A 57,671-nucleotide genomic window follows, 5' to 3' on the forward strand; every position below is an offset into this window, starting at 1 on the left:
TATAAACCTGACACGGTCCAGAAAGTGCATCAGGCGTATGGGAAAGCCTACCAGCTGCCCAATCATTCGGCTCACAACGAGACCTGCGCCAACATTGGCAACCTGCTCTGGAATTACCGGATGCTGCAAATTACCGGGCAGGCTAAATACGCCGATGTGATGGAACTGGCACTGTATAACAGCATTCTGTCGGGCATTAGTCTCGACGGTAACCGGTTTTTTTACACCAATCCGCTGAGCGCGTCCGACGATTATCCGTACCAGATGCGCTGGATGGGCGGGCGTCAGATCTATATCAGTAAGTCAAATTGCTGCCCGCCCAATACCGTACGGACGCTGGCCGAAGTGAGCAGCTATGCCTACAGCGTATCGGATAAAGGGCTGTGGCTGAATCTGTTCGGTGCGAACCAGTTGGCAACGACCTTGAAAGACGGCTCGGCCATTCGGCTGACGCAGGAAACGGTTTATCCCTGGGACGGCCTGGTCAAACTCCGGCTGCAACAGGTTTCGGCCAAACCGTTTTCGGTGTTTGTCCGGATTCCGGGCTGGTGTCAGGGCGCGATGATCAAAGTGAATGGCGTGGCGGTTTCGTCGGTGATTCGGTCGGGCGAATATGCCGAACTGAACCGGACGTGGAAAGCGGGCGATCAGGTGGAAATCAATCTGCCAATGCCGGTCAAACTGATCGAAGCCAATCCACTGGTTGAAGAAACCCGCAACCAGGTCGCGGTGAAACGCGGGCCGGTGGTCTACTGCCTGGAGTCGGTCGATAACCCGGCTAACAAGCTGACCAGTCTGGCGCTTTCATCCAAAAACAACCTGAAACCGAAGCTGATCAGTATCGAAAACAGCGAAATGATGGCACTGGAAGGGGCGGCCCAACGCGTTGATAACCGTTCGTGGACAAATCAGTTGTACCGCGAATTGTCGGACAACGGATCTGCTTCCACAACTGTCCGGCTTATTCCTTATTATGCCTGGAGCAACCGGGGACATTCGGAAATGTCAGTCTGGATTCCGCTGGTTCGGTGAAAACTGCCCCAACCCCCTACAGGGGCTTACAGCATCCAAATTTTTAGCCCCCTTCAGGGGATTGATGGTAGCTTCATTTTAGCATATTCACAATATCTTTCCGACGGGATTCTGGGATTACGGTCAAAGATTCCAGTTTCCCATTTTTCAAAACCGCTTCCACTGTTGTGTTATACGGCGCGTGGAGTTTGACGTGAACATCCCAGTTTTTGGGCCAGGCCGGAAACAGGTAGATCTTTTTACCGTCGGCCTGCAACAGCATTTCCTGCAGACCAATTTGGCCCGAACCGCCCCAGTTGTGGTCGGGTGTCCAGTCAAAACCGGGCCCCCAGAAGGCGGGAAACCGACGGCCGGAATTACCCAGCTTCAGTAGCGTCAATCGGGCGGCTTCGTCGGTCAAACCCAGCCGGGCTGCAAAAATATTGTCCTGCTTCCAGCCAATGTGACTCCGAAATTTCAGCGCATCCCGGTCGAACCGGTACGTATTGAGCGCGGTATCCAGGCCCGGTTTTCCAATTCCATAAATACCCCACGGAAAAACCGGGTAGAGTTGGGGCGTCTCGACATTGTTGATCCGTTCCCAAAGCTTGGCGGGCGCAATCGTCGGGTGGCCATCGAAGGATCGAAAGCTGAGCGGAGGAATCCGGTTAAGCATTTGTTGCCAGAACGTCCGTTTTTCGCTGGTCAAATAGGAGTCGGGCAGGTCCAGCAAACGCGTCAAAACCGTACGCAGGGCCGCAATCGTGGACGACGCATTATAGGTCATTTTGTAGGTTTCGGCGGCTGATCCCGGATACAAAATCAGTTTGTTTTCGCCATCGAACGCCTTGCTGCCCCGTTTTTTCGCCAGGTATTGGTAGTGTTCATTGAAAAAAGTCAGGCAGCTTTCGATAAACGGAATGTCGCCCGAAATGTCTTTTCCGGCGTAGCGCTCGGTTTCGAGCATCATCAGACAAAACTCCAGAACCGTATCCCACTCGTATTCGAGCCAGGCGTTGTATTCCATGCCTTTGTCGTAACCCGCCGGGCGTTTCCAGCCATATTCAGCGGAGTTGGGCAGTCCAAAATTCTCGATCTGTTCCGTAAAACTTGCGCCCTTGTGTTGCCAGTAAACGACGGTCCGTAACTCGGCGGTTTTCAGGCTGTTCCGGTAAAAATCGAACTGCGGTTTCATCAATTCCCAGTCGCCGGTTTTCAGCATCGGCCAGTAGACCAGCCGCTGATTCTGAGCCGTATGAATGCCCCCGCCCCAGTTGCGAAAATCGGGCGTGAACCGCATCGACGAGTCGATCAGCGAGGGGTCGTAGGTAAACAGGCCGCCGTTGAATTTGGTCGGGTAGGTACCGAACGCGTTGCAGCCCAGCATGTACCGGAACAACTGATAATTTCGCGCTACCTGCCATTCCGGCGAATTCGGGGCGGTTTCGACGTAAATGAAACTTCTCGCCCAGAAGTCGTTCCACCAGGTTTGCGTCCGTTGCTGAGCGGTTTTTGCCGACGAAACTGCTTCCTTTTTTACAACTTCCAGCCTTTTTTTCCACTCTTCGACACTCGCTGCCTGAGCTGTATGGAGATGAAGAACCAGTTCATGTTTCCGCGCAGCGGTTTGGCTGACCAGTTTCCAGCCCTGAAATTCCGTGTCAAGGTACTTGCCCTGATAGGTTCCGGCCGGTTTTAGTCCGCTGCCCGACAAGAGCCCGCCAAACGTCAGATTGGTTAACGGATTAAACAGTTGATTTTTAACGCTATCCAGCCCCTGCTGCTGGACGGTTACATCGAAGGCCGAGCGTTCGGGGCCATTTCGGTGGTAAAAAACCAGCGCGTCGTTGTTGAACCGGATCTCGTCTTTTAATGTCTTGACCTCGCCCTGCGGAGCCCATTTATACGAATTGGCGTTGTTTTCCCGGCCTTTTGTGACGCGATCGACGTGCCTCCAGCTTTCAAAAGAGGCTTCAGTTTTGACGACCTTGCTGGCAGTAACATCGACGTGAATTACTGGTCGGAACACATCGACCCAAACCGTGATCTGTGCCGAAAAACCGGAGCGGGCCCCGGTGATCTCGATGTGACCTTTGTTCAGCACCAGTTCCTGTTTGAATGTATCGCCCGATTCAAAGGGATTGGGCGAGAGCTTCAGCCGAACGCGCCCCAGTTTCAACAGCGTATTGTTGTGATCGAAGGTGCCGCTTCGGGCCACATAAAACAGCAATTCGCCGTTTTCCACCCAGACATTTAACCCAATATCGCCCCCGCCACAGGGCATCGATTCGGATGAGTTTTTACTCGGACTGGTCCAGATTTCGTTGTATTGATTAAGCGAAACGGATTGCGCTCGACTAATTAATAAGCTGCTGAAAAACAGAGTATTGACAAGCAGGAGTGTGGCTATGGACCGGTTTCCGGAAAAGCGGGCGATGGACTGGCTCAAGGCTAATATGGTATAATTATGGGGAAAAATAATAGAGAGTTGCGTCAAATTTACAGACTAAATTTGTGAAGATACGGTCTAAAACGGGCAATGATAAATTTTAGAAAGACAGCAAAATGGGGGTGGTTGATCGGAATGTTGCAGGTAACGATTTGCGCGGCTCAGCCAGCCATTTTAACCACGACTCCACTTAAGAAATACGTAACGTATTTTAATTCCATCGACGGTGAAGCCGTGAAAAACTACGTTCCGAACGAACAGGCGTTCGACTGGCTTTCCCGGAATATTCCGCTCTTCGATTGCCCCGACTCGACGTTGCAAACCGTCTATTACTACCGTTGGTGGGCGTTTCGGAAACACCTGAAACAGACGCCCGAAGGCTTCCTTTTTACGGAATTTATCACAAAAGTCAACCACGCCGGGAAATACAATGCCGTCAGCAGTGCGCTGGGCCATCACATCTACGAAGGGCGCTGGCTGCACGATCCGCAATACATCGACGACTACATTGCGTTCTGGCTGTACGTCGATCCGAAGCACACGGCACCCCGGTTTCACGCGTTCAGCAGTTGGGTGGACGATGCGGTTTACAACCGGTTTCTGGTCAACCTGGACCATTCCTTCATCCGGAAAAATCTGACAGCTTTGGATGCTGATTACCGCAAGTGGCAGCAGGAGAGGCAGTTAGCGAGCGGTTTGTTCTGGCAATTCGACGTACGGGATGCGATGGAAGAATCCATCAGCGGTTCGCGAAAAGAGAAAAACCGACGCCCGACCATCAATAGTTACATGTACGGCAATGCCAAAGCGTTGGCAGAAATGGCGGTCATCGCTAAGAATGATACGCTGAAAAACCGCTACCGGAAGCTCGCAACGGAACTGAAAAAACTGACGCTGGATAGCTTGTGGAGCGAGGATGCCCATTTTTTTGAAGTGAAATCCGGGAAAGGCGGTTTTGCGAATGCCCGCGAAGCCATCGGGTTTATTCCGTGGTACTTCAACCTGCCTGACGACAGACCGACGTATGCGCAGCAGTGGGATCAGTTGACCGATACGACCGGTTTTTCGGCGCCCTGGGGGATTACGACGGCCGAGCGTCGCCACCCGCTTTTTCGCACGCACGGGTCCGGTCACAGTTGCGAATGGGATGGTGCGGTCTGGCCGTTCGCGACGACTCAGACGTTGAAAGGCTTGTCGAATCTGTTGACCAACTATCGGCATCAGGCAAGCATGACCAAGGCGGTTTTTTACGAGGAACTGCTGAAATACGCGCGTTCGCACACCATGAACGGAACGATTTACCTGGGTGAATACCAGGACGAGAAAACCGGTGAATGGTTGAAAGGCGACAATCCACGCAGCAAATTCTACAACCACTCCGGTTTCGCCGATCTGATTATCAGTGATTTAGTTGGATTGAAGCCCCGGGCCGACGACGTGCTGGACATTCGGCCGTTGGTTCCCGATCAGTGGGAGTGGTTTTGCCTGGACAATGTGAAATACCACGGCAAAATCCTGACGGTTCTGTACGACAAAACCGGCAAACACTACGGAAAAGGCAAAGGATTCCGGGTTTTTGCGAACGGAAAAGAAGTAATTCGAACTGCAAGAGTGGAAGCGGTTTCCGGAAAAAGACTTTAGAAACGGTTCTTTCTGTAAGTAGTCTAATCGAACATTTTAGAAGACTTTTGAGGCCCGGCTTTTACTGCATCTTGCTTGTGACTTAGTCAGATCGATCAGCCTGCCGATCGATCTGACGTTTACAGCATTAGCCTGTTTTTTACTTGTGGACCTGCTCAAACTCGAATCGTTGGCAGTGTTCCAAAACCCCTCAACAACAAGTTCTTACGCTGGATTGCCCGGGGCAAATCCGCCCGCAGATCCGGAAATTGATGCAGTAATATCGGGAACGCCTGCATGGCCTGCATCCGGGCCAGGTTGGCGCCCAGACAAAAGTGTGAACCGTAGCCAAAGGCCAGGTGCTTGTTTTTCTGACGGGTGATATCCAGCCGATCCGCTCCTTCAAACTGGAGTTCGTCGCGGTTGGCCGAACCCAGACAGACGTAAATCTGCTCCCCGGCCCGAATGGTCTGGCCCGAAACGTCGACATCTTCCAGCGCAATCCGCGATGTAATCTGGACGGGGCTGTCGTATCGTAACATTTCCTCAACGGCCGGTTTCAGGAGTTCTGGTTGTTGATGGAGCAGGGCGAGTTGATCCGGAAACGCCGTTAAAGCCGCAAAACCGTTCCCGATCAGGTTGCGGGTGGTTTCTTCGCCCGCTACAAACAGGTTGGCAATCAGCGAGATCAGATCGTCGCGGTCGATGGGCTGGCCGTCGGCGCTTCGCTGGGCGAGTAGCTTCCCAATCATCGTATCGGCCGGTTTTTCTTGGTGGGCCGTAATGCAGTCGTCGATAAAAACCAGAAAATCGCTCGCGGCCTGATTGATTTCAATCATTTCGGCCTGCGTCAGCATCGGTTCAAAAATCGTGGCAAGTCGCTCACCCCAGTGCTTCAGTTCTTCAATATGGGATTCCGGAAAACCCATCAATTGCGAAATGACCCGAACGGGCAGCGGTTTGGCAAAATCATCGATGAGGTCAATGGTGGTCTTGGTGGCCAAATCGGCCGTCAGTTCCGCCAGAACCGCCTGCACACAGCCCGCGAAATTGAGCGATGGCCATATTTTCATCACCATCTCCCGCGTTCGCCCGTGCATCGGGCGTCGCAGGTACAGCAGCCAGTTGTACGACGCCTGATACGTCGGGTACATTTCGATAGCGGAACTGTTGACTGTCAGGGTTTTATCCCGAAAATACGAAGGCATGTCGATGACATCGATTCGCTTGTCCATCAAAACCGTGCAGACATCGGCGTAGCGACTGACCACCCAGTCGCCGGTTTTAAGCTGATGAACCGGGTCCAGTTCGCGTAAATTCCGGTACATCGGGTAGGGATTGATTCGGTTGACCGGTGAAAACGGAGCCCAGAGGGTCGACAACCCTTTGCCCATTAGCGTTCCTTGCGAAGCGGGTGCGTTCATCACGACGGCGTTTGGGTGGGAAGATACTCATCAACTAACCAGTCGGACAAACTGGCGATATCGGGCATTTCCCAGAAAATAGACGGGTCAATAGCGGTGCCGAGCCAGGTTTCCAGGTCAACGGCTAAGGTAACAACGAAAACCGAGTCGAGCCGGAGCGAAGCAAACGGTTGGTTGACATCAATCTGCTCGGGAGCAATTTTAAGTTCAGTGGCAATTCGTTGAGTAAGCCAATTTTGGATGGCCACTGAAGATGGATGGGAAACAGGCATTACAGCGTTATCGTTTTGGGTTATTGAAGTTTAGTTAAGATTTTAAAAATCAACTAGTTAAAAATATAGATATTCGTTGGTCTAAGCTGATCGGTCAACCATCAGGATTGTTGTTCGCTGATCGGCAGCGAATCCCAGCGGTAATGTTCGGCCAGATTGTTTTCAAGGAAAGCCCGCTGGCAGGCCGACCGCTGAACTTTGCCGCTGGTTGTTTTAAACAAGCCGTTGGGCCGCAGTAAAACCACCGCGACGGGCGCCAGCGCATGCCGCAGGCCGATTTCCCGCAGAATCGCGTGCGCAATGTCCTGAACGGGCGCCGTCGGTAGAGCCACCCGTTTCAATTCATGAACGACGACGAGCTGTTCGCCTTCGCTGGTGTACACCGAGAACGCGGCTCCGGCGTTGCTCGCCAGCGCTTCGTGACTTTGCTCAACGGTCAGTTCAATGTCCTGCGGATAATGATTCGTTCCCCGAATAATGATTAAATCTTTGAGCCGACCGGTTACAAAAAGGCCTTCTTTTTCCCGAAAAAAACCGGCGTCTCCCGTTCGCAGAAAAGGCCCTTCGCCCGTGCTGGTATAGCCTTCAAACCAGTCGGCGGTCAGTTCGGGTTTGTTCCAGTAGCCCCGCGCCACGCTGGGGCCTTTACTCCAGATTTCGCCAATTTCACCTTCCGGACAAACCCGACCGGTTTCCGGATCGACAATCCGGAGCACGCTGTCGTTCATCGGCCAGCCCGAGCTGACCAGCTCGCGGGTTCCCGGTGTTCCGGCAGGTCGGGTGATGATCCGGCCGTCGGTCAGGGCGTTGGCGTCGACGGTTTCGAGGAAAGGCTGACGGTCGCTGCGGCACATCGTCACGGCCAGCGTCGATTCGGCCAGGCCAAAGCAGGTAAACAGACTTTTGGGGCTAAAACCGCTGACTTCGAACGCTTCCGTAAACCGGTGGACGGTGCGGGCCCGAATGGGTTCGGCCGCGTTGTAAATGTGTTTGACCCGGTGTAAATCCAGCCCGGCCCGTTCTTCGGGTGTCGAGCGGTCAACGCAGAAATCAAAGATAAAATTAGGCGCACCGCCGTACGTACCGCCGTATTTGTCGAAAGCCCGTAGCCAGCGAAGGGGTCGTTGCACGACGTGTACGGGATTGAGTAACACGGCTTTAAAACCGCAGTAAATGGGCTGCATGATGCCGTCGATCAGCCCCATATCGTGGAACGACGGCAACCAGCAAACGGATACGCTCGACGCATCGTTCTGAAAAGCGTGTCGGATAAAGGCCGAATTGGCCATGATGTTGGCGTGGGTCACCATCACGCCTTTGGGCTGGCTGGTCGAGCCGGAGGTGTATTGCAGCAGCGCCAGATCGTCGGGGGCGGGCAGGGGAAATTCCGGAGTTTCGGCGGTCGGAATCGTGTCGGTAATCAGCCAGTTCAGGGACTGAAACCACGAATCGTTACTGAAATTTTTCTGAAGGATTTCGTAGGTTTTGGCGGTCGTCATCCCGGTTTTAATTCCCGCATCTTCCACCAGATAACCAATTTTATTGGCCCCCCGGTTTTTACCCGGAACGGCAATCGGAACGGCGACCGTTCCGGCATATAAACACCCCAAAAAAGCTTCAATAAAATCGAGTCCCTGCGGATATACCAGTAAGAAAAGCGGACGCTCCGGCGATGGAGCCGGAGTGGATGAAAGATGGCTGGCAATGGTTCGGGCGCGAGCGTCTAACTGACTGTATCGGAGTATTTCTTCCTCATTTTCGCCGTCTTTTAAATAGACAAATGCAGGTTGGTCGGGAGTGTGAGTGGCACGAAAACGAACGATTTCAACAATGGTCTTAAACGTTCCAACCATAATTATTAGGGTGAAATAAAGTTGAGCAGGTAACAATAGGTTAATGATAACAAACTTTTGGTTGCGATCACAGTATTGCTTTGTTAAATCCCGGACTAATTCCCGATAATTGTGTAAACGGCGATGAAATATTATCCTATTTCCGATTCTTCCGTTTTCTGAACTTTCTGGTGCTGCCACATTTCCTGAAAAACCGCACTTCGCTGCATCAGTTCCACAAAACTTCCTTCGTCGATCAGGTGGCCGTTGCGCAGGATGTAAATGTGGTCGAACATGGCCAGCAAATGCAGCCGGTGCATGGTGGACAGAATGGCTTTGTCGCGAAAACCGGCGAGCATATTCTGGTAAATTTCAAACTCGGTTTTTGAATCAACGCTGCTGGTGGGTTCGTCGAGCAGAATGATGTTGCTACTCCGGGCGGCCAACACGCCCCGCGCCAGTGCCAGCCGTTGTTTCTGCCCGCCCGACAGGTTGACGCCCTTCTCCTGAATATTGGTTTCCAAACCGTGGGGCAACTGGCCGATTACGTCCGTAAATCGCGCCATTTCGCAGGCTTGCTGCACATCGGCTTCGTCGAACGGCAGGCCCAGCGTGATGTTGTAAGCAATCGTGTTTTCGAAGATTTCCGGCTCCTGGGGCATGAGCGTCACCGTGTCGGCAATCAGGCTCAATTCCGGATAGCTTTCGCCGTCGACCCGGAGTTCCAGATTCGGTTCGGGTGTATATAAACCGCGCAGGAGCGTGAGCAGAGTGCTTTTTCCGCTGCCACTTTCCCCGATCAGGGCAATGCGCTGCCCGCGCCGAATCCGAATACGCAGGTCGTATAAACCGGCCCGCTGCGGTTTTTGGGAAGGACCGGTTTCCTGGTCGTGCCGGAAATTCAGACGGTTTATGTCGATGGTTTGCCAGTTTGCGGGTAGCGTTTCGGTGGCTTCGGGGCGGTGCTGCTGCGCATAGGCTTCGCCAATGCTGCGGGCGGTCTGGACGTCGGTGTTGTGCTGAACGATGTCGGTATATTGAAAAGCCACGTCGGTAAACACACTGCTGAATTTGTTGATGTAACCCAACAACGTTACCAGTCCGCCGATCAGGAAGACATCGCCGGGCACGTAATGCTGGTAGACGTAACCGACGGTGATGACGCCGTACATCAGGGCAATCAACATACTGGCCGCAAACCACTTCCATTCGTTGATGCGGACGTGACGGCGGAACGGCGGGAGAATGGCCATGATTTTGCCCAACAGACTGGTTTCCATCTGCTTCTCCAGCCGGAGCGTAATCACGGTAATGATGTTGGAAAGGCTGTCGAAAAGCGTGGACGACACCTCGTGTTCGCGTTCGTTGGACTCATCGACGGCTTTGATGAACGGTTTATCGAATTTGAGAATCACCCAGATGGTCAGCGCGCCGAGCAAAACGCCGATACTGCCAAAAATGGGCGAAAAATAAACCATAGCTGCGAACGAAAACACGCATTTCGAAATGGTATGCAGGTACAGAAAACCGCTCTGAAAGAAATCCTTGAGGGCGTCGTTGGCCTTGCGAATCCGGTTGATGGTCGCACCGCTGTGGTGATCTTTGTGCCAGCTCACCGGCAGATTAAGCGTCTGGTGGTACAGTTCCGTCAGAAAATTGCGGCTGAGCGAAAACGCCAGTTCACGCTCCAGAATGCGGGCGGGTCCGTGAAAAACCCATTCGCCCAGTTGAAGCCCCACATAGGCAGCAGCATACCACAGGACAACGGACGTAACCGGGGCGTCTTTTTGCTGAATGGCCCCGACGAACCAGCCAAACAGCAGCGGCTCCATCGCCGAAACGACGTTGGCCAGAATGAACAGAAAATAAACCAGTAAAAACCGCCGTTTTTCGTGACGGGCGTAATGCCAGGCCGTGCGGAGCAGAGCCAGGTAAGGATTTTGCATGAATGGTAGTTCGTTACGACGAATCGTAAGTAAAACGACAAAATACGCGCCAGAAAGTCATTTTTACTAGTATCGATGCACGTAACGAGGCCATTGGGCTGTCTAATGCACTTGTTGACTCTGGCCAGTCAGCTCTTTTTTCTCGGAATCGGTAAACAAAGATGCCCAATAATGCCAGACAATTTCCTGGATCTTGGGGGCTGATAGACAACCTTTTCCCGATTTAAGCTCTTCCTGAAGACGTAGTTTGTCCTGCGGGTGTTGTTTGTGACCAAACGAGTGATTATAAGCCTGCTGTAATTTTTGCCGGCAATTTTCCAAAGCTTCCGCCGATTGGTCGAGTGTATAGCGGTGGCCCCAGTAGCAACCCGATTCAAAATGAATAAGCCGATAATGATCTTTCCGGGGGCGGGGTTCCCGACCGGGCTGGAGGTTCAATTCTATAATGCGGTTATAGTCACCATTGATGTAGCTCATCAGGAAAGGGTGCGAATTCTCAAGTTGTATATAGCGTTCGCTGTCGATATGAATCATGGAATAAGAACCGGTGTGGAAGGTGTCGGTCGGAATCAAAACCTCGGTCAAGGCAATCAGCCCACGGTCGGTTCTGGTCATCGAAATGCCATAGGCTCGCTGAATCTTATTCCGTGGAGTCATGTGAACCATGAACAGGTAGGTGTCGAGCCAGTCGATTGCCAGCCGTTTCTGAATGGTAAGTCGCAGGCAGGCACTGCCATCGTAATGCGCATCACCCGTTAGGATATGGCCATCGCTGGAAACCACGGAAACACTGCCGCCGGATGAAATCCGGATGGGTGTCTGAACGATAAAATATTCGTAGTTAGGATTGGCGTCCGACCCGTGATTTTCTTTGCGCAGCGAATAGCTGAACCAGTTGCCAACGTAATTAACAACGGAAGCGCCCCGACTCGACTTGTCATCCAGGTATTCGTTGATGATTGGCCCATCGGTGACGGTTTTGTGGGATTTCCCAATAAAAAATGGCCGGGCATCCTGCTCTTCGATCAATTGCTGGGCCTGAGCCGTCGCATTGACCAGAGAGATGCTGCTTACTTTAATCTCCGCACTGTCTAACTTTAACCATAACCGGCCACTGATAAGCTGGAATTCGGCGGAAAGCCCACTGAAACAGCCGTAGAGTGTTCCATTTTCGTCCAGTCGGGCCTGAATTACGAATTGGTACCGGTAGTAGTATTCTTCCGGTGAGTTGGAGCCGGCGTTATTTTGCTTCTTTTCCTGGATAAAATCAAACGAGCCCATCAGGAAGCCCACATTCAGCCATTTAAAATGACCAATGTAAGGCCGGGCGTTATCATGATCCATTTCCATTTCCGCCCGGCCATTTTTTTCAATGATCAACTTAAATTGTTCAAGCGTTTGACTGGACGACCGAACCAGCATTCCCCGGTAGGTACCCGCAAACCGCGTGAGTTGTTCCGCATTGAATTCCCTGGGGTAGGTCTTATTCTGAACCAGAAAGGTATCCCGGACAATCCAGCGCTGCTGCGCCAGGGCGTAATAGATTTTATCCGGAATCTCAACCTCCGAGGCTTTCGTGGTCAGGAGTTGAATCGCTTCTGCTTCCGTTTTGCGTTCCATAATGAATAACCCGCCGGCCGGAATGTTGGTCGACCGCTCGACCGTCACATAATTTCCGGCAAATACATTTCGTTTTGATCGGTTACCCGTTCCGACCAATAGCGACATTTGCAGAAAGACCGGGCGCGACGAACCGCCCGCCGGGACGTCGTGCAGGTTGATAAACAAATTTTTACCCCCGGGGTAGTCAAGAACGGGACCCTGCATATGGTAGTGTGCGATCTCGCCATAATCCTGATTGTTGATGTATAAATCCGCCTTCTTCCAGTCGTCACTCATACGCATGTAACCGATGCCCGCCGTTGCTACCCGCCAGTAGTAAAGCGCAAAATACTCGTCGGCGCTGCCTTCGGGCTTAAAATCAGGATTGGCCAGAATCCAGCCTTCCGTGGGGTCCGAGACGGGGACGTTTTCCCTGTTCCGGCTGACTTTAAAAGGATATTTGGTTTCGGCGATCTCGCACCATTTTTTGAATTTGGCGATGATTTCATCGGCCCGGTTCTGAGTTGCCGAATTCAGACCCTCACTGTACTCGGGTTTTATCTCTCTTCGGAAATTATTATAGGACAAATCCTTAACGCATATTTTATCAAAGATCTCAGAGTCGGTGGGGGTTTGCTTTACTTTTTGAGCTTTTATCTTTTGTCTAAATTCAGCGGCAATGGTAATCCATAGTTTTGCTTCTGCAATGCTTTTTAGGCGGTCAGTCATTATAATAAGTTGGTTTAGAGATAGGATGAGTTGTATTTAGAAGGCAAAAAATAGTGACAAATGTTGACATGCTCAAAATTTGTTCAGTCTGCCCCGTAAAATGTCCAGATCCGGGGATAAATGTCAGATAAGCCAATTTGGTTTTTTTGCCATTGTTCAAAATATTGTTCGGTTGTTTTTGTGAATTTTATCTTAAATCTTTGAAATAAGTAAAGGTTAACCTGTTTTTGTTTGTCGTTTTAACTCTAACTTTTTCCCGACAAAATCATGGCAGCACTTCTGTATTACCTGACCCGGCTGGGCCTGATTTCGCTGATAGAAGCGTTTCACATGGCTTACAATGCCAAGTTTCTGAATGCCGTACTACACGAACCCATGACGTTTGAAGTGGTGTTTGCGGTAACGGTATTGTTGTCGCTAACATCGGCGGCTCTCCGCATGAATCGTCCCCTGGCTTCTGCCCAACTGAACCTCACCAAAATTCTGGGGGGGGCCGTCTGGTCCTCCTACCTGCTGGTGATAGCCCGTGTGTTTATCGATCACGAAGGGAAATTTATCTTCGACTTTTCTACGTTTGCCTGGCTCAAACTGGCCGCCACCCTGATTGTGTTGGCTTACTGTGTACTGGGAGCGGAGGTTTTGACTGCCGTTAAGTATATCGCGCGGTTTCCGGTCAAATCCGTCAGAATCGGCAGCAAAGGACGGAAAAAGACGACCAGGCTGCGGCCGCCAAAATCCGCGGAAAAGCAACCGGTTAGTCGGTTACGCGGGAAGTCATCAGAGGGAACGAATCTGGCATGACCTACAGGATCAGAAACTACAACGGGCTTATGGAAACAGACGTCAGCCGAATCGAGCCGGTTCAGATTTTGGGTGAATCTTTCGATTCACCCATTTTTATGGCCAATTGCTACCGGATATCGGGCGTGAAAAGGTTATAAATCGTACGTAAAATTAAAGAAAATACCGGTCTGGCCCTGCCGGTTGACGGAGTAACTGATGCGGCCGACGATGTTGTAGAAGGTCGCAATGTCCAGCGCGACGCCACCGCCGTACAGCCACGAATTCGCCAGACGGCTTTGGTATTCCTGCGCCAGCGTGCTGCCCACGTAACCCGCGTCGCCAAACATGCTGAGATACAACGCCAGCGGAACCGTGCTGAATTGTTTCATCGGAACCCAGTTAAGCTGCTTCCGAACGTTCATCAACTGGTATTTCAGGGTATTTCGAACGAGACCATACCGCTGACCATCAATAACATACAATTCATATCCCCGGACGAAATCCGTCAGATAACCCAAACCGCGCAGGTTGATATACGGTTGGCGGTCGGGCCAGGAGAGTTTGCCGCGCAGGCTGTTGCTGGCGTAAAACTTCCCGCCCATCGGCCAGTAGCGGGTGTAGCTGGCCGTCATTTCGAACAGCCGCAGGTTGTCGGATCGCAGCAAACCGTACTGATTGGCGGCCAGGTTGAGGTAATGGCCCCGCAGCGGGTAGGCCACGGCGTCGCGCCGGTCGTGGGTGAACAGGTAACTCAGCAGAAAATACCGCTGCCGGGTTTGCCCATTCAGGAAATAATCGGGGTTGAGCTTGGCCACGGTGTCGGCAATCGAGTTGCGGACGAACCGCAGTTCCAGGCGGTGAAAATTATAAAACTGGTTCCGGCGCGTCAGAATAACGTTCGTATAAAACCGGTCGCGCATGAGGTCTTCGCTCCGAAAATAAACGAGTTTGTCGAAGGCCGAGCGGTAGGCAACTTCCTTGTTGGTCTGGTACGACGCGCCCACGCTGATGCCGGTTTTCTGTGCCTTATCGATGTACGGAAGGGTGTATAAAACCTGCGTTCGGCGCGTAAAACCGAACTCGAAAATGGCGTTGATTTTGTCGGCGTTGCCGGTTACATTTTTGTAATTCAGCCGCGCGCCGTAGATCGTCCGCCGGAAGCTGCGGCCCCGTTCATACCACCATTCGTTGAAATTCCGGTCGGCCAGATCGAAAACCGGTATCACGAAAATGTACCAGCGTTCCTTCACCGTCACGTCAATGTCTACCTCATGCGGCCCCACTTCCCGGGCCACCACGTCGACGGTAATAAAGAGGTTGGTATTGGCAATCTTGCGCTGATCCCAGGCCAGTTTTTCGGTCAGTTGCTGCCGCTGGATGGTGTCACCGGTTTTTACTTCCAGCTCACGCAGGATGATGCGCTCCCGCGTTTTGTGGTTGCCCTGAATGGTGACCGAGCGAATTACCCGGAAATCGTTCTGCACCGAATCCGCCACGGCCTGCGATTTTGCCGTAGTATCCGCTAATGATAAGGTCCAGAAGAGGAAAGATAGTAGCATCAAACGAGCGCGGGTGACGTAGGCATTTACAAAAATACCGGAATAAAAAAATAGGTAAAAACAATCTTAGAATCTTGCAACAAAATCCTTATTATTGTCAGAACCGCGCCCATTTGGGACGAATTCGCTAACCTAAACATCTGCTATTCTTCGTTTTCTCTCATGAAAGACAAGCCCCGCTTAAGCTTCTGGCAAATCTGGAATATGAGTTTTGGATTTCTGGGCATTCAATACGGTTTTGGGTTGCAACAGGCCAACATGAGCCCGATTTTCCGGTACCTTAACGCCGACGAATCGGCCATTCCCATCCTGTGGCTGGCTGGTCCGGTAACGGGTTTGCTGGTGCAGCCCGTCATCGGAGCCATGAGCGACCGAACATGGTCACAACGCTGGGGACGCCGAAAACCGTATTTTCTGGTCGGCGCGATCATCACCAGTTTTGCGTTGGTAATGATGCCCAACTCGTCGGCACTCTGGATGGCCGCCAGCCTGATGTGGCTGCTCGATGCCGGTTTAAACATCACCATGGAGCCATTCCGGGCGTTTATTGGCGACAAATTGAACGTTCAGCAACGGAACCTCGGGTTTGCCGTTCAGAGTTTTTTCGTCGGCTTCGGGCAAACCCTGGCCAATCTGATGCCATTTATTCTACCGGTTTTCGGGATCGCGATGGCGGCAACCGGTGCCAATCTCATTCCGGATTTCGTGAAATATTCGTTCTACATCGGTGCCATAGCGATTCTGGTTGCGGTTTTCTGGACGATGTACACCACCACCGAATATCCGCCCGAGAATATGGAAGAGTTCGAGCGAATGAAGCAGGAGAAAAGCGGTGTTTTTCACGCCTTTACCGAAGTGTTCGACGCTTTTCGGCACATGCCCGCGACCATGAAACAGCTCTGGTGGGTGAAATTTTTTACCTGGTACGGCTTGCCGCTGATGTGGCAATATCTGTCGCTGGCCGTCGCCCGCCATGCCTTCAACGCGCCGGACGCCATCAGCAATCCGACCGGTTTTGCCGAAGGATTGAAATGGAGCAACCTGTGTTTTGCGTTGTTCAACGTCGGCTGCTTCGGTATCTCGTTTCTGCTGCCGCCGATTGCCGCCCGGATGGGGCGCCGGAGCACCCACGCGGTTTTTCTGACCATCGGCGGACTGGGTTTTCTTTCGATGTTATTTTCCCCGGACAAATACATCTTTCTGGTAGGGATGACCCTCGTCGGGCTGGCCTGGGGCTCCATCATGTCGATGCCCTACGTCATGCTTTCCACCTCCGTTCCAAAAGAGCGGATGGGTGTTTACATGGGTTTGTTCAACGGTTTTATCGTGGTGCCGCAGATCATCAACAACATGACTATTGAGTTTCTGTACAAAACGCTGCTAAATAACGACCCGCGCAATGCCCTGGCGCTGTGTGGCGTATGTCTCATCCTGGCCGCCGGAGCCTGTTTCCTGGTAAAAGAATCCCGCCAATCCGAAGAGGCCGCGTTCCCGATTGGAGCCGGTGGACATTAAGCGTATGAACTCCCAAAACCGTACGTACGACCTGCTGGCGGTTGGCGAACTGCTGGTCGATCTGATTGGCCGCGAGCTGGCCGACGACCTGCGGCAAACCCGTGATTTTCACCGGTATCAGGGCGGCAGTCCGGCAAACATGGCCGCCAACATGGCCCGGCTGGGCAATCGGTCGGCGCTCGTAGCCTGCGTCGGCAACGACAACCTGGGCATCTACCTGAAAGACCGCGTCGCCGAATCCAGCGTAGAGACGCAATTCATTGCGTCTAATCCCACCGCCCCGACCAGCGTCGTCATCGTTTCCCGCACCAAAGGAACCCCCGATTTCATTGCCTACCGCGAAGCCGACTGCTGGATCAAACCGGAACACCTGCCGGATGACTTACTCAAAAACTCCGCCATTTTTCACACCACCTGCTTTGCCCTGAGCCGCCAGCCCGCGCAGGACGCCATCGTCGATGCCGCCCGGCGAGCCCATGAAGCCGGTTGTCAGGTTAGTATCGACGCCAATTATGCGCCCACCATCTGGCCCGACCGGGAGCTGGCGCAGCGCGTTTTGCAGCAGTATTGTTCGGCCCGCGCCCTGGTCAAGCTCAGCGACGACGATGCGGCCCGGTTGTTCGGTTACCAACAAAAACCGGAAGAGATTGCAGCCCGTTTTCACGCCTGGGGTGCCCCGTTGGTTTGCCTGACGCTAGGAGCCGAAGGCAGCTTTGTTTCCTACGAAAATGGCCATCAAAACGTCCGGATTTCCGGCCGAAAGATTGACGTCATCGACGCGACCGGCGCGGGCGACGCCTACTGGGCGGGTTTCCTGACCGCCTGGCTCGACGGCCACGACCCGACAACCTGCGCCCGGGCGGGTGCTAATCTGGCCGAAAAAAAATTAACCCGCCAGGGACCCTTGCCCGGCGGGTTGAATAAGGAGGAATTGTATGTTTTTGACGATTGACCATTGTCGATTGACCATTGACGATTGTCGATCGACCAATGCCGAAGCATATTTGTCCATGGTCAATCGTCGGCGGTCAATGGTCAGCAACACTTCTCACTTCAACTCCGCCAGTTTATCGAGGTCGATTTTTTCGAGCGTGGCTTTGATTTTATCCATTTCGACGCCGTTGCCTTTGGCGGTGACGATGAAGCGGTTTTTGATCAGTACGGCGATTTCACCGCTTTTATTGCCATTATCGTACTTTTCGTACGACTTGTAATCGCCGAATTTGGTGGTTTTTTCGTAGCCGTTCTCGGTTTCTTTGTCCACTTCAATGATCGACCAGGCGGCCAAACCCATCAACGCGCCGGTTCCGCCCGCATCGACAATGTCAATTTCGATGGATTGGCTACCGTCTTCGTTGCGGTAATCACCTTTCGCGGTCGAAATATTGAAACCCGCCATGCCGTTTTTCTCGCCGGTAGCTTCTTTCCGGGCCAGACCGTCGGCGTCGGCGGGGAGCATTTCTTTCAATTTGCGAAAATCGACGGTTTCAACCGGTCCGTTTTTCGACATGTCTTCCGCCTGTTCGGCCATTTTTTTCAGCGCCTTGACGCTCTCGGTGGCCGAAATGGAGGTGCCGTCATCGCCCGACTCCTCCGTTTTTTCTTCTTCTTTATTTCCACCACAACTCATCAGCAGCATTGCCGCCAGCAGGAAAACCGGTACCGATTTGATCCGTTTCATTGTCAGATTGATTGGTTAAGTCGAGAATGCAATCAAAAAAACAAGGTAAGAAGTATTTCAACTTCTGGTAACCAATTTTGAGTCTTCGGTAATTAAATAAAGGTTAAAAGGCTGATTCTAACGGTGTTTGCTGGAGTCAACGGGCACCGGACGTTTCCGGAAACTGACGACCAGCAGGTAGATGCCGGCCAGCACGGCGGGAATACTCAGAATCTGCCCCATGTTCAGCGCCAGCGAGTTTTCGAACTCCACCTGGTTTTCTTTGAAGTATTCGTAGAAAAACCGCAGGCCAAACACCCCGATCAGGAAGATGCCTAGCAAACTGCCGTGGGGCGTATTTTGCTTGTAGCGGTTCCAGAACCAGAATAGGAAGAGGCAAATGAACAAGCACGAAATGGCTTCGTATAATTGCGCCGGATGGCGGGGAATCTGTAAGTACTCCGTGTTGTTAACAAAAACGAAGCCCCAGGGCACATCGGTCGGACGGCCGACGATCTCGGAGTTCATCAGGTTACCTAAACGAATAAAACAACCACCTAAAGCAACCGCGATCACGATGCGGTCGGTAACCCAAAGGAACGTCTGGTTCGTGGCCCGGCTGGATTTCCGGCGGGAGTAGAGCCATAAACCGGTCAGAATGCCGACGGTGGCGCCGTGGCTGGCGAGTCCGCGGTAGGGGGGGAGAATGACTTCGAGCGGATTTTTGATTAAAACTTCGGGTTCGTAAAAAAGAAAATGGCCGATGCGCGCGCCTAAAACCGTGGCAATGACCATGTAAAGCGTCAGGGCGTCGATGTCACTAATGGGTTTGCCTTCCCGTTTGAAGATGTAGAGCATGATTTGCTGGCCCAATAAAAAGCCCAGCGCAAACAGAAGGCCATACCAGCGAACGGAGAAGGTACCGATGGAAAACAATTCGGGATTGACGTCCCAGATGATGTATGAGAGCATTCGATTTAAAGAAGTGTTAAAAAATAGACCCGCTCCGGCGGTTTAGGGTTTGAATGCGTCCGGATGATCCGGCGGTTTTGAAAACCGGCTGGCGCGGACGGAAAGCAAAGATAGAAAAGATTTAATCAAGGATTTGTTACCAACTATGAAAACCGTGTTGATTGGTTTCGTTCGATTTTACCAGGGAGCGATCTCGCCGTACCTGCCCAACGCGTGCCGGTATACCCCGACCTGCTCCCAGTACATGATTGAAGCGGTGCAGAAATACGGCGCATTGAAAGGCGGTCAGCTGGGATTGAAACGGATTTCGCGCTGCCATCCGTGGGGCGGCAGCGGTTATGACCCGGTTCCCTGACGGTTTCTGGCAAAAAAAAACCGTTCCGGCTACTGACAATTTGTCGCATTTGAAGCCGGAAACCGGCGTAGCCTGATTGTTGCGCTGACTGCCTCGCAACGCGGATTGCGCGAAAAATGACAAGTGACTTACTATAATGGAAATAACGGCAGATAACCGATTGAGACGATTGATCGTTGTGGGTGACCGGGTGCTGGTGAAGCCCAAGAATCCGAGTGAACGCACCAACAGCGGTTTGTATTTACCCCCGACCGTAACGGAGAAAGAACAGGTGCAGAGCGGTTACGTCATTAAGGTGGGACCGGGCTACCCGATTCCGGCGCCGGTAGAGGACGAACCCTGGAAGGAAACCGAAGAAAAAGTGAAATACATGCCGCTGCAGGCCCAGGAAGGCGATCTGGCCATTTACCTGCAACGGAACGCCATTGAACTGGAATACGAAGGCGAAAAATACTGCATCGTTCCCCAATCGGCCATTCTGTTGCTGGAACGATCCGAAAACCTCTTCGAATAAAAAGGAGTTTAAGAGTTCGTAAATGCATTTACGAACTCTTCTATTTTGACGATGAACACGGCTTGGATAATGGGCATGCTGGTGGGGATGACCTGGTTAGGGGCGCTGGAAAATACCGGTTTTCAACCTTCATCCCTGAAAAATACGCTGGCGGAGAAACGGGATCACCGACGTGTGCTGGTACTCTTCAGCCGCGGAGATGCTCAGACGGCGTGGGGCACGTTACAAACGGAAAAAACCGGTCTTGCCGAGCGTGACCTGGACGTACTGGTGTTTACCGACGCGAACTTATCGGATTCGGATCGCCGGTTTTTGACGCAAAATCCGTTCAAACTGGCACCTTCCGACGAATTTAAAGGCTGGCTTATTGGGAAAGACGGTGGAGTTAAACGTACGTTTGTCAAACCGATTAATCCCAACGAACTCTTCCGACTGATCGACAGCATGCCCATGCGTCAGGCAGAAATGAGAAAACCGCAGTGATTTCGGGCACCTGCAAAACCGGGTCGAAGCGGTTTAGCACACGGGGAATCGTAAGCAAATGATTGTGTGCGCTATTTAAACCGCCCGGCTTCGGTGATTCCTTTCCAGGTATCAGTGCGGAACGGAACGGCCGGTAAACCGTCTTTATTGTAGAGATTCACTTCGCCGTTGTCGTCGGCCCAGCCGTAATGCACCGAAACGGGCGTTGCGACTTCGTTGGCGTAAACCACTACTTTATCACCCTGAATCTCGGCTTTGGCCCAGTAGAATTTCTGGTCGGCACCCGCTACCTCGAAGCCTTTCAAATACCCGTATTTGTCGGACGACATCAAGCCGCTCCCCACCTGATCGAAGGTCAGAATGGCTTTGTTGCCGTTGACTTCCATCGATTTAAAAACCGGTCCGGAATACACCCGGTTTTGACCGTATACGGTTTTCAACGCGTTTAGCGCCAGTCGTTTACCAACATCCTGTTTGTTTTTCGGGTGAATGTCCTTCGGTTCGCCAATGTCGGAGGTGACGGCCATGCCGGTGTTGGGCAGCGCGAGGGTCATGGTCTGGGCTTCGCGGAGTTCGCCCCAGGTGCTGCCGCTGGCGCTGTTTCCGTTAGCCGCATTGAAGCTGGCCAACTGCACGAAAAGAAACGGGAAATCGCCCTGGCCCCAACGCGTTCGCCAGTCGGTGATCATCAGCGGAAACGTCTTGCGGTATTGGTAAGCCCGGCCCGCGTTCGATTCGCCCTGGTACCAGATCACGCCCTCGATGGCATACGGAATCAGGGGATTAACCATCGAGTTGTACAGAATCGTACCCGTCAGATTCGGATTCACCAGCACGGCGTTGCGGTTGAAATCGGCAATCCGGTATTTCCAGTCGCCCGCCAGCGGAATGTCTTTACCGGTTCCGGTCAATTTAAGCTGGTCTTCTTTCGCCGAAAAACCGCCCCCTCCGCCGTAGTCTTCCACGCGGATGGCGATGACATTCCGGCCCGGTTTCAGCGTCCCGACCGGAACCGTATAGTTGCGCACCTGCCCAACCTGACCGGTATTGCCGACCTTAACGCCATTGACGTAGGTTTCGTCCGCATCATCGATCTGGCCCAGACTTAGCGTCAGTTGCTTACCGGCCAGCTCGTCCGGAATCGTGACTTCGCGCCGGAACCACACCACACCGTCGAAGTTGGGAATGGCTTTCCGGTCGAACAGATCGGGCAACCGGAGCGTCTGCCAGCCTGCATCGTTGAAATCCGTCGCGGACCATTGCTTCACTTCTGCCGCGTCAGGCAAAGCGCCCTGCAGCTTCGCGATCTGGCCCTGCAACTGCTCCATGCGTTGTTTGCTGTAGTCCTCCAGGCTTTTGGGCATCGTGGCCAGCGCCGGTTTAAATTCCTCGAAGCTTTCCATGGCCTCGCGGCTTGTCCAGGATTCGGACTGGGTTCCGCCCCAGGACGTGTTGAGCAAACCAATCGGGACATTGAGTTCTTTCTGGAGTTCGCGCGCAAAAAAGTAACCGACCGCCGTAAAATCACCGGCGGTTTCGGGCGTGCACGGTTTCCATTCACCACCCAGCAGGTCGTCCTTTGGCGTCAGGCTGAGGTCGTGCGGAACTTTGAAATGGCGAATGAGCGGATAATTAGCCTCCTGAATTTCTTTGGCGGTATTGAACGACGATTTCACGGTCCATTCCATGTTCGATTGTCCCGAACAAACCCAGACGTCACCCACCAGCACATCGTCAAAAGCCACGGTATTACGTTTGCCGCGCACCGTTAGGGCGTACGGACCACCGGCTTCGGTCGGGTCCAGCCGCAGCATCCATTTTCCGGCTTTATCGGCCTTTGCGGTTTTGGTCTGATTATTGAACTGAATCGTTATCTTCTCGCCGGGATCGGACCAACCCCAGACCGGGATGGGTTTCCGACGTTGTAAAACCATGTGGGAACCGAAAACTTTCGGTAAGCGGACATCGGCCCACGTTTGCAAAGCCATCAGCATGAAGCCAATGGCGGCTACGTGACGAAATTTGAATAGCATACGACTAGGTTTAGGAAAGGAATTTTTCTAAAAAAAACTTGTACAGGCGGGAAAAATACAGATATTTAGCCCAAAGTGCAATTGACCTTGATGAAGCTTGACGATTTTCTAAGACTGCCTCACGACCACCAGCAGGAACAACTTTGGTTCCGTGGATCAGTGCTGGCCAACCGGTACGAGGACACCCACATCTACCTCCTGTATGCCCTGGATTTGTTTTACGTTGAGTTGCAGTACGACTCCGGCGATAATAAACTGCTCCGTTTATCCGCTTTTACTTCGATCGAACCACTGACGCCTTACCTACCGTTACTGCCCGACGATTTGCTGGCGGAACTGGGTTGAGGCAGGGCAGATCTCCCGGATAAAAGTGTCTGACAAACCGCAGCGTCAGACTTTAGCCACCAGCGATTTCGACTTGTTCAGATACTGCCGTTTGTATTCCAGCGGAGTGACGCCGGTTACTTTTTTAAAGTGCCGGTAGAAATTCGACACGTTGTTGAAACCGCAATCGAAACAGATCACCTCGGTGAGGGTTTTGCCCTCGATCAGCGCCCGGCAGGCGTGACTGATGCGGATTTCGATCAGAAAATCGTAGTACGTTTTGTTGGTCATCAGCTTGAAATACCGGCAGAACGAGGTGACGCTCAGGTTGCTGATGGCCGAAATTTCTTCCAGCGAAATCTCTTTTTTGTAATTGGTGAGGGTATAGTTACAAACCGTATTCAGGCGCTGGGTATCCGTCTCGTCCGACTGGTAAAAAACCGCCCGGCCGCTGACGATCAGTTCGTATTCATCCGTTTCGGCCAGGGTTTGCAGGATCGAAAGCAGGATGATGATTTTGTCGAGATTGGTTGCGTCGAGTGCCTGGCGCATCAGTTTGGCCAGTTTTTCGTTAGCCTTTCCGGTCAGCACCATACCGCTTTTGGCTTTCTCGTACAGCTTGGGAATTAAATACGCTTCCGGCAATTTTAATAGATCTTCACCCAGGCAATCGGGCAGAAACTGAATGACGATAACTTCGATACCCAAGTCTGGATCGTTGTTGAAATATTCTTTTCCGCTGCGCCAGGTATGCGGCAGATTCTCGCCCACTAATACAATTTCGCCCGGTGAAAAATTGGCAATTTTGTCGCCGATAAAACGGACACCTTCCCCCTTGATAATATAATGTAATTCGAGTTCGGGGTGGTAATGCCAGATGTTTTTAAAATGCGGTAATGTAACGTGCCGGATGGTAAATGAGCTTTCCAGTTTATCCGTTACTTTTCGAAATAATGGCTTCATCGTATTGAGTAATAAAAATCAACATAGCTGATAATGTGGCAATCCGCATCGGACCGATTCACCAGCAAATTGGCCCTGGCGGTTTCTAACGTCCTTTCCGGGTCATCCATTCAACCGGCTCCGTTTGTGCCTGACTTTCAGAAGCGAGTCCCGAGTCGTCGCTAGACTCCCGACCGGTTTTCCCATTTCCAGTGTGCTATCGCGTTCGTTTCGGCAATCTATATACAAAAATAAAAGAAATAACTCCAATAATTCCTATTTAGCCCATGATAACTTCCTATAATAAATTGGCAAAAAAATGCAGCTATGCCCTAGAAATGTACCATATTTTTGTACTGTATTATAGAAAAATAGAGTTAATTCCCGCTATAGTCTTCTTTTAACGCGTCTTTTTATAGACTGTTTAGCATCCTGCCGGGAAAAACGGGAATTAGCAAATACCAGGCTGTTTCTAACCTTTTTATCGATTTACAACCAACCGATATGATACCGAAAATCATTGCATTGAGTGGTTTGATCTACCTGCTGGGCGTGGTTTCCGTTCGTGGGCAGGAAGTGGCGAAAGCAGGTACCGACTCTGCGTATATACAGGTCGTTACCGAGCGGGCCGCTAAAATCGTTGCTCCGCTGGAACTTACCAGTCCGTCGGTTAAGGCGCGCGTTCAGGAGCGGATTGCCCGGCAGTATCGCGACCTGAATACGCTTCATGAATCCCGTAAAGAAGCGATTAAAAACCGGAAAGAAACCGCTTCAACATCGGAATTAGAAAATGAAAAAAAGCGGATTGAAGCAGGAATAAATGAGCAATTAACAAGGCTACACGTTGCATTCCTTGCTGATTTATCTGCTGATTTAACTCACCCGCAGATTGATCAGGTAAAAGACGGTATGACGTATGGCGTTTTACCCATTACCTATAAAGGTTATCAGGCCATGCTGCCGGATTTAACCGATGAACAAAAGAAACAGGTGTTAGCGTATTTAACCGAAGCGCGTGAGCGGGCAATGGACGAGGGGTCATCGAAAGAAAAACACGCGATGTTTGGGAAATACAAGGGCCGGATCAACAATTACCTGTCGGCATCCGGAATCGATATGAAAAAGGCGAGCAAAGCCTGGGAAGAACGGATCGCCCGCGACGCCCTGAAGACCAACGAATAGTCCCGATCAACCTATACCAAACTCTATTTCCAAATCCTTTCGACACCATGAAATCGGTTTTACGAACCCAAACAATGCGCATTGGCACGGGCCAACTCCTCGGTGCGCTGATGCTCGGATGGCTGCCCGGAGCGTTTTGCTACGCCGGATCTAACGGAAATGCCGCGGTGGTTTCAACCAGATCTGCTGCTCCGCTGGAAAACATTACGGGAACCGTGAAGGATGCCAAAGGCGAACCGCTGCCGGGCGTTAACGTCCTGATCAAAGGCACGAAAACCGGCACGGTTTCGGACATCAAAGGAACGTTTCGGCTGAACCTGCCCAAGGGCGACGAGACGCTGATTTTCAGTTACATCGGTTTTAAAACGCAGGAAGTGCCGGTTAAAGGCCGGACGACGTTTGAGGTGCAGCTGGAAGAAGATGCAGCCTCGCTGAGCGAAGTCGTGGTGGTGGGCTACGGGGTTCAGAAGAAGGTGAGCCTGACGGGCGCGGTGGCCACGATCGACATGAAATCCGTGCAGGATCTGCCGGTCAACAGTCTGTCCGCTGCGCTGGTCGGTCAGATGCCGGGCGTGGGCGTTACGGGCGGAACCAGTCGGCCGGGCGAAAATGCGCAGATCACGGTTCGGAACCCGATCATTCTGTCGAAAGACGGCGGAACGCTGCGGCCGTTGTACGTGATCGACAACGTGGTTCGGTCGGAAGACGATTTCAACGCGCTGGACGTTTCGGAGGTCGAAGCCATTTCGGTGCTGAAAGACGCGGCTGCCGCCATTTACGGGGCGCGTTCCAACCAGGGCGTGGTCGTTGTGTCAACCAAGCGTGGGAAGTCCGGTGCTCCCAAGTTCAGCTACAGCGGCTCGACCGGTATTTCGGACGCCAAACTGCCGACGATGATGAACGGTTTTGAACAGGCGACCTACCTGAATGACCTGAATTTTGCCGCCGGAAAAACCGCTACTGATCCATTGATTTACACGCCCGACGAACTGGCTCACTTCAAAAATAATAACACCGACTGGTTGCGGCAGGCCTGGCAACCCTCTACGGTTCAGCGACATGCACTCAATGTCAGTGGCGGAAACGAGAAGGCAACCTATTTCGCGGGCGCTTCCTATAACGCGCAGAATGCGAATTTCGATAACATCAACTCGGGCAAATGGACGTTCCGGGCCAGCGCGGATATGCAGGTGAACAAGAGCCTGAAAGCCGCCCTGTCGCTCAGCGGGGACCTGTCGGACAAACGGATGTATTACCTGAAACAGGGTGGGGAAAGTCCGGAAAATGACATGAAAAGTCTGCTCTACACGCCCCAGTTTGCGACGCCATACGTGAATGGTTTACCGGTTTTGTTGTCGAACGGCGGGGCCAACGATTTCGGCGCTTTTCACTTTTTTGAAGTCCAGAAATCCAACAATTACACCCAGACCCGCAGCAGCGGTTTGAACGTAACGGCCAACCTGGATTATTCCGTTCCGTTTGTAAAAGGCTTGAAAGCCAGATTGTTGTACAGCCGGACGTTCGATAATACGTTTGGGAAACAGTACGGAACGAAATACAATGTATATAGTCTCTCGATGCTGGGCGACCACAAACACATTTATGGTGGCGATGTGTTAAAGATCGTGACCCTGAACAACGGCGACCGTGTGCGGGCGAATCCCGGTTACATCGATACCTACCAGTTGAACGGGTATTTGAATTACGACCGGCAGTTTGGCAAACACCAGATTTCGGCGATCGCGTTCTTCGAACAGTCGGAAACCCACGCCGATAACATTGCCGCAATGGCCGAGGGCGTGATTATTGGCGGTCTGGACAACATGCGCTACGCAACCGGCACGCAAACCACCACCGAAACCGAAACGGAAGTGGGTTTTCTGTCCTACGCGGGTCGGCTCAACTACAACTACGCCAACAAATATTTCTTCGAAACCGCCATTCGCTACGACGCTTCCACCAAGTTTGCACCCGAATACCGCTGGGGCCTTTTCCCTTCGTTCTCAGCGGGTTGGGTAATTTCCGAAGAGCCCTTTTTCCGGTCGGGTGTACGCTGGGTTGATTTCCTGAAACTGCGCGGATCGATCGGTTTTCTGGGGGGAGACGCCACCAAACCGTATAACTGGCTGACGAGTTACGGCATTCAAACGGGAAAAGGAGCGGTTTTTGGCGGGAACGCCGACCGTCCGCTGACGGTGGTGCCCGGCAACGCGATGGCCAACCGGGGCGCCCGCTGGGATGACAACACGAAGTACAACCTTGGTATCGATGCGCAATTCCTGAAAAACCGCCTTTCGTTCACGCTGGATGCGTTTTACGACCATCGCTACAACATGCTGACCTCGCTGACCTCGTCGGTTCCGCTGCTCGTAGGGGCTACGTTGCCGTCCGAAAACTACGCGACGGTCGATGGTTTTGGAACGGAAATTTCGCTGGGCTGGTCCGACAAAATCACCAGCGACTGGTCGTACAAAGTCAACGGTTTCTTCACCTGGAGCGACAACAAACAGATTAAGGTGGATGTCGATAAGGGCAAAATCGGCACGTTCGAAGATCCGCTCGGAAAGTCGTCGGATCTGGGTTTCAAAGGGTACAAATATGCGGGCATGTTCCGGACGCAGCAGGACGTGGACAGTTATCTGGAAAAACACCCGGGCTACACGCTCTTCGGGGCGGTGCCAAAACCGGGGATGCTGTATTACGAAGATGTGCGCGGCCCCAAAGATGCGTTGGGCCAATACACGGCACCGGATGGCAAAATCACCGAAGCTGACATGCAGTTCCTGACCCGGAAAGCCAGCAATCACTACGGTTTTGGGTTCAATTTTACCACGAGTTACAAGGGCTTCTCTATTGGAGCCGTCATCAGCGGTTCGTTTGGCGGACAGGATGCGGTTGAATCGACGGCCCGGTCGCAGGCGACGGCCACGGCCAACCGTCCGCAGTTCTGGGCAGATCACTGGACCCCCGAATCTCCGAATGCGACCTATCCAAGTCCCTATTACAAAGATACTTACAACGTCGATTCGGATTTCTGGTTTCGTAGTTCCACGCAGGTTTCGGTTCGTAACTTCAACGTTTCCTACGGCTTGCCCGCCGGTTTCAGCAGCAAACTGGGCCTGAACAACGTGCGGGTGTACCTCGTCGCGACCAACCCGCTCAATCTGTACAATCCGTACGATTACAAGACGTATTCGGGCAACTACGACACGTATCCGGTTTTGCGTTCCTTCTCACTGGGTTTAAATCTTGGCTTGTAACCCCTGAAACCATGAAACTATCACATAAAATCCTGACCGTTTGCTGTGCGTCGCTGGCGTTGACCAGTTGCAAGGATGTGCTCGATAAAACCGATCTGTCTTCCACCAGCGGGGCGCTGATTTTCAACGATTCGACGCTCACGCAGATGAACCTCGATTACGTGTACGATCAGAATTTGCCGACCGGTATTCCGACGCTGGGTCCGGGCAGTCCGAGTGTTACCAGCCTGACGGATGAATCGTTCGGAGAAAGCAAATTGCTGGAAGGGACACTTCTGGTTAACGAAATAGGCGATTTCGGAACATCGCTGGATGTGAAGAACAACTACGGCAAAATCCGGGTGATCAACATGTTTCTGAGCGATGTCAACAAGGGAACCTTGCCGCCATACACCAAAAATAAGCTCCGGGCGCAGGCGCAGTTTTTCCGGGCCTGGCGGTATTTCGATCTGGTGCGTTTGTACGGCGGGGTGCCGCTGCTGATGACGCCACTGGCCGCCGTGGGTGTCGAAGCGCGCGACCAGGCTTTTCTGCCCCGGAACTCGACGACCGAAACCTTTGCCGCCATCGTGAAAGACCTGGATTCGACCATCGCGGCCGTGCCGGGTCGCTGGAGTTCGTCGGCCGATTGGGGGCGGATTACCAAAGGCGCAGCTGCGGCCCTGAAAGGCCGGGTTTTGCTGACAGCCGCCAGCCCGCAGTTCAACCCGAACGATGAGGTAGCGCGGTGGCAGACATCGTATGATGCTAACAAACAGGCGTTTGATTTGCTGACGGCCAACGGATACGGCCTGCATTCGTCCTTCGATCAACTCTGGTTTCAGGAGGTCAACAACCCCGAAGCGGTTTTTGTGACGGGTTACAATACCGCGACGGGCGACCAAACCCGAAAAAATAATGGCTACGACAACGCGACGCGACCGTCGTATACCGGAACGGGCGGAGGCTCCAATCAGCCGTCGTGGGAAATGGTAAAGGCGTTTCCGATGCTGGACGGTAAAAAACCGGGGGAGTCGACCAAATACACCTATACGGATCAGTTGTTTTTCAAAAACCGGGACCCGCGTTTCGACAAAACGATTGCTTATAACGGCGTGACCTGGCCCCTGAACGGAAATAATTCCTATAAAATCTGGACCTATTTTGTGGGCGGAAAAACCGTTGAGCCGAAAGCAAGCAATACCGGTTTTTATGCGCGCAAAGCCGTTAATCCAACGCCGGCCATTGGCGACGTACAGTTTTCGGGCACCGACTGGATCGAAATTCGGTTTGCGGAAGTGTTACTGAATCTGGCTGAAAGTGCCGTTGGAATTAACAAGCTGGAAGAGGCTTACACGCAGCTGAAAGCCATTCGCAAGCGGGCGGGCATCGAAGCCGGAACCGACGGTTTGTACGGCCTGAAAGCCAACATGACGCGGGCCGAACTGTTCAGCGCCATTCTGTACGAACGCCAGATCGAGTTTGCGTTTGAAGGCAAGCGGTTCTATGATCTGCGTCGCTGGAAGCTGATCGAAAAAACGCTGAACGGCACCAGGCGGACGGCGGTGACGATCAACCTGAGAACCACCGGAGTCCCGGCGGATTTTGCCACCTCCCGCGACAACCTCATCCTGGAGCAGGCGTATACCAATTATTTTACGCTGGAATTCAAGCCGTTGGATACGAAGTACAGCATCAACTGGAAACCCGAATACTATTTCTTCGCGATTCCGCAAACCGCTATCGACAACAACCCCAAGCTGATCCAGAACACGACCTGGGGTGGGGCGTTTGATCCGTTGAAGTAAGACACAGAAAGAAATTTGTGTTGTAACAGCCTACGGTTTTAACCGTGGGACATAGTGAAATACGTTCTTCACGGCAACCGTTTTAACGGTTTTAAAATCTCAAAACCGTTAAAACGGTTCGTATTTTCCGAATCCTCTCACGATCCCCCGGTTAAAACCGGGGGCTATTATTTTTACTTCTGAAAATGATTTCATCACATTCTGGAACAAAATGCGGTTTTCTACTGACGTTCGTCCTGACGGTTTTCACGGCGATCAGCACGTTGGCGCAACAGGGTATTTACCACAATGTATTGCACTAAGGCGCGAAAAATGACAGCAGCCAACTGGCGACGGCGGCCATCAGAAAGGCCATCGACACGGCCGTGAAGGGTGGGGGAGGAACGATTTATTTTCCGCCGGGAAAGTATAAAACCGGTCCGATTCACCTGAAAAGCAACATCACGATTCTGATCGACGCCGGGGCCGAGCTGCATTTCAGTGACAACTTCGACGATTACCTGCCGATGGTGGCGTCGCGCTGGGAAGGCACGGACGTGACCAATTTTTCGCCCCTATTTTACGCCTACAAAGCCGAAAACATCGCGATTCGGGGGCGCGGAATCATCGACGGTCACGGAAAAAAATGGTGGTATTATTCGGAAGTGATCGTGAAGAATTCGCCGGGCTCGAAGTGGCAGGACGAGTTTCACCGCCTGAACAAAGACATTCTGCGCCCCGATTTGCCGGGTTGGGTGGAGCGCGGTTTTCTGCGTCCGCCGTTCATTCAGCCGATGCACTGCAAAAACGTCCTGATCGAAGGCATTACCATCCGCAATTCGCCGTTCTGGACGGTGAACCCCGAATTTTGCGAAAATGTAACCGTTACGGGTGTCACGATCAATAACCCCAAATCGCCCAACACGGACGGCATCAATCCCGAATCCTGCCGGTACGTTCACATTTCCAACTGCCACATCAGTGTTGGCGACGACTGCATCACCATCAAATCGGGCAAGGATCGGGCGGGCCGAAAGATGAATGTTCCGGCGGAGAATTACACGATTACGAATTGCACCATGCTGGCCGGACACGGGGGCGTGGTGATCGGCAGCGAAATGTCGGGTGGAGTGCGGAAAATCAGCATTTCCAACTGCATTTTTGACGGCACGGACCGGGGCATCCGCATCAAAACCGCCCGCGGTCGCGGGGGGGTGGTGGAAGAAATTCGGGTCGATAACGTCATCATGAAAAACATGAAGGAACAGGCGATTGTCCTCGACATGCACTACGCCAAGACGCAGCCCGAACCGGTTTCGGAGCGAACGCCCGCGTTTCGGAACATCCATTTCAGTAACATCACCGCCGAAGCGAAACAGGCTGGGTACCTGAGCGGTCTGGAAGAAATGCCGATCGGCAACATCACGTTTACCAACCTCAACATTACCTCAGAAACCGGTTTTTTGATCAGAGAAGCCCGAAATCTGGAATTTCACAACGTTTCCGTCGACACGAAAACCGGCCCCGCGATTGTCGCCGAAAAAGTGATAACGCTGGAAATCGACGGTGTGAAAATCGCTACCCCGCACCCGAATACGCCAGTCGTGGAACTCACCAACGTGGACGATGCCTTCGTATATGACTGCTTCCCGAAACCGGGCACCGACGTATTTCTGAAACTCAACGGCGAGCAAACCCGGCACATCACCGTCGGCGGCAACAACTTCCGACACGTTAAAACGCCGGTTTTGAAGGAAGGAAAGCTGGAGAGTTTGAAAGTTGATTAAACTGTTTTCAAACGTTACCGCTGAAGCAAATAAGGGTGCAATCAAAAAAATAGCCCACGGTTGAAACCGTGGGATCAAGGCAGTTTCGCAATTTTTACAAACCGTTAAAACGGTTCCCACCAATTTCAGGATATTTTCTGTTTCCCCGGATTAAAATCCGGGGCTATTATTTTCAATTGTGGGAGTTTACGATCTATCTTAAATCCCTTTCAATTCTCCACTCAGCCGGTATGTTTTTCCCTTTTCGGTTGTCAATTGAACTTCTTTCGTTCCGTAGCGTAGCGTACACGGCTGCCCGGCTTTGGAGGTAACTTCAACGCTACTTAACGTTCCGTTCTGCCAGCGGATGTTCAGCACAAAACCGCCCGACGCACAGATTCCGTGGATCGAACCGGTGGGGATGTCGGTTGGCAGGGCGGGAAGCAGGTCGATCGTTTTGCCCTGACTTTGCAGCAACATCTCGCCAATGCCGCTGGCACCGCCAAAATTACCATCGATTTGAAACGGCGGATGGGCGTCGAACAGGTTGGGGTAGGAGCCGCCACCGGTCACGCCTTCGGGTGAAATCGCCGGGCGGAACAGCAACTTGACCATGTTATAAGCGTGATTACCATCGCGAAAACGGGCCCAGAAGTTGATTTTCCAGGCCAGGCTCCAGCCGGTTCCTTCATCGCCCCGCTCCCGCAGCGACTGCCGGGCGGCTTTCATCAGGTCGGGTGTTTCGTCCCAGGTGATGTCGGTGCCGGGGTGAACGCCCCAGAGGTGCGACACGTGCCGGTGATGGTCGTTCGGGTCGTCGATGTCCGTCAGCCACTCCTGCAACTGGCCGCGCTTGCCAATCTGGTTGGGGGCAATCTGGCCGTACATCGTTTTGAGCGTGTCCCGAAAGGCGGCATCAGTGCCAAGAATTTCGCTGGCCGCTATGCAGTTTTTGAACAGATCGCGGATAATCTGGTGGTCCATCGTCGGCCCGGCAACCAGCCCCAGGTGTTCGGGCGAGTTCGACGGGGAACTGATCAACCAGCCGGTTTTCGGGTCTTTGACCAGGAAATCGACAAAAAACCGGGCGGCTTCTTTCAACACCGGATACGCCCGGTTTTGCAGAAAATTCCGGTCCTGTGTGTAGCGGTAATGCTCCCAGAGGTGCCGCGAAACCCAGGCGCCCCCACTCACCCAAATGCCGTGGTTCGATGCGTTGATCGGGGCCGTTCCGCGCCAGAGGTCGGTGTTGTGGTGCAGCACCCAGCCCCGGGCGTTGTAATGCGCCTTTGCGGTTTTCCGACCGCTTTCGACCAGTTCATCGGTGGCAGCAAACATCGGTTCGTGGCAGGCCGAAAGATTGAGCATTTCGGCGGGCCAGTAATTCATCTGGAAATTGATGTTCGTCGTGTATTTGCTGCCCCAGGGCGGAGTGAGCAGGTCGTTCCAGATGCCCTGCAAATTGGCCGGTCGCGTACCGGGCCGGGAGCTTGAAATCAGCAGATACCGCCCGTATTGCACGTAAAGTGCTAAAAGCGCCGGATCGGGCGATTTCTCGAAATGCTGCAGTCGCTCGTCGGTCGGGAGTTGTTCACTGGCGGTATGCCCCAAATCCAGCGATAAGGTGTTGAAATAAGATTGGAAGTCGTTAATGTGGGCGGTTTTCAGGGCATCAAATCGTTTGGTGATGGCGGTTTGCAGCGGTTTTTGACTCAGTATGGCCGGGTCGCCGGAAACGTCTTTGTAATTCTTGAAATTGGTGCCAGCCGTCAGGTACAAGGTGGCTTCGTCGGCTCCCGAAACGACGAGTTTATTTCCAGAGACCGAAATCCGGCCTTTCTGCGTCTGAATTTGAAGCAGACTTTCTCCCTTCAGCGCGCCATTTTGCACCTGAACTGAAAGGGCAATCGTTTGATTATCAATCGTTCGGACGGAGGATTGTTTATGCGGACTATCCAGCGTAGCTTCAAAACTGATTTTCCCCGGCCGACTGGCCGTCAGGTGAACGGCGATAACCTGATCGGGGGCGCTGGCGAGGTATTCCCGGGCGAATTGTACGCCGTTCGACGAAAAGGTAACGCGGGAGAGGGCGGTTTTTAAATCCAGTTCGCGCCGGTAATGGAGCGGTTTTTTGGCATTCTTAAACCGCAACCACAGATCACCAAAGGGCTGGTAATCGGCCTGATAGCGTGGCATGGCCGGGGGCGTGTCATCCTGAATCCAGTAGCGGAACGGTTTTTTCAGGGAAATGCCATCGGCTGGTTGTTGGCCTTCGGGATACACCACGAACGTCGGCTGGTTGGTTTTGACGCCGATAAAACCGCCTTTGTCGAACCAGTTGATGACCTGAATCGCCAGTTGGTTTTTGCCAGTCCGCAGCTTGCCTGCCGGAATTTTGTACCGCCGGTTTTTCGCAATTCCTTCGTCGGAACCGATCAGTTCGCCGTTCAGATAGGTAAAATCCTGATCGCGAATCCGGCCCAGATCGAGCACGACATCCTTGCCCGCCCAGGCTTGCGGAAGTTCAAACGAGGTGCGAAACCAGACCGCGCCGTCCAATCCTTCCATCCCGACTCGTTCCCAGCCTTCGGCTGTTGGAACCGGCAGGGTTTTCCAGGAGCGATCATCAAAAGACGCTGACGCCGGATTGGCTTTTAAGTTTTCTAGCTTGCGGACACTGGTAAACCAGGCGGTTTTCCTGGCCTCATAATCAGCTTCGTTGCTTTGTCGCCCCATGAATTTTTCCTGCGCCAGTTTTTCGGCTTCGGCCTGTTTGCCCTCAGCGAGTAAGCGCCGGATTTGGGGCAGGTATTGGGCAGCTCCTTCGCGCTGGTACTCACGCGGTTCGCCCGTCCAGAGGGTTTCTTCGTTGAACTGGATGTGGTCCGTTTCCACCCCGCCGAACACCATGCCGCCCAATCGCCCGTTGCCGATGGGCAGCGCTTCCACCCACTGACTGGCCGGTTGTTTGTACCAGAGCGTCAGCGGTTGCTGAACCGGCGGTTGCGCCGTTGCCGTAAAACAGGAAAGCCAAACGAAGAAGGCGGTTTTTTTCATTACGAACAGGTGTTAATGAAAGGTGAGGTAGAGCGCTAACATCGTACTAATCAACGAAATCCAGGCAATCCAGACGCGTCGGGTGGGCTTGGCAACGGTTTCCGATGCAACGGCTTCGTACCTGGACGGATTGGAATCGAATACCGAAATGAGCACAGCGGTAACTACAAGGATCGCAAAAATAGAAAAGGAAACCAGCAAATAGTGCGGCCAGAACGTGTAACGGTCGGGCGGCAGCACCCACAAATACAGAATCCCAACGCCCAGACTGAAGGCCGAACCGACGGATAAAATGGCGTTGACGGCGGTGCGCGTGGTGCGCTTCCAGAAAACCGTCAGCAGAAAAACCGTGGACAGGGGCGGGGCAGTGAACCCCAGCACCGACTGAAAAACGTCGAACAGGTTAAGCCCTTTGATGCTGTCAATCGCAAGCGCCATCAGTATGGCAAATAAACAACCGGCCACCACGACCATCCGCCCGACCCCAATCAGTTGCTGCGTACTGGCGTTGGGGTTGATTTTCCGGGCGTAAACGTCCATCGTAAAGACCGTGCTCAGCGAGTTGAGTGACGAACCGATCGTACCAACTAAAACGGCAATCAGCACCACGATCACCAGCCCGTTCAGGCCGGGCGGAAACAGGTTGGTGACCATCGTCATGTAGGCTTCGGCGGGGTCTTTCAGGTTCGGAAACAGAATGAAACAGAGAATGCCCGGTAGAATGAACAACGGCAACGACAGGATTTTAAGCCAGCCAATGAAATTGACGCCCAACTGCCCCTGTTCCAGGTTTCGGGCACCCAAAACCGATTGAACCATTGCCTGGTCGGTGCAGAAAAAAGCGACAGCGGCCACCGGATAGCCAAGCAAAATGGCGGGCCAGGGATAACTTTTGTCGCTGGCGGGGTGAATCAGACTCCAGTAATGGGCGGGGGCTTTTTGAAAAACCGCATCGAGTCCGCCTACCCGGTTGATGCCGAGAATCGTGAGCGTCAACGACACGCCAATGAGCAGAATCATCTGGAACACATTGACGCGGGCAATGGCTTTCAGTCCGCCCGAATAGGCAAACAATCCCGCGAAAAGGACCAAAACCGTCACCGACAGCCCCATCGGGAAGCCCAGAATCTGCCGCACCAGAAAACCGCCCGCGAACAGGCCCAGCGACAGCCACGAAATCAGGATTTTGATAAGGGCATACCAGGCCAGAATCGTCTGCGTCGATTCGCCAAACCGTTTCCCCATGAATTCGGGCATGGTGGATACGTTGGCGGCCAGGTATTTGGGCGCAAAAACAATCGCCAGCAGAAACAGGAAAACGAAGGCGTACCAGTCGAAATTGATGGCGACAATGCCGGTGCTGTAGCCGATGCTCGCGAACGCCAGCAGCATGGACGGTCCTACGTTGGTGCCCCACATGTTGAAGCCGATGCTCGCCCAGCCCAGCGATTTATTCGCCAGAAAAAGGGTTTCGTCGGTACCGGTTTTCTTCGGCGCACTGGCTTTGTAACCAATCACCGCCAGCACGGTCAGGTAAGCGAAAACGATGCCGTAATCGAGGAGCGTCAGGCGGTCGAGGAGGTTCATATAATAGATGTGAGGGGATAGACGTGAGATTAGAGACCGTGTTCGCTCAAAATCTCCCGAACGTTCACTGGTTTTCCGGTTTGTAACGATTTGTCCATTGCCTGCAGCAGGGCGACGGTGCCAACGCCTTCCCGGATGTCGGGGTAAGCGGTTTGACCCGACGCCAGGCAGGTGGCGAAATAATCGAGGTAGTTCTGGTACTCGCCCGCGTGGTGGCTTTTTCCCTCGAACCGGAAATAGTGTTTCAACTTATGTTCCCAGGTCTGCACAATCTCGTCGCCGGTGTTGGTCGTGACGGCGTAGCGTAAATCCATGTAATCCGCCTGGCTGCAGCCTTCCGTACCGCGCAGGATGCAGCTCATTTCGGAGTCGCGCACGACGGGTTGGACCGGGCCGGTGTAGGCCCCACTGACGCGGGCGATGCGGCCGTCGGAGGCTTTGAAAATGAAGTGCATGGTGTCGTCGTTTTTCAAACCGCCTTTCCGGCCGTTGGCGCTGAGCATGCCGTAGCCCATCACCTCTTCGATGTCGGGCAAATACCAGCGGATGAAATCGACGGGGTGGCTCAGGCCGCCGTACAGCCATTTGAACGCGTTTTCGAGCGACCAGCCTTTCGCCAGAAACCAGCGGTGGTCGGCGTGGTAATAGCCTTCGACGGTGATCAACTCCCCGATCAGACCGGCTTCAAAATCCGCCCGCTGCTTTTTCATCGGCTCGAAAAACCGCGAACTCTGCCCGACAAATACCTTTTTGCCGGTTTGTTCGCTCAGCTCAATCAGCTCTTTGGCCTTCGCCAGGTCGTCGATGAACGGTTTGGTGCAGACCACGTGCTTGCCGTGCAACAGCGCCTGCCGGGTATGCTCGGCGTGGAATTTGTCGGGCGTATAAATCGCAATGACGTCGATCGTCGGATCGTCCAGTAATTCCTGATACTGAGTGGTATAGCTCTGAAAATCAAATTCCTTGGCCCGCTGCTGACACAGTTCCAGTTTCTGGTCGCAGACTTTCGCCAGTTCGAAATGGGGGCTCGATAATGCCGCCGACATCGTGCTGCGCCCTTCGCCTAATCCAAGAATGCCTAATCGTAACATGGTTTGTCGGAATACGTTTTAATGGGTTTTAGTGTATGGTTTAGAGTTTATTGTTTAAAGGTTAATCTTTTGATTTTCAATAAAATACAAGTGTAATAACCATAAAATAAAAACGATAAACTCTAAACTTTAGGACTTTCGTCTGATAATTCTATTCGTTGAAATTTGCCCCTAAATCCCCTAAAGGGGACTTGGACCCAATTAATCCAGATTCTTAAAGTCCCCTTTAGGGGATTTAGGGGCAACAAGCAAAAATCCTAAACTTATTTCTGCTGAAAATTGACCCAGACTTCGCCCGGCTTGGTGCCGGGAATGCCTTCCTGGTACTTCTTCATGCGGGCGTTCCAGGCGTCGACGCGCGGGTTGTTTTCGGTTGTTTTGGGGTTGAGTTTGTCCAGACTTTCGCCCTTCGGAATGCTGATGACCAGCATGAGTTGCCGACCGTTTCTGAAGAGCAGCAATTGCTGAAACCGGGCGTTGCAAAAACCGTTGGACACCTCCGGCCACTTCTCAAACTGGGTAGCGTGATCGGCCAGGTACTCCTTCTGAAGCGTTTCGTCGGCCACCAGATTAGCCGTTAGAATGGTGTGATCCCACTCGTCGGTCGTCGGACCGGATGCGCAGCGGTTTCGGTTGAATTCGTAGAATAAATCATAATAAGTCTTCACCATTGCCGTCGGAAAAGCCGAGCGCAGTCGCCCGCTCAGCACCGAAACATCCTGCACTTTGTCAAAAATAACATACCGGTTTTCCCACTGATACAAAGCCTCCGGACGAACTTTCGCCCGAGTCATTATCTCTTTTAATCGTTGTAAATCAATAGGTTGATTTGGACTGGTGATCAATTCGACAATCACCGGATTTTCCTTGTTGATCGACCAGTTCGGATCAGGCTGCAGCTTGTCGGCCAACAAATACTGATACGGTTTTTGAATGCCCGCCTGGGTACGAATGCTGTCGGCCACCTGCGGCCCGTTGTGTTCCCAGACGTTGTTGGGGCCGTTGGCATTTTGCAGAAATTTCTCCGACGGCGTCCAGTTGCCTTTGATCGTAAAATATGACGAACCTTCGTCGGTGTAGAGGTAAAACCAGTGCGTGGGCAGGTGCGCATACGGCGCCTTGTAAACGCTGTCGATGTAATTCTCCGCAATCATCGAACCGGGTTGCGCCGACAGCGTATAAACCGCTGCCGCATCGTAGAGGTGCTTGGCAAAATGGTGAATCTTGTTTGCGACCACCCGGTTATTGCGCATGGCGTTGATGGTGCGCGTCCAGCCCCAGCCCAGGCTAATACCGCTGTACGATACCTCGCTGATTTCGTTGTGTTCGATCGTACTACCCCGAACGTAACCCGCGCCAATGCCCACGCAACCCCAGTCTTCGTTCGTAACGTTAGTGATCAGGTTGTTGGTAATGAGCAGGTTCGTGCAAATTTCGCGTTCGTCGGTGGGGTTGTAAGGCAGGTGAATTTCGGTGGCTTCGTCGGCAAAAACGCCCGCCAGAATGCCCGTACCGCCAATGTCTTTGAAAAGATTGCCCCGAATCACATTGTCGCGACCGCCCTTGTGGTAATCCAGCCCGGTAGCGGCCAGGTGCTCAAACCGGCAGTTCTCAAAACCGGTCTGGTTCGCAAACGAGACCTCCACAGCCGCGGCCGGGCGACCCACCCAGGCCTGATTTTCCAGCGTCTTTTTGTCGGGCGTACCCGGTATTTTCAGCTTGTAAGCGTCCAGCATGTACAATCCGGCCTGATGCGGCACATTTCCCTGCTGCGACGGCCGGAGCCAGCCCGTGTGCTGAAACGAAATGCCTTTGAAAAGGACGTTCGAAACCGGATGATCGGCGGTTCCGGCGATGCGGAGCAGTGTTTCGAGCGAAGGGGCGACAACCGTTGCCGTGGACAGATTTTCGTTGGGGCGCGGAATGTAGTAGATTTTTTCACCTTTGGTATCCAGAAACCACTCGCCGGGCTGGTTCAGGAACTGGATGGCGTTGGTCAGGTAAAACGCCGAATTGCCGGTTTCTTTCGAAAGCCAGGGCGCGGGCCAGGGGTGCTCGGATTGGATGCGGCTTTCGGGCTGGTGAAACCAGAGTTTTGCGCTATCACCCTGAACGTCAATTTGCTTGATGCGCAGATTGGCAATGGCCCACCACTGGTGAATCAGCATTTCCAAACCAGCGGCTTTCGACAAATCACCGAAAGGGGGAGCGGGAATCCAGCAGGTTTGCTCGGTTTTGTTCCACGACAAAATCCGGTTCATCAGCGGATACGGTGTGTCTCTGGCCCGGATTGCTTTTTCGCCGTTCACCCACAACTGCCGGAATTCAGCCAGCCGACCGCCCACTTGGGGCGCATCGGCCACCCAGACTTTTCCATTGGCTTCTTTGGGCAAACCGGGTACCGACGTTTTCAGCTTCTGCCAACCGGTAACCGGAACCCCACCGCTCAAAACCGGGTGCGCGTTCGGCGCGGCTTCAACCACCGTCGAACTTGTCGACGTTCCCGAATCCTTCGGACGGATGAAAACCGGCTCATTTAGTGTATAAACGCCATTTTTGAGGTAAATATGCGCGCCATTTGCCACAACGGGGTCCGACAGCCGACGCCATTCCCGAACCTTTCGCAACGCCATCTGTAAACTCAAAACCGGTTTTTCAATCGTTCCGGCATTTTGGTCCGACCCATCCGGTGACACCCAGATTTCGGCTGGCTGGGCACGGGAAGGCCAGGGGAGGAAGAGAAGGATAAAAAGTGCTGCGAGTCGTCTCATTTCATATATTGATTGCCCCTGAATTCCCTAAAGGGGACTTAAAAAATTTAGCCATTTCGGCGTCCAAGTCCCCTTTAGGGGATTCAGGGGCAATCAGCCTCATTTCCCGGAAAAATCAAAAAACAGGGTTAGCTCCTTGGCGCGGGTGGGCTCTTTTTCGTAATCGTAAAAAATGTGTTTCATACCCATCGGACCGGTCGTTTCGTTGCGCTGCGTTTTGCTGCCAATGCTGCTGATGCCCTGCATGAACGAGAGGTCGCCCGACGGAAAAACCGGCTCGTAATTATGCCATTGATCGGTTTTCCAGGCGGGAGTAAACAGACGAAAGAAAGCGTCTTCCTTGTCGGTTACCACCGTAAACGGCTGGCCCGTTGTTTCAAACCGACACCAGTACAGATTAGCGTGATAGCCCTTGAATTCGGGGTAAACAACCGGCGTTTCACCGGTTTCGGTCTTGTTGTACGCCTTTTCCCAGACGCCCAATGCCCCGCCTTTCATCCGGTTTTTCCAGACGCGATAAGGCCCTTTGCCCATCCATTTGACGGCTTTCATCGCGCTTTCGGGAAATGAAAAATTGACGCCAACGAGCGTGGTGAAATAACCATCGGGGAAATAACGCACCTTCATTTTGACCCAGCCCGATGGATAAATCGTCCATTGAAGCGTATTATAGCTGGTTTTTCGATCAAAAGTCGATTCGATGACGACGTTTTTACCATCGACGCGGTGGGTGAAGTTTTTGAAGTTATTGACGCCTTCCTGCAAAACCGGGCCGTTGGTAAACGGTATCGTTCCCGACGGATTGGTAACCTGTTTCAACAACCCGCTTCGCTTGCTGAACGACACCTGAACGCCGTTGGCCGAAACTGTGTACAAAGAGTCCGATTCGGTGAAATTGACCGGCGAAACGCCATCGGGTTTAACGAGTGACGCGGTTGATTTATCAGGCAACGAAATCGGGAAACTCCAGGTAAATAATTCACGCTGGTGTGGATCGGTGGCGGTTATGTACAGAAAATCATAGTTGCGCCAGTAGGCGGGGAGCTGGGCTTTTAAGACGCCTTTTTCGAGCGGTTTCAGAGCTGGTGCGGAAATCGAAAACCGCTTTTCCGTGGACCTGATCGCGTCATTTGGTCCACTTACTTTCACCAGTTTGCCGACAAACGTGCACTGGCTCGTATTGGTAAAGTGATACCGGTTTTCAATCGGAAACGTACCGTCGAAAGTCGGCGTCAGTTCCCGGTGTTCCAGTTTAACGGGCGAATAGACTTCCTTAATCGTGAAAAAACTCCCTTCTTTTTCGCGGTACGGCCCCACAATCCCGTCGGCTCCCCGGTTTCCGTCGGTATCAATAATGCCATCTTTATCGGTGCGAACCACGCCCTGATCGGCAAAATCCCACAAAAAACCGCCAGCCGCCAGCGGGTCGTGCCACATCGCTTCCCAGTAATCTTCCAGCCCCGCACCGTGGCCGCCGTCGTACATGCCGTGCAGAAATTCGGTCGGCAGAGTGATCGAATGGCCGTGGTTGTAGTTGCCGATGCCGTAATTATATTCCCGGTAATGCTGCGTGTCGAAACCGCTAAAATCCTCCCAGGCGTGAATCACAGGCCGTTTCTGACTGTCTGCTTTCGCAAACAGCGGATCGAGTTCGTAGTTGTGACCGCCTTCGTTGCCGTTGATCCAGAAAATAACCGAGGGGTGATTAACGTCGTGCGCGATCAGTTCCTTGAGGAGTTTGGTGCCGGTTGGCGTGTCGTAGTGGCCGTGCCAGCCCGCCAGTTCGTCGAACACGAAAAGGCCGAGCGAATCGCAGACGTCCAGAAAATGATCGTCGGGCGGGTAGTGCGACATCCGGACGGCGTTCATGTTCATGTCCTTCATCAGGTTCACATCCAGCACGCTCAGCTTTTTGCTCAGCGCCCGTCCCGACGACGGCCAGAACGAATGCCGGTTGACGCCTTTCAGCTTGATTTTTGTGCCGTTGACGTAAATTCCGTCGCGCGGTTTCACGGCAACGGTTCGAAAACCGAACAACTTCGTCACCGTATGCACCGGTTTTCCGGCCTGCCAAAGCCGGAATTCAACTTTATACCGATTCGGCGTTTCAGAGGTCCACAGCCGAGGATTCGGAATGACTTTCGCCAGCGAAACCGTATTGCTTCCCGAGCCGGGTTTCGCACGGAACGACGTACCAACTTTTTGCCCGTTCAAAGTGTAAATCTGTGCTGAAATTTCGACCGGTTTTGCATTCGTAACGAGTTGGACCTGAGCCTTGAATGTGCCGTCGGCTTTGGCGTCGATGGCTACGTGTTCGAGGTATTCGGCGGGCATAATTTCCAGGTAAACCGGTCGGAAAATACCGCCGAAAATCCAGAAATCGCCCTTGCGTTCGGCTTCGTTGACGGATGCGTTGGCCGAATGCTTCGAGACGGTAACTTCCAGCGAATTACCCGAGCCGTACTGGAGCAAACTCGAGACGTCGTATTTGAATGCATAATAGGAACCTTCATGCCTTGGCCCCGCCGGTTTTCCGTTGATTTTCACTTCCGTATCGGTCATGACACCCTCGAAAACCAGATTGATTCGTTTGCCTTTCCAGGAGGTCGGTGCCTGAAATTCGTGTTTATACAAGCCCTGCTCTTTGCCGCGCGCGCTGTCTTTGGCAAAACCGTAATTGTATTTCCCGAACCCCTGCAACTCCCAGTTCGACGGCACCGGAATGGTCGTCCATTTTCCCGAATTCCGTCCGGCGGTGCAGAAAAACTGCCAGTTGACGGTCTGGTCGTTTCCGGTGCCGGATAAATACCGTTTTTCGGTGGGCTGGGCAATGACGGCCTGCGCAATCAAAAGGAGAAAAACCGTTAAAAATCGGTACGTCATGGATGGGAGCCGTGGCGGTTACTTACTGTTTACTAATTCGTTTAAAATCCGCTTTTTTACCTTGAAAATCGTTCCGTGCTTGTGGCCTTCCGGCACCGCGATCTGGTCGGAAATAGCGGTAAACGTTCTGAAATCGCGGGTTCTGACGGCGTCGTAAGTCTTGTTCTGGTACGAATCGAAGTAAATCAGCCAGTCCTTGCCGACTTTTACGACCGAAGGACCTTCCGTAAATTTTTTGGTAAACGGTGGGGATACGCCGGTAAATGGCCCGGTGGCGTTTGGGCCGAAAGCGACTTTCAGATTGCGCTCCGGGCGGGTGTTGTCTTTCAGAACCAGCACATAATCAGCGGTTTTTCGTTTAACAATCACGGCATCGATGACGCTGAATTTAGGATCGAGGAACAGTTGGGTGGGTGCGAAGGTCCGGAAGTCTTTCGTAGTTGTGAAATACATGCGGTGGTTGTTTTTCTCCTCTTCGACCCCGCGCTCAAACCGGTTCGGAATAGTGGACGCCCAGATGATGACAAACCGGTCGGTTGTATGGTCGTAAAACAGTTCGGGTGCCCAGACGTTGACCGTCGTCGGTTCGTGTTCCATCACCGGAATAAACCGCTCTTCCGACCAGTGAATCAGGTCTTTAGAACTCGTATAGCCGAACCCTTTATCATCCTTCCAGCTACTCGTCCAGACCAGGTGGAAGGTGCCGTCTTTGCCCTGCGCAATCGATGGATCGCGCATCACTTTCTGGTTACCAATTTCCGGTTTCAGAAACGTGCGGTTCAAATCCGTCCAATGATATCCGTCATTACTGGACAAAAACCGCAACCCTTCGTTGGCCGGTTCGTGAAACGAGGTAAAGAGAAATACTTCCTTCGAACACGAACTTAACAGGAGAAAAAGGCCGAAAAGGTAACTTAAACGTTTCATGGGTTCAGGGTAAATCCGGGTGGCTGGTCAGGCCGGTTTTCACACTTACAAAGGATCCATTTTATCCGTCATGCGGTTTGTAGCATTTTAGCGGGGATGTGTAGCATTTTGTCTGCGAGAAAGCGAAGGATGCGGTTTACGGTTTTCAGTATTCGGTTTACGGTGGCTGACGCGCTCAATCAATATTGTATAACGAAAACGTCAGCCACCGTAAACCGAATACCGTAAACCGTTTACCTAAAGTTAATACCCCGGATTCTGAGTGATGGCTGCGTTCTGGGTCCGGACGATCTGCGGAATGGGCCAGAGCAGTTTCTGGGCGGTAATGGCTTTTCCCTTGGCGGCCAAAACCGGGACGGCGCGGTTGGTGCGTTTCAGGTCGAACCAGCGCTGGAATTCGATGGCCAGTTCCACCCGACGTTCGTGTTCGATGGCCAGATCGAGCGTGGCGTATTTGGCGGTGGGGTACGTCGCGTCGCCAAATTTGGGAAGTTTCGCGCGGGTTCTGACCAGATTCAGGTACGTCGGATCGCCGGTCGCTTCGGAGAGCAGCAGCAGGGCGTCGGCGTAGCGCAGGATTACGAAGTTGTTGTTCGACAAGGGGTTACCGCCCACCTGCGTCGCTTTCGTATCCGTCCACTTGATCGGGTATTTCTGCGCGATGAACGTTCCGGCGTTGTTATACCCCAGCGCAATCGACGCATCCCGGCGGGTGTCACCGGTTTCGTATTCATTGTAGAGATCGTCGGTCACCTGGTTCATGCCTCCGCCGTAAAAACCGAGAAAGTTGTTGTTCGGGTAGAATGTCTGGTAATACCGGCTGAACGGTGCCGACGCATTTCCGCCCAGAAACTGAATCTCGAAAATGGATTCCTTCGTGTTCTTGACGCTCGGTCCCCACAAATCGGCGTAGTTGGGCAGCAGCGAATACTGGTTGCTGTTGTAGACTTCCTTCAAAACCGTGGCCGCAGCCGCTTTGTCGCCGAGGGTCAGATACACTTTTCCGAGCAGCGTCTGGGCCGCTCCTTTGGACGCCCGGCCCGGAATCGTAATGGCCGTGGCCAGCGGGAGTTTGTCGGCCGCAAACTGCAGGTCTTTCTTGATCTGGTCGTAAACTGCACTCTGCGGAGAACGCAGCACGGCGTAGCTTTCCTCGCCGGAAAGGGGCGTCGTCACGATCGGCAAATCGCCCCACAACTGAACCATGTTGTAATAGTAAAGTCCGCGCAGAAACATCATTTGGGCCTTCACGCCGTCCTTGTAAGCGGCATCCAGGTTCGCGCCTTCGATCTTGTTCAGGACAATGTTGGCGTTGAAAACCGCCTTGTAGCAGTCCTGCCAGAACTGATACACCATCGTGTTGGCGGTGGCCAGGCTGTAATCCTTGAACTGCCACTTGTCGGCCTGAATCCCCGAAATGTTGAACATGATGGCGTTGTCGCTCATCTGCTCGTTGGCGTAGGAAACCGGCCCTTCCGGGTGATAAACCGTGTACAGCGATGCGTAGGCCCCGTTGACGGCCAGTTCGAAATCGTCGCGGGTTTTGAAGTTGTCGGCGGTGGCATTCGACAACGGAGTCAGGTCCAGAAACGAGTCTTTGCAGCCGGTGGTCAGTAACCCGAAGCAAAGAATGGTCAGGAAATATTGGATGGTTTTCATGAGAAATAAGTCTTTTGTCAGCTTAGAGATCAACTTTCAACCCGATGGTAACGACGCGCGGGATGGGGTAGGAGCCGTAATCGACACCGATGAAAGCACCGTTTGGCGCGTTGCCCGAAGCGTTCAAACCGTTGCTGCCGCTCGAATAATTGCTGGCGCCGTAGGTTGTGTTTTCCGGATCGTAGTTGGTGTATTTGCTCCAGAGGTAGACGTTATCGGCGTTGACGTAAACCCGGGCCACGCGGAACGGGGTTCTGCGGGTCAGCGACGCTGGCAGCGTGTACGAAATCCGGATGTTTTTCAGGCGCGTAAACGACGCATCCTCCACCCACAGGCTGTGAAACTGATCCTGCAAACCGGTCAGGCCGAGGGTCGCGCGGAAGTGTTTGCCGTCGCCGGGATCGGCTTCGGAACGCCAGCGGTTATCCACGCTCGCGAACATGTTCCGGCCGTTGTTCCAGAAACCGAGGTAGCGGAAATTCTGGTTGACAATCTCCCCGCCGTAGGTTCCCTGCAACAGAAACGAGAAATCGAAGCCCTTGTACGAAACCGTATTGGTCAGACCGGCCGTGAAATCCGGCTGAAAATTGCCCAGCGTCGTGCGGTCGTCGGGCGTAATTTTGCCATCTCCGTTCACGTCGCGGATAATCGGATCGCCCGGTTTGGTAGTGCTGTAGTGCGGAGCCGCATCGACAGCCGCCTGGTTTTTAAACACGCCGTCGACCTGGTAGCCGTAAAAGTTGGAGATCGGCTGGCCGACTTCGGTTTTGACCGCGACCACAAAATCCGTGTAAATGATCGGTGCGTTCGTGGGGCCGAGTTGCAAAACCGTATTGCGGTTCCGGCTGAAATTCAGGTCGGTTGTCCAGACCACTTTGCCGGTCGTATTCTTCGTATTGATGTTCAGCTCGATTCCCCGGTTGCGCATCCGGCCGATGTTGGTGAGCTGCGACGAAAAACCGGAAATGTCGGGCACCGGCACGTTCAGCAGCATATCGCGGGTCACCGAGTTGTAATATTCCGCCGACAGCCCGATCCGGTCGTTCAGCACGCGAAAATCAAGCCCGATGTTCAGCTGGCCGGTGCGTTCCCATTTCAGATTCGTATTGGAAATGTTCGAGATCGTCAGACCCGAAGCCAGGGCCGCGCCGGAAACGTAGTTGGTAGCCGACAACAGGCTGATGGCGCCGTAGTTCGGAATCTGGTTATTCCCCGCAATCCCGTAACTGGCGCGCACTTTCAGGTTGTTGACGAACTTGACGTTCTGCATGAACGACTCATCCGAAAGCAGCCAGCCCGCCGAAACCGAGGGGAAATAGCCCCAGCGGGTGTCGCGGCCAAACCGCGAACTTCCATCCCGGCGAATGGCCGCCGTCAGAAAATACCTGTTCTGGAAATTGTACTGCGCCCGGGCCAGGTACGAGATCATCGACCATTCGGTGGCCGTGCTGGAACCGCTCGTGACAACCCCGGCGTTGAGCGTTTCGACCAGGTCGTTCGGGAAACTGCCCGAGGTAACCGTCGCAAATTCGTCGCGTTGTTTCTGCACTGAATATCCGGCCAGCACGTTCAGGCTGTGATCGCCGAACCGTTTGTCGTACGTCAGCGTGTTTTCCGACAGCCAGTTCAGCATGTACGACGACTGCACGTTTCCTTCTGCGGGGAGCAAACCCGAATAGCCATAGCCCTGATTCTTCACCCGGTACGAATTTAGCCGCGTATTGAACAGGTTGCCGTTGATGCTCGTCCGAAACTTGAGATCATTGGTAATGTAGTATTCCGCGAACGCCGTTGCGAGCGTGTTGAACGACTTGTTCTGCTTGTGGTAAAACCGGGTCAGCGAGTACGGATGCCAGAGATTCAGGTCGTTGTAGGCGATGTATTTGCTCCAGACCGAGTTCGGGTCGCGGTAGCCGAGGTTGCCGTTTTCGTTGTAAACCGGGAAAATCGGATCACTCTGGATCGCCAGACTCACGACGTCGCTCTTGCCCTGCGTACCTTCCGTCCGGTCAAAAACCGTGGTCGCGCTCAGGTTCAGCCCCAGCGAAAATTTGTCCGAAACCTGGTGTTTGACGTTCGTGCGCAGGGACAGCCGGTTGTAATAATTTTCGTCCAGAACCGCCTGTTGACCGAGGTACGAGCCCGAAAACAGGAACTGGGTTTTCTCGGTGCCGCCCGAAACCGAAAGCTGGGCGTTGTGCGAGGGCGCTACCCGGAACATGACGTCCTGCCAGTCGGTGCCTTTGCCGAATTGCTGCGGATTTGTAATAAATTCTTCGGGAATGCGGTAAGTCGAGGAGCGGACGCTGTTGGGATCGGAAGCTTTATTAACCGCCGGATTCAGGTCAACCCAGGCGTTGTTGTGGGCGTCGATGTAATAGCCAATCCACTGCTGGGCGTCCATCATCGGCACTTTGCGAATCACCGTTTGCACGCCATATTCGTAACCCGCACTGATGTTGGTTTTGCCGATTTTTCCCAGTTTGGTCGTCACCAGCACGACGCCGTTGGCTCCGCGCGACCCGTAAATGGCCGCCGACGAGGCATCTTTCAGCACATCGACCGACTCGATATCCTGCGGATTGATCAGGTTCAGGTTGAAGTTTTCGAGCGGAACACCGTCGACCACGAACAGCGGAGTCGTGCCCGCCGTGATGGAACTGACGCCCCGAATCCGGATAATCGGCGAAACGCCCGGCGCGCCCTGCGATTGTGTGATGTTCACCCCGGCAATTTTGCCCGCCAGCGACTGAGTAACATTGCTGAACGAGCGGTCTTTGAACTCATTGAAGCCCACCGACGCCACTGCGCCCGTGATGGCCCGTTTGCTTTGCGTACCGTAACCCACCACGACCACTTCGTTGAGTGTTTTGTTGGAAGGCAGCATCGAAACGTCGATCACTGTCCGGTTGCTGACCGGAATTTCCTGGGTTTCGTAGCTGATGGAACTGAACACCAGCGTTGCGTTTTCGTCGGCCGAAAGGGAATAAACCCCGTCCTGATTCGAGATCGTACCGGTTTTCGCCAGTTTGATCAGCACGGAAACACCGGGTAGCGGTTTCCCGGTTTCGTCCGTGACTTTGCCCGTAATCGTGACGGCTTTGCCCTGTGCGAGGACCTGAACAAAAGAAAAACAAAGAAAAACAAAGGCCAGGCCGAGCTGCCGGGTTCGTTGGGAGGTTGAAGTAGGACTCATAGCGCAAAATTGTTAGAGGTGTTCATAGAAATGCTCAATTAGATCCGTATAAATTACCAGCTAGGGAAGGTTGTGTAATCTTTTTTTCGGAATGTTATTTTCTTATTTTTTCTTAAAAGTATTTCGTTTTATTTGTTTTACTTTGTTTTTGAAAAATATTTTCTTGAAATATGTCTATACAGGCTCAAATCCGGCTTTTCTTTTTTTGCCTCATTGGTTTTCCGCAACTTCTTGCCGCCCAGCGCCCCCCGGTTTCTGAACAGGCCGTTGAGCAATGGGGGCGCTATGAAATCACGCTGGCGGGGCCGACTGCGGGCAATCCCTTTGCGGACGTCTGGCTGACGGCCGAGTTTTCGTCGGGGAAAAAGAAAGTGAACGTGAGCGGTTTTTACGATGGCGAGGGCGTCTACAAAATCCGGTTCATGCCGGAAGCGACGGGCCAGTGGTCGTACCAAACGCGCAGCAACGCCAAAGCGCTGAACGGAACAAAAGGAAGCTTTACCTGTCGTGCGCCATCGGCCACAAATCACGGGCCGGTCAAGGTGCGGGAAATGTATCATTTTCAGTACGCCGACGGAAAACCGTATTACCCGTTCGGAACGACGGCCTACGCCTGGACGCATCAGCCGGAGCCTTTGCAGGTGCAGACGCTGAACACGTTGAAGAGTTCGCCGTTCAACAAAATCAGAATGTGCGTATTTCCGAAAACGTACAGTTACGTGGAAGAAGAACCGGCCCTGTTTGCCTACGAAGCGAAAAACCGCACCAGGCTGGCGAATGGAAAGCTCAAATACGAATGGGATTTTACGCGCTTCAATCCCGCGTTTTTCCGGCACCTCGAAAAGCGCATTACCGATCTGGCGAAACTGAATATCGAAGCCGATCTGATCATTTTTCACCCCTACGACAAGGGCCGCTGGGGATTCGACAGCATGGGCATGAAAAACGATCTGTTCTATATCAAGTACCTGGTAGCCAGGTTATCCGCGTACCAGAACGTCTGGTGGTCGATGGCGAACGAATTTGATTTTGTCAAGAGCAAACCGCGCGAAGCCTGGGACGTTTACAGCAAAGCCGTCGTCGACGCCGATCCGTATCACCACCTGTGTTCGATTCACAACGGCACCGAATATTTCGACAACTGGAAACCGTATTTTACCCACGTCAGCATCCAGAACGGCTCGACGGTCGAGGATTTTGGGCGGGCGGTTTTGCTGCGCGATGCCTACCGAAAACCGGTGGTCTACGACGAAGTTTGTTACGAAGGCAACCTGCCGCAGCGCTGGGGACGGCTCAGTCCGGAGGAGATGACCGAAGCGTTCTGGCAGGGCGTAATTGCCGGAACGTACGTGACGCACGGCGAAACCTACCGCACGCCGGGCGACACGATTTTCTGGGCGGAAGGCGGGCGGTTCCACGGACAGAGCCCGGCGCGGATCGGTTTTTTACGGAAACTGGTCGAAGAAGAACCCGGCCCGCTGCAACTGGCGGACCCCTGGAAAGATTACCAGACCGCCCAGGCCGACAGCGCCCATTACCTGATTTATTTCGGTAAACAGATGCCGTCAGAATGGGTGTTCAGCCTGCCCAAAAAAGGTACACCGCCCACCGGAGCGGTTTTTAAAGCCGAACTTATCGACACCTGGAACATGACGATTAGTCCCGTTTCGGGAACTTTCCGACTCGGCGAAGCAAAAGATTACCGGGTTTACGACGAAACCTATCAGAAAATCCGGCTGCCCGCCAAACCGTATCTGGCAATCCGGTTGACGCAGGTGAAGTGATTATTCTTTTCGTTTGTTATTTTTTGTTTGTGATTGATTAGTACCGACTAAATGGTAAAGGAAAAAACTGGATCACTCCATTCGTCCAAATGGTTTGCTCTGCGTTGGCGGTTCGTATGCGATAAAATCGTGGATTACTTAACAAACCGGATCGTGTTCAATCAATTGATAGAGAAAAAGGTTCTTTTTGTTACTTTTGACAAATTCAGGAAGTTTAGAATAATACCGTATGCTACCGAATCAACGTCGGGATAAAATACTTGAATTGCTGAAGGAAGATGGCTCGGCCAAGATCGTCAACCTCGCCCGAATCTTTAAAGTGACGGAGGTGACGATTCGCCAGGACATCGAAAAACTGGAAAAAGACGGGCTGGTGATCAAGGACCACGGGGGGGCGTACCTGAAAAACGTGGAAGATCAGGTGCGGACGGTTTCGCTGGGGAACCAGGAAAACATCGATAAAAAGGAGCGGATTGCCAGCAAGTGCCTGGAATTCATCGAAAGTGGCGACACCATCATTCTGGATTCGGGTTCGACCACAACGGAAATTGCCAAGAAACTGCGCGGTTACCGCAACCTCACCGTCATCACCAACGCCCTGAACATCGCCCTGATTCTGGGGGCCGAAACCGGCATCGAGGTGATCATGACCGGCGGGGAATTTAAACCGCCCACCCTGTCGCTGACGGGGCAGAAAGCCGCCGATTTTTTCAAGGGCATTAACGTCCAGAAGCTCTTTCTGGCGACGGCGGGCATCTCGCTCAAATCGGGCTTAACGTATCCGAGTATCAGCGACTTAGTCGTGAAAAAAGCCATGATCGATGCCGCCGATGTGACCTATCTGGTGGCCGATTCGACCAAAATCGGGAAGAGCGCTTTCGCCAGTCTGGGCGCGCTGTCGCTGATCGACTACATCATTACCGACGCCACGATTCAGGAAAAATACAAGCAGATTTTTCACGACAACGAGATAGAACTGATCATTGCGCCCTAACCGGTTTTACTCGAACAGCCAGTCGATGTTCTTTTTATTCCCGGCAGTGTCAGACGTGACCCCGGCCGCGTCGAAAACCGGTATTGCCTGATTGCCGTCTACAAAACCGAGCAGCAGACAGGCTCCTTTCCCCAGATTCAGCGTGTGCGTCCCGGCTTTGAACGAGTAGGCATGAACGTTGACCGGCGGAAATCCCTTCAGCAGCAGCGCATTCGAGATTTTGATTTCCGACTGGCCGTAGTCGTTGGCACTGGCATCGGTTTCCAGTTCGGGCGCGGGCAGGTAATTCGGGTTCTTTTCGGTGAAAAAGCCCACCAGCAATTTGACCGGTTCGCTGGCCGTAAACGTCAGGCTGGTGCGTTCCTGCTGCTGTTGCGCTTTTGCCAGTTGCAGCCCTTTCAGATTCTTCAGTTCAGGCGCTACCTCTTCAATGGCAACGGTTGTATCCGAAAAAACGCGCTTCCCTTTTTCAACGGAATACGTTGTCACGTTCGGGCTCTGGATCGCCACGGTCGCTGGCCGGAAGAAAACCGGTTGTTTGGCAGCGGCTGGGGGCGCCGATTTCAACGAGTCAATAACGAACCTGAACCGCGTCAATTCCTTCTGATAAACCGGCAGCATTTCTTCCCAGGTTTTGTAAGTCCCGTCAACGCCCCGCATCGGAATTTTGCGCTGTTTCGTCTGCATGCTGTTGGCATACAGGTAATTATCTTTCGTTAGCTTGACCAGCTCGGTAAAATGATCCACACTGCTTTCCAGCAACGGAACGGCTTTTTCCAGATCCCGAATGTCAGTCGAATACTTGAATTTCAAAACCGCCAGGGCGGCCCGAGCTTTCTGGGCGTAGAAATTCGCCATCGCGTTCAGGGCATAAATGTCGTTTTTCAACCGACCGAATTCGTCCTTGTTTTTGGTTACCGCTCCGGCAGCCTGGTCGATGGCGGCCACGGCTCTCCGACCGTGTTCCACCACTTCGTCGGCAATCTGAACGGGCGTTTCGCCGATGTGTTTTTCGTGCTTCGATTCCTTCTCCGCATATTCGATAATCATTTCACCCTCAGGCGCTTCCGATTCGTACAGAAGCGTGAATAAACCGTACCGGAACGGGTTGATGAGTTGGGGCATCAGCATGCCCAGCGTGAGCGTCTGGCGGTTGCCGTCGGTGATGCCGTAACGGCGCAGGAGTTTGGGCGAAATCTCCCCGGTTTGCTCGTAGGCTTCCAGTACGTCTTTGCCCTTGTCGGCGGGTAAACCGTACTGGCTGGCCAGCTGATTTCTCCAATACGTTACCTCGTTGGAGCGATCGCGTTCGGAGTTCCAGGCGTAGCGTGCCCAGGTTTTGTACCAGATCCAGTCGCGGTCGAGCTGCAGGAGTCGGGGTGCGGTTTTGTCGGCGGTATACGGCCAGTCCCAGTACGACGCCTGTGGATACAGATGCAGACCGTTCGCGCCGTACACCTTGTGCATGGCCTGAACGGATTTCTGAATAAAGTCGGGCGAACCGTAGCGGAAAGGCTCCAGATTGGCCAGAATGTGCACATTTTCAACGTGAACCGTGCCAATATTGCTTAGGGTCCGGTGCAACTCCGCCCATTTGCCACGGGGCGTGTAGGTTGTCAGCGCTTCGCCGTTGTACTTCGCCATCGTGTACAGATTTTTGTACAGCGGTTTGGCGGCTTTCATCACGCGGGGCGCGTCGGAATCGTGCGCCCGCAGCACAATTGGCGGTTCGGTGGTTTGGCCGAGTGCCTTCAACCCATCTTTGACCCCCGGAATAATCGTTTTCGTAAACCAGTCGACGTCGTCCTGCCCGACGCCCTCCATCGCTTCGCCGAGCGTGATGAGCAGGCCCACGTTCGGGTATTTCTGGACAAACGCGGCAATGGATTTCCGGGTGTAATCGGCGATGAGCGGGGTAATCGGACGGTTTCGGTCCTGGGTTTTGATGTGGTGTTTTTCGGCGAAAGGCTTCGAAACGATGATGTTGTAGAACATCTGAATGACCCAGATACCGCGTTTGTCGGCTTCGGCGGTCAGAAACCGGAACATTTCCTCGTTTTTCTTAAATGTACTTTCGTCGACTTCCACGGCGTAGGGATAGTCCTTCAGCCGAACGAGCGATGCAAACGGATGACCGTTCCACAGATAGAGCGAATTATACCGGTTTTCGGCCATCGCGTCCAGGTACTTGATCCAGAGCGCTTTGTCGTACAGCCACGGAAAGGTTTCGGGCGTATACGGATATTCGTACACCTCGCGGCCGGGCAGGTAAACCGGTTTCTGAATGCCCACGGCCGTTCCCCGCAGCACCATTTCGGGCCGATCGTTCATCGCGATGGTTTCGGGGAGTTTTCCGGTTTTGTTGATTTGATCGGCTACTTCCAGACAACCGTACAATGCCCCCGACGCATCGAATCCGGCAATGAGCAGTGGTTTTTGAGCGTCTTTCCGGAGCGTGAAACTCTCCTTGCCAGCTCCCGGAGCCGCTCTCAGCGCATACCGCGAAGCCAGCGGTTTTACAACTGCATCCGACCATTGACCGATCACAATTTGCTGATTACCAGCGGGTGATGTGCCTTTTAAAACCGTAGTCTGGTAACCGGCCCGGGTTAAGGCCTGCTTGAGTTTTTCAACGCCGAAGGTTATCCGCGCATGCGCCGAAACCGGAGTAACGATGGTGACCTTTTTCCCTGCGTTCTGCCCGGATGCCGGGATCAGACTGAGAAAAAAGAAGAGGAAGTAGAGGCTGCCCCTAATGGGGACTTTTTGCATCCAGATTAACCGTTTCCAAGTCCCCTTTAGGGGTAATTTATTAGCGCAATCAAAATTATCGGACGTATATTCTGGAAAGAAAAACGAACGGGTTTTAGCGTAACGGTTCATAAAACAAAGCTTAGGAGCTTCCCGAAAAACCGGTCATGTACGAAAAAAGAAATCGGGAAAGCAGACAAATGTACCCGGTTCGGATACCGGTAATCTCCAGCATTTTCTCCAAAAAATATACAATATTAGCGTGCCGCCGGATGATTGACTGATAACGAACGCATTAGCTGATCGTGTCTGTCGCCGAATCAGCCGGGAGCGGAGAAACGGGGGCGGCCGGAGCGGTTTTACCGGAGCCGCGCGTAAAGGAGATGAGCGCGCCGGTCAGAACTAAACCGCTCAGAATCAGGTACACATTGTGCATGCCGGACAACTGGGCCGCCGACGATTCGGGGGTTGTGCCGGTTTCCATTGCCCAGCGGTTTCGGGTGCTGTACCAGACGGCCGCAGCCAGTGCAATGCCGACGACAAAGCCCAGGTTACGCATGAAGGCAATCATGCTGCTGGCAATGCCGCGTTGGGCCAAAGGTGCTGAATTGAGCGCGCTGCTGCTGTTCGGCGATTGAAATAAGCCAAAACCCAGACTCACCAGCGCAGTTCGCCAGACGACATCCTGCCAATCCCAATCGATGTTCAGAAACGAAAGAGCGAAATAGCCACTGGCCGTGATCAGCAGACCGAAGCTGGACAGCCACCGGGTGCTGACCCGGGAGGAAAGATAACCGCCCAGGGGCGCGATCAGGCTCAGTGTCAAAGGGCCCGCCAGCAACACCAGTCCGGCGCGTTCGGGGTTTAGTCCCAGCAATTGCTGCAAAAAGAAGGGGATGACGAACAGGTTGCCGCCGGAAGCCACGAACCCGCAAAAAGCCGCGAGAATAGCTGCCGTGTAGGGGCGGATGCGAAACAAACTCAGCCGCAGCATCGGTTCGCGAACCCGCATTTCCCAGAACAGAAACAGCAGCAACAAAACTGCCCCGATGGACAGCAGGCCGACCACGAGCGGATCGTTCCAGCCGTATTGCGATTCCGGACCAAAATCCAGTCCGGTCAGTAAAGTGGTGACGCCCAGCAGAAAAAGGCCCGCGCCGACCAGATCGAAGCGCTGTCCGGTGATTTTCGGACTTTCGGGCAGGATGGTCCAGGCGCGCCAGATGGCCAGCAAACCGATGGGAACGTTCACGAAAAAGATGCTCGACCAGCCGAATTTGCCCAGCAATAAACCGCCAATGACCGGCCCGGCGCTGGAACCGGCGGCTACGATAGAGCCCATTAACCCCATGGCCTGCCCGCGTTCCTGCGGGGCAAAGGTGTCGCCGATGATGGCCGGACCGATGGCGTAAATCATGGAAGCGCCCAGGCCCTGCAACACCCGAAACGCTACCAGCGACCACAGGTTCCAGGCCAGACCGCAGAGGAACGATCCCAGGACAAACACGCAAAAACCGGTGATGTACAACTGCCGCCGACCAACCCAATCCGACAGTTTTCCCATAATGAGCAGGGTGCTGGTGGTGGTCAGCAGGTAACACAATACGATCCACTCAACGCTGTCGCCCGCGCCCAGCTCGCGCCGGATGGTGGGCAGGGCGATGTTGACGATGCTGCTGTCGAGCGTCGACATGAAGGTACCGAACATGAGCGTACCCAGAATAATCCATTTATTGGGAGAAGACGAAACCGCTTCGGTTGATGATGGCACAGGCAAATAGAGTTGCTATCGGGGGATAACCGGAGGATTAGGCTGGTTGTTCGGACTAAATAGGTAAATATTCGTTATTCATTATTCGATATTTCAGTTCTAAATCGCTTTCATTTCTGAAAGATCATCACGTGTTGCTGCGGCAGTTTATCATACACGCTTTTGAGCTGCAGGCCCACGGCTTTCATTTCTTTTTTCGCCTGGGCAATGCTCATTTTGTGGTGCGGTTTGATGGGCACATTCGGGTCTTCGGCGCGGTATTCGACCAGCACCACCCGGCCACCGGTTTTGAGCGCCCGGACAATATTAGTCATCATTTCGCGCGGGTGCGAAAACTCGTGGTAGGCATCGATCATCAGAGCCATATCAATGCTGTTGGCGGCCAGTTTCGGATCGGTGATCGTTCCCAAAACCGGTACGACATTGGTGATTTTAGAGCGGTTTTTGGTTTTGTTCAAATCCGTAATCATCTCATTTTCAATATCGATGGCGAGGATTTTGCCCTGCGGTACTTTGGGCGCCATCAGGAAGGTGAAATACCCGGTTCCGGCGCCCACATCGGCAATGACGTCGGTCGGTTTCAGGTTCAGGGCTTCCAGCAACAGGTCGGTGCGTTCTTCCTGTTCGCGCTCCGGGCGGTCGAGCCAGGCGGCTCCCAGGTGCCCCATCACCTGCGAAATTTCCCGGCCCAGGTAGGTTTTCCCGATGCCGTCGTAAGCCGCTTTCCCATACTGATAAACTCCCTTGTCGGCGGCTGTTGCGGGCGCTGGCTGCTGAGCAAAAACCAGCCCTCCGGCCGAATAAACGAACAGTAACGTAAGGCTGAGGAACCAAAGCGGTTTTTTCATGCTGGGCGGGAAAATGAGCTACGAACTGAACAAGCTGCAAAAGAAAGTGTTTACAAATTGTTTTCCACCATTCACGCTCTCGTATGAACCTGATTTTGCACTTATTACTCGATGCTGCCGTCATTTTTGGACTGGCTTACCTCATGCCGCAGGTCGATGTCAAAAGCTTCGGCACCGCTCTCGTCATTGCCATTCTTTTGGCCATGCTCAATTTTCTGGTTGGCTGGATCATCCGCTTTCCGCTCAACCTGGTTACCCTCTTTTTCCTGACCGGAATTGTCCGCATCGTCGTGACGGCTATCATCCTGAAACTCATCGACAAAATGATGGGCAGTTTCACCATCGTCGGCTTC

38 protein-coding genes and 1 pseudogene (2 of these 39 running past the window's edge) are annotated in these 57,671 nt (G+C 53.1%); 17 read left to right on the forward strand and 22 right to left on the reverse strand.

The genetic code is table 11. From position 1 onward, the window contains the following. Positions 1–1,032, forward strand: partial view of an aceric acid hydrolase gene (locus tag GJJ30_RS25005; protein WP_154177905.1) — the 3' portion only. Its footprint begins 1,008 nt before the window's first position; only the last 1,032 of its 2,040 coding nucleotides appear in the window; its start codon lies off the left edge, out of view; it ends in the stop codon at positions 1,030–1,032. A 73-nt stretch (positions 1,033–1,105) separates the two neighbouring features. Here the strand turns inward: GJJ30_RS25005 and GJJ30_RS25010 are convergent, their stop codons facing one another. Further along, on the reverse strand, positions 1,106–3,460 hold the full coding sequence (locus GJJ30_RS25010) for a DUF5703 domain-containing protein (protein WP_229313405.1): 2,355 nt from the start codon (positions 3,458–3,460) through the stop codon (positions 1,106–1,108). Positions 3,461–3,595: 135 nt separating this feature from the next. Between GJJ30_RS25010 and GJJ30_RS25015 the strand changes: the two genes are divergently transcribed. Then, positions 3,596–5,101 carry an MGH1-like glycoside hydrolase domain-containing protein gene (locus tag GJJ30_RS25015; protein ID WP_154177906.1) on the forward strand — a complete coding sequence of 502 codons (1,506 nt, stop codon included), beginning with the start codon at positions 3,596–3,598 and terminating at the stop codon, positions 5,099–5,101. Positions 5,102–5,256: 155 nt separating this feature from the next. Here the strand turns inward: GJJ30_RS25015 and GJJ30_RS25020 are convergent, their stop codons facing one another. The 5 genes from GJJ30_RS25020 to GJJ30_RS25040 form a co-directional block, all read right to left on the reverse strand. Then, positions 5,257–6,504 (reverse strand): cytochrome P450, encoded by a 1,248-nt coding sequence (locus tag GJJ30_RS25020; RefSeq protein WP_154177907.1) that lies wholly within the window; start codon positions 6,502–6,504, stop codon positions 5,257–5,259. Beyond that, entirely contained in the window at positions 6,504–6,752 is a 249-nt protein-coding gene (locus GJJ30_RS25025) for an acyl carrier protein (RefSeq protein WP_170299272.1), read from the reverse strand. The genes GJJ30_RS25020 and GJJ30_RS25025 overlap by 1 nt, the downstream gene beginning before the upstream one ends. A gap of 125 nt (positions 6,753–6,877) precedes the next feature. Continuing rightward, the gene (locus GJJ30_RS25030; protein WP_154177909.1) at positions 6,878–8,629 is read right to left on the reverse strand and encodes a fatty acyl-AMP ligase; all 1,752 of its coding nucleotides are present in this window, start codon (positions 8,627–8,629) and stop codon (positions 6,878–6,880) included. A 131-nt stretch (positions 8,630–8,760) separates the two neighbouring features. Continuing rightward, a complete protein-coding gene (locus tag GJJ30_RS25035) occupies positions 8,761–10,554 on the reverse strand; it encodes an ABC transporter ATP-binding protein (RefSeq protein ID WP_154177910.1) in 1,794 nt (597 codons plus the stop codon). A 102-nt stretch (positions 10,555–10,656) separates the two neighbouring features. Next, positions 10,657–12,744, reverse strand: coding sequence for a hypothetical protein (locus GJJ30_RS25040; protein ID WP_154177911.1), 2,088 nt, complete (start codon positions 12,742–12,744; stop codon positions 10,657–10,659). 408 nt (positions 12,745–13,152) lie between these two features. On the opposite strand from GJJ30_RS25040, the gene GJJ30_RS25045 reads away from it, so the two are divergent. After that, positions 13,153–13,686: a hypothetical protein gene (locus GJJ30_RS25045; RefSeq protein ID WP_154177912.1), complete on the forward strand. Its 534-nt coding sequence runs from the start codon at positions 13,153–13,155 to the stop codon at positions 13,684–13,686. 134 nt (positions 13,687–13,820) lie between these two features. Here the strand turns inward: GJJ30_RS25045 and GJJ30_RS25050 are convergent, their stop codons facing one another. Beyond that, positions 13,821–15,227, reverse strand: coding sequence for a POTRA domain-containing protein (locus tag GJJ30_RS25050; RefSeq protein WP_154177913.1), 1,407 nt, complete (start codon positions 15,225–15,227; stop codon positions 13,821–13,823). A gap of 162 nt (positions 15,228–15,389) precedes the next feature. Between GJJ30_RS25050 and GJJ30_RS25055 the strand changes: the two genes are divergently transcribed. Both GJJ30_RS25055 and GJJ30_RS25060 read left to right on the forward strand, forming a co-directional pair. Next, positions 15,390–16,742: an MFS transporter gene (locus tag GJJ30_RS25055; RefSeq protein WP_154177914.1), complete on the forward strand. Its 1,353-nt coding sequence runs from the start codon at positions 15,390–15,392 to the stop codon at positions 16,740–16,742. 4 nt (positions 16,743–16,746) lie between these two features. Then, positions 16,747–17,694, forward strand: coding sequence for a carbohydrate kinase family protein (locus GJJ30_RS25060; protein WP_154177915.1), 948 nt, complete (start codon positions 16,747–16,749; stop codon positions 17,692–17,694). Positions 17,695–17,790: 96 nt separating this feature from the next. Here the strand turns inward: GJJ30_RS25060 and GJJ30_RS25065 are convergent, their stop codons facing one another. Both GJJ30_RS25065 and lgt read right to left on the reverse strand, forming a co-directional pair. Continuing rightward, positions 17,791–18,423 carry a transposase gene (locus tag GJJ30_RS25065; RefSeq protein ID WP_154177916.1) on the reverse strand — a complete coding sequence of 211 codons (633 nt, stop codon included), beginning with the start codon at positions 18,421–18,423 and terminating at the stop codon, positions 17,791–17,793. Positions 18,424–18,540: 117 nt separating this feature from the next. Continuing rightward, positions 18,541–19,374, reverse strand: coding sequence for a prolipoprotein diacylglyceryl transferase (gene lgt / locus GJJ30_RS25070; RefSeq protein ID WP_154177917.1), 834 nt, complete (start codon positions 19,372–19,374; stop codon positions 18,541–18,543). Positions 19,375–19,519: 145 nt separating this feature from the next. On the opposite strand from lgt, the gene yidD reads away from it, so the two are divergent. From yidD to GJJ30_RS25085, 3 genes are all read left to right on the forward strand, one after another. Next, positions 19,520–19,729, forward strand: a complete 210-nt coding sequence (yidD, locus tag GJJ30_RS25075) for a membrane protein insertion efficiency factor YidD (RefSeq protein ID WP_154177918.1) — start codon at positions 19,520–19,522, stop codon at positions 19,727–19,729. 133 nt (positions 19,730–19,862) lie between these two features. Further along, positions 19,863–20,243: a co-chaperone GroES gene (locus tag GJJ30_RS25080; RefSeq protein WP_310588421.1), complete on the forward strand. Its 381-nt coding sequence runs from the start codon at positions 19,863–19,865 to the stop codon at positions 20,241–20,243. 51 nt (positions 20,244–20,294) lie between these two features. Then, a complete protein-coding gene (locus GJJ30_RS25085) occupies positions 20,295–20,726 on the forward strand; it encodes a DUF4174 domain-containing protein (protein WP_229313408.1) in 432 nt (143 codons plus the stop codon). Positions 20,727–20,797: 71 nt separating this feature from the next. On the opposite strand, the gene GJJ30_RS25090 is transcribed toward GJJ30_RS25085, so the two are convergent. Continuing rightward, positions 20,798–22,759, reverse strand: coding sequence for a sialate O-acetylesterase (locus GJJ30_RS25090; RefSeq protein WP_229313409.1), 1,962 nt, complete (start codon positions 22,757–22,759; stop codon positions 20,798–20,800). Between the two features lie 90 nt (positions 22,760–22,849). Here GJJ30_RS25090 and GJJ30_RS25095 point away from each other — a divergent pair, with 90 nt between their 5' ends. After that, positions 22,850–23,104, forward strand: a complete 255-nt coding sequence (locus GJJ30_RS25095) for a hypothetical protein (protein WP_154178733.1) — start codon at positions 22,850–22,852, stop codon at positions 23,102–23,104. A gap of 45 nt (positions 23,105–23,149) precedes the next feature. On the opposite strand, the gene GJJ30_RS25100 is transcribed toward GJJ30_RS25095, so the two are convergent. Further along, positions 23,150–24,046, reverse strand: coding sequence for an AraC family transcriptional regulator (locus GJJ30_RS25100; protein ID WP_154177920.1), 897 nt, complete (start codon positions 24,044–24,046; stop codon positions 23,150–23,152). Positions 24,047–24,529: 483 nt separating this feature from the next. Here GJJ30_RS25100 and GJJ30_RS25105 point away from each other — a divergent pair, with 483 nt between their 5' ends. The 5 genes and pseudogenes from GJJ30_RS25105 (at position 24,530) to GJJ30_RS25120 (ending at position 32,020) form a co-directional block, all read left to right on the forward strand. Then, the gene (locus GJJ30_RS25105) at positions 24,530–25,207 is read left to right on the forward strand and encodes a DUF3826 domain-containing protein (protein WP_154177921.1); all 678 of its coding nucleotides are present in this window, start codon (positions 24,530–24,532) and stop codon (positions 25,205–25,207) included. A 47-nt stretch (positions 25,208–25,254) separates the two neighbouring features. Continuing rightward, a complete protein-coding gene (locus tag GJJ30_RS25110; RefSeq protein ID WP_154177922.1) occupies positions 25,255–28,467 on the forward strand; it encodes a SusC/RagA family TonB-linked outer membrane protein in 3,213 nt (1,070 codons plus the stop codon). An 11-nt stretch (positions 28,468–28,478) separates the two neighbouring features. After that, on the forward strand, positions 28,479–30,254 hold the full coding sequence (locus GJJ30_RS25115; RefSeq protein WP_154177923.1) for a RagB/SusD family nutrient uptake outer membrane protein: 1,776 nt from the start codon (positions 28,479–28,481) through the stop codon (positions 30,252–30,254). A gap of 314 nt (positions 30,255–30,568) precedes the next feature. Then, positions 30,569–30,742: pseudogene (locus GJJ30_RS32550) on the forward strand (glycosyl hydrolase family 28-related protein); the annotation flags it as partial. An 18-nt stretch (positions 30,743–30,760) separates the two neighbouring features. Further along, on the forward strand, positions 30,761–32,020 hold the full coding sequence (locus GJJ30_RS25120) for a glycoside hydrolase family 28 protein (protein WP_262885401.1): 1,260 nt from the start codon (positions 30,761–30,763) through the stop codon (positions 32,018–32,020). A gap of 198 nt (positions 32,021–32,218) precedes the next feature. Here the strand turns inward: GJJ30_RS25120 and GJJ30_RS25125 are convergent, their stop codons facing one another. The 8 genes from GJJ30_RS25125 to GJJ30_RS25160 form a co-directional block, all read right to left on the reverse strand. Next, positions 32,219–35,056 (reverse strand): glycoside hydrolase family 95 protein, encoded by a 2,838-nt coding sequence (locus tag GJJ30_RS25125; RefSeq protein WP_154177924.1) that lies wholly within the window; start codon positions 35,054–35,056, stop codon positions 32,219–32,221. A gap of 12 nt (positions 35,057–35,068) precedes the next feature. After that, positions 35,069–36,643, reverse strand: a complete 1,575-nt coding sequence (locus GJJ30_RS25130) for a sodium:solute symporter family transporter (RefSeq protein ID WP_154177925.1) — start codon at positions 36,641–36,643, stop codon at positions 35,069–35,071. Between the two features lie 29 nt (positions 36,644–36,672). Then, positions 36,673–37,734 carry a Gfo/Idh/MocA family protein gene (locus tag GJJ30_RS25135; protein ID WP_154177926.1) on the reverse strand — a complete coding sequence of 354 codons (1,062 nt, stop codon included), beginning with the start codon at positions 37,732–37,734 and terminating at the stop codon, positions 36,673–36,675. Positions 37,735–37,997: 263 nt separating this feature from the next. Beyond that, the gene (locus GJJ30_RS25140; protein ID WP_154177927.1) at positions 37,998–40,505 is read right to left on the reverse strand and encodes an L-rhamnose mutarotase; all 2,508 of its coding nucleotides are present in this window, start codon (positions 40,503–40,505) and stop codon (positions 37,998–38,000) included. Between the two features lie 99 nt (positions 40,506–40,604). Then, on the reverse strand, positions 40,605–43,388 hold the full coding sequence (locus tag GJJ30_RS25145) for a glycoside hydrolase family 2 protein (RefSeq protein WP_154177928.1): 2,784 nt from the start codon (positions 43,386–43,388) through the stop codon (positions 40,605–40,607). 18 nt (positions 43,389–43,406) lie between these two features. Next, complete coding sequence (locus GJJ30_RS25150; protein ID WP_154177929.1) at positions 43,407–44,315, reverse strand: glycoside hydrolase family 43 protein; 909 nt, start codon at positions 44,313–44,315, stop codon at positions 43,407–43,409. A gap of 243 nt (positions 44,316–44,558) precedes the next feature. Beyond that, a complete protein-coding gene (locus GJJ30_RS25155; RefSeq protein ID WP_154177930.1) occupies positions 44,559–45,974 on the reverse strand; it encodes a RagB/SusD family nutrient uptake outer membrane protein in 1,416 nt (471 codons plus the stop codon). Positions 45,975–45,996: 22 nt separating this feature from the next. Continuing rightward, a complete protein-coding gene (locus GJJ30_RS25160; protein WP_154177931.1) occupies positions 45,997–49,170 on the reverse strand; it encodes a SusC/RagA family TonB-linked outer membrane protein in 3,174 nt (1,057 codons plus the stop codon). Between the two features lie 170 nt (positions 49,171–49,340). Between GJJ30_RS25160 and GJJ30_RS25165 the strand changes: the two genes are divergently transcribed. Together GJJ30_RS25165 and GJJ30_RS25170 are read left to right on the forward strand one after the other, a co-directional pair. Continuing rightward, positions 49,341–50,954: a DUF5060 domain-containing protein gene (locus GJJ30_RS25165; protein WP_154177932.1), complete on the forward strand. Its 1,614-nt coding sequence runs from the start codon at positions 49,341–49,343 to the stop codon at positions 50,952–50,954. Positions 50,955–51,183: 229 nt separating this feature from the next. Beyond that, positions 51,184–51,948: a DeoR/GlpR family DNA-binding transcription regulator gene (locus GJJ30_RS25170; protein ID WP_154177933.1), complete on the forward strand. Its 765-nt coding sequence runs from the start codon at positions 51,184–51,186 to the stop codon at positions 51,946–51,948. 6 nt (positions 51,949–51,954) lie between these two features. On the opposite strand, the gene GJJ30_RS25175 is transcribed toward GJJ30_RS25170, so the two are convergent. From GJJ30_RS25175 to GJJ30_RS25185, 3 genes are all read right to left on the reverse strand, one after another. Next, on the reverse strand, positions 51,955–54,720 hold the full coding sequence (locus tag GJJ30_RS25175; protein ID WP_154177934.1) for an alpha-d-galacturonidase: 2,766 nt from the start codon (positions 54,718–54,720) through the stop codon (positions 51,955–51,957). Positions 54,721–54,994: 274 nt separating this feature from the next. Continuing rightward, positions 54,995–56,470, reverse strand: a complete 1,476-nt coding sequence (locus tag GJJ30_RS25180) for an MFS transporter (protein WP_310588382.1) — start codon at positions 56,468–56,470, stop codon at positions 54,995–54,997. Positions 56,471–56,580: 110 nt separating this feature from the next. Then, positions 56,581–57,318 carry a class I SAM-dependent methyltransferase gene (locus tag GJJ30_RS25185; RefSeq protein WP_154177935.1) on the reverse strand — a complete coding sequence of 246 codons (738 nt, stop codon included), beginning with the start codon at positions 57,316–57,318 and terminating at the stop codon, positions 56,581–56,583. Positions 57,319–57,401: 83 nt separating this feature from the next. Here GJJ30_RS25185 and GJJ30_RS25190 point away from each other — a divergent pair, with 83 nt between their 5' ends. Next, positions 57,402–57,671: the 5' portion of a phage holin family protein gene (locus GJJ30_RS25190; RefSeq protein ID WP_154177936.1), read on the forward strand. Its footprint extends 147 nt past the window's final position; 270 of the gene's 417 nt are visible here — the first part of the coding sequence; the start codon lies at positions 57,402–57,404; its stop codon lies off the right edge, out of view.

The sequence above is a fragment of the Larkinella terrae genome (genome assembly GCF_009668025.1).
GTDB classification, from domain to species: Bacteria; Bacteroidota; Bacteroidia; order Cytophagales; family Spirosomataceae; genus Larkinella; species Larkinella terrae.

What these genes read in the sequence shown, in the direction of transcription:
- GJJ30_RS25015 (WP_154177906.1), top strand. Translation starts at nt 3,596, where the DNA reads ATGTTGCAGGTAACGATTTGCGCGGCTCAGCCAGCCATTTTAACCACG.
- GJJ30_RS25020 (WP_154177907.1), bottom strand. Translation starts at nt 6,504, where the DNA reads ATGAACGCACCCGCTTCGCAAGGAACGCTAATGGGCAAAGGGTTGTCG.
- GJJ30_RS25030 (WP_154177909.1), bottom strand. Translation starts at nt 8,629, where the DNA reads ATGGTTGGAACGTTTAAGACCATTGTTGAAATCGTTCGTTTTCGTGCC.
- GJJ30_RS25035 (WP_154177910.1), bottom strand. Translation starts at nt 10,554, where the DNA reads ATGCAAAATCCTTACCTGGCTCTGCTCCGCACGGCCTGGCATTACGCC.
- GJJ30_RS25045 (WP_154177912.1), top strand. Translation starts at nt 13,153, where the DNA reads ATGGCAGCACTTCTGTATTACCTGACCCGGCTGGGCCTGATTTCGCTG.
- GJJ30_RS25050 (WP_154177913.1), bottom strand. Translation starts at nt 15,227, where the DNA reads ATGCTACTATCTTTCCTCTTCTGGACCTTATCATTAGCGGATACTACG.
- GJJ30_RS25055 (WP_154177914.1), top strand. Translation starts at nt 15,390, where the DNA reads ATGAAAGACAAGCCCCGCTTAAGCTTCTGGCAAATCTGGAATATGAGT.
- GJJ30_RS25060 (WP_154177915.1), top strand. Translation starts at nt 16,747, where the DNA reads ATGAACTCCCAAAACCGTACGTACGACCTGCTGGCGGTTGGCGAACTG.
- GJJ30_RS25065 (WP_154177916.1), bottom strand. Translation starts at nt 18,423, where the DNA reads ATGAAACGGATCAAATCGGTACCGGTTTTCCTGCTGGCGGCAATGCTG.
- lgt (WP_154177917.1), bottom strand. Translation starts at nt 19,374, where the DNA reads ATGCTCTCATACATCATCTGGGACGTCAATCCCGAATTGTTTTCCATC.
- yidD (WP_154177918.1), top strand. Translation starts at nt 19,520, where the DNA reads ATGAAAACCGTGTTGATTGGTTTCGTTCGATTTTACCAGGGAGCGATC.
- GJJ30_RS25085 (WP_229313408.1), top strand. Translation starts at nt 20,295, where the DNA reads ATGAACACGGCTTGGATAATGGGCATGCTGGTGGGGATGACCTGGTTA.
- GJJ30_RS25090 (WP_229313409.1), bottom strand. Translation starts at nt 22,759, where the DNA reads ATGCTATTCAAATTTCGTCACGTAGCCGCCATTGGCTTCATGCTGATG.
- GJJ30_RS25095 (WP_154178733.1), top strand. Translation starts at nt 22,850, where the DNA reads ATGAAGCTTGACGATTTTCTAAGACTGCCTCACGACCACCAGCAGGAA.
- GJJ30_RS25100 (WP_154177920.1), bottom strand. Translation starts at nt 24,046, where the DNA reads ATGAAGCCATTATTTCGAAAAGTAACGGATAAACTGGAAAGCTCATTT.
- GJJ30_RS25105 (WP_154177921.1), top strand. Translation starts at nt 24,530, where the DNA reads ATGATACCGAAAATCATTGCATTGAGTGGTTTGATCTACCTGCTGGGC.
- GJJ30_RS25110 (WP_154177922.1), top strand. Translation starts at nt 25,255, where the DNA reads ATGAAATCGGTTTTACGAACCCAAACAATGCGCATTGGCACGGGCCAA.
- GJJ30_RS25115 (WP_154177923.1), top strand. Translation starts at nt 28,479, where the DNA reads ATGAAACTATCACATAAAATCCTGACCGTTTGCTGTGCGTCGCTGGCG.
- GJJ30_RS25120 (WP_262885401.1), top strand. Translation starts at nt 30,761, where the DNA reads ATGGTGGCGTCGCGCTGGGAAGGCACGGACGTGACCAATTTTTCGCCC.
- GJJ30_RS25125 (WP_154177924.1), bottom strand. Translation starts at nt 35,056, where the DNA reads ATGAAAAAAACCGCCTTCTTCGTTTGGCTTTCCTGTTTTACGGCAACG.
- GJJ30_RS25130 (WP_154177925.1), bottom strand. Translation starts at nt 36,643, where the DNA reads ATGAACCTCCTCGACCGCCTGACGCTCCTCGATTACGGCATCGTTTTC.
- GJJ30_RS25135 (WP_154177926.1), bottom strand. Translation starts at nt 37,734, where the DNA reads ATGTTACGATTAGGCATTCTTGGATTAGGCGAAGGGCGCAGCACGATG.
- GJJ30_RS25140 (WP_154177927.1), bottom strand. Translation starts at nt 40,505, where the DNA reads ATGAGACGACTCGCAGCACTTTTTATCCTTCTCTTCCTCCCCTGGCCT.
- GJJ30_RS25145 (WP_154177928.1), bottom strand. Translation starts at nt 43,388, where the DNA reads ATGACGTACCGATTTTTAACGGTTTTTCTCCTTTTGATTGCGCAGGCC.
- GJJ30_RS25150 (WP_154177929.1), bottom strand. Translation starts at nt 44,315, where the DNA reads ATGAAACGTTTAAGTTACCTTTTCGGCCTTTTTCTCCTGTTAAGTTCG.
- GJJ30_RS25155 (WP_154177930.1), bottom strand. Translation starts at nt 45,974, where the DNA reads ATGAAAACCATCCAATATTTCCTGACCATTCTTTGCTTCGGGTTACTG.
- GJJ30_RS25160 (WP_154177931.1), bottom strand. Translation starts at nt 49,170, where the DNA reads ATGAGTCCTACTTCAACCTCCCAACGAACCCGGCAGCTCGGCCTGGCC.
- GJJ30_RS25165 (WP_154177932.1), top strand. Translation starts at nt 49,341, where the DNA reads ATGTCTATACAGGCTCAAATCCGGCTTTTCTTTTTTTGCCTCATTGGT.
- GJJ30_RS25170 (WP_154177933.1), top strand. Translation starts at nt 51,184, where the DNA reads ATGCTACCGAATCAACGTCGGGATAAAATACTTGAATTGCTGAAGGAA.
- GJJ30_RS25175 (WP_154177934.1), bottom strand. Translation starts at nt 54,720, where the DNA reads ATGCAAAAAGTCCCCATTAGGGGCAGCCTCTACTTCCTCTTCTTTTTT.
- GJJ30_RS25185 (WP_154177935.1), bottom strand. Translation starts at nt 57,318, where the DNA reads ATGAAAAAACCGCTTTGGTTCCTCAGCCTTACGTTACTGTTCGTTTAT.